Source organism: Aliiglaciecola sp., from assembly GCF_039982535.1.
Lineage (GTDB): Bacteria > Pseudomonadota > Gammaproteobacteria > Enterobacterales > Alteromonadaceae > Aliiglaciecola.
The window spans coordinates 403699-461369 of sequence record NZ_JBDWYG010000038.1 but is presented as its reverse complement, the minus strand read 5'-3'; the positions used below and the strand labels follow the sequence as shown (position 1 = coordinate 461369).

At 42.3% G+C, this 57671-nt stretch carries 42 protein-coding genes and 1 tRNA gene (2 of these 43 only partly in view); 23 read left to right on the top strand and 20 right to left on the bottom strand.

What is annotated here, in order from left to right; translation table 11 throughout:
• Both ABJV04_RS11225 and ABJV04_RS11220 read right to left on the bottom strand, forming a co-directional pair.
• Positions 1-1839, bottom strand: partial view of a two-component regulator propeller domain-containing protein gene (locus tag ABJV04_RS11225; RefSeq protein WP_348491607.1) — the 5' portion only. Its footprint begins 2724 nt before the window's first position; 1839 of the gene's 4563 nt are visible here — the first part of the coding sequence; the start codon lies at positions 1837-1839; its stop codon lies off the left edge, out of view.
• 175 nt (positions 1840-2014) lie between these two features.
• Positions 2015-4153 carry a S8 family peptidase gene (locus ABJV04_RS11220; RefSeq protein ID WP_348491606.1) on the bottom strand — a complete coding sequence of 713 codons (2139 nt, stop codon included), beginning with the start codon at positions 4151-4153 and terminating at the stop codon, positions 2015-2017.
• A 445-nt stretch (positions 4154-4598) separates the two neighbouring features.
• Here ABJV04_RS11220 and ABJV04_RS11215 point away from each other — a divergent pair, with 445 nt between their 5' ends.
• Positions 4599-5153, top strand: coding sequence for a hypothetical protein (locus ABJV04_RS11215; protein ID WP_348491605.1), 555 nt, complete (start codon positions 4599-4601; stop codon positions 5151-5153).
• 204 nt (positions 5154-5357) lie between these two features.
• On the top strand, positions 5358-6809 hold the full coding sequence (locus ABJV04_RS11210; protein ID WP_348491604.1) for an NAD-dependent succinate-semialdehyde dehydrogenase: 1452 nt from the start codon (positions 5358-5360) through the stop codon (positions 6807-6809).
• 165 nt (positions 6810-6974) lie between these two features.
• On the opposite strand, the gene ABJV04_RS11205 is transcribed toward ABJV04_RS11210, so the two are convergent.
• From ABJV04_RS11205 to ABJV04_RS11185, 5 genes are all read right to left on the bottom strand, one after another.
• Positions 6975-7826: a universal stress protein gene (locus tag ABJV04_RS11205; RefSeq protein WP_348491603.1), complete on the bottom strand. Its 852-nt coding sequence runs from the start codon at positions 7824-7826 to the stop codon at positions 6975-6977.
• A 10-nt stretch (positions 7827-7836) separates the two neighbouring features.
• On the bottom strand, positions 7837-9327 hold the full coding sequence (locus ABJV04_RS11200; protein ID WP_348491602.1) for a SulP family inorganic anion transporter: 1491 nt from the start codon (positions 9325-9327) through the stop codon (positions 7837-7839).
• A 219-nt stretch (positions 9328-9546) separates the two neighbouring features.
• Positions 9547-10635 carry a hypothetical protein gene (locus ABJV04_RS11195; protein WP_348491601.1) on the bottom strand — a complete coding sequence of 363 codons (1089 nt, stop codon included), beginning with the start codon at positions 10633-10635 and terminating at the stop codon, positions 9547-9549.
• 65 nt (positions 10636-10700) lie between these two features.
• The gene (locus ABJV04_RS11190; RefSeq protein ID WP_348491600.1) at positions 10701-11579 is read right to left on the bottom strand and encodes an aminotransferase class IV; all 879 of its coding nucleotides are present in this window, start codon (positions 11577-11579) and stop codon (positions 10701-10703) included.
• 290 nt (positions 11580-11869) lie between these two features.
• Positions 11870-12874, bottom strand: a complete 1005-nt coding sequence (locus ABJV04_RS11185; protein WP_348491599.1) for a LacI family DNA-binding transcriptional regulator — start codon at positions 12872-12874, stop codon at positions 11870-11872.
• A gap of 113 nt (positions 12875-12987) precedes the next feature.
• Between ABJV04_RS11185 and manD the strand changes: the two genes are divergently transcribed.
• The 7 genes from manD (at position 12988) to ABJV04_RS11150 (ending at position 24755) form a co-directional block, all read left to right on the top strand.
• Positions 12988-14205 (top strand): D-mannonate dehydratase ManD, encoded by a 1218-nt coding sequence (gene manD, locus ABJV04_RS11180; RefSeq protein WP_348491598.1) that lies wholly within the window; start codon positions 12988-12990, stop codon positions 14203-14205.
• A 49-nt stretch (positions 14206-14254) separates the two neighbouring features.
• The gene (locus ABJV04_RS11175) at positions 14255-15394 is read left to right on the top strand and encodes a Gfo/Idh/MocA family oxidoreductase (RefSeq protein ID WP_348491597.1); all 1140 of its coding nucleotides are present in this window, start codon (positions 14255-14257) and stop codon (positions 15392-15394) included.
• A gap of 11 nt (positions 15395-15405) precedes the next feature.
• Positions 15406-17169, top strand: a complete 1764-nt coding sequence (locus ABJV04_RS11170; RefSeq protein ID WP_348491596.1) for a transporter — start codon at positions 15406-15408, stop codon at positions 17167-17169.
• A 48-nt stretch (positions 17170-17217) separates the two neighbouring features.
• Positions 17218-18063 (top strand): hypothetical protein, encoded by an 846-nt coding sequence (locus tag ABJV04_RS11165; protein ID WP_348491595.1) that lies wholly within the window; start codon positions 17218-17220, stop codon positions 18061-18063.
• A 99-nt stretch (positions 18064-18162) separates the two neighbouring features.
• Positions 18163-19971 carry a DUF885 domain-containing protein gene (locus tag ABJV04_RS11160; protein ID WP_348491594.1) on the top strand — a complete coding sequence of 603 codons (1809 nt, stop codon included), beginning with the start codon at positions 18163-18165 and terminating at the stop codon, positions 19969-19971.
• A 656-nt stretch (positions 19972-20627) separates the two neighbouring features.
• Positions 20628-23600 (top strand): TonB-dependent receptor, encoded by a 2973-nt coding sequence (locus tag ABJV04_RS11155; protein WP_348491593.1) that lies wholly within the window; start codon positions 20628-20630, stop codon positions 23598-23600.
• 177 nt (positions 23601-23777) lie between these two features.
• Positions 23778-24755: a leucine-rich repeat domain-containing protein gene (locus tag ABJV04_RS11150; protein WP_348491592.1), complete on the top strand. Its 978-nt coding sequence runs from the start codon at positions 23778-23780 to the stop codon at positions 24753-24755.
• Positions 24756-25403: 648 nt separating this feature from the next.
• Here the strand turns inward: ABJV04_RS11150 and ABJV04_RS11145 are convergent.
• The gene (locus ABJV04_RS11145) at positions 25404-28406 is read right to left on the bottom strand and encodes a TonB-dependent receptor (protein ID WP_348491591.1); all 3003 of its coding nucleotides are present in this window, start codon (positions 28404-28406) and stop codon (positions 25404-25406) included.
• A 662-nt stretch (positions 28407-29068) separates the two neighbouring features.
• Between ABJV04_RS11145 and uxuA the strand changes: the two genes are divergently transcribed.
• The 3 genes from uxuA to ABJV04_RS11130 all read left to right on the top strand — a co-directional run bounded on the left by uxuA (position 29069) and on the right by ABJV04_RS11130 (position 32695).
• Positions 29069-30283, top strand: coding sequence for a mannonate dehydratase (uxuA, locus tag ABJV04_RS11140; protein ID WP_348491590.1), 1215 nt, complete (start codon positions 29069-29071; stop codon positions 30281-30283).
• Positions 30280-31353, top strand: a complete 1074-nt coding sequence (locus tag ABJV04_RS11135) for a class I mannose-6-phosphate isomerase (protein ID WP_348491589.1) — start codon at positions 30280-30282, stop codon at positions 31351-31353. The genes uxuA and ABJV04_RS11135 overlap by 4 nt, the downstream gene beginning before the upstream one ends.
• A gap of 70 nt (positions 31354-31423) precedes the next feature.
• On the top strand, positions 31424-32695 hold the full coding sequence (locus ABJV04_RS11130; protein WP_348491588.1) for an Nramp family divalent metal transporter: 1272 nt from the start codon (positions 31424-31426) through the stop codon (positions 32693-32695).
• An 82-nt stretch (positions 32696-32777) separates the two neighbouring features.
• On the opposite strand, the gene ABJV04_RS11125 is transcribed toward ABJV04_RS11130, so the two are convergent.
• Positions 32778-34496 (bottom strand): M28 family peptidase, encoded by a 1719-nt coding sequence (locus tag ABJV04_RS11125; protein ID WP_348491587.1) that lies wholly within the window; start codon positions 34494-34496, stop codon positions 32778-32780.
• Between the two features lie 355 nt (positions 34497-34851).
• On the opposite strand from ABJV04_RS11125, the gene ABJV04_RS11120 reads away from it, so the two are divergent.
• Positions 34852-36111 (top strand): beta-propeller fold lactonase family protein, encoded by a 1260-nt coding sequence (locus tag ABJV04_RS11120; RefSeq protein ID WP_348491586.1) that lies wholly within the window; start codon positions 34852-34854, stop codon positions 36109-36111.
• A gap of 92 nt (positions 36112-36203) precedes the next feature.
• Here ABJV04_RS11120 and ABJV04_RS11115 read toward each other — a convergent pair whose 3' ends face one another.
• The 8 genes from ABJV04_RS11115 to ABJV04_RS11080 form a co-directional block, all read right to left on the bottom strand.
• A complete protein-coding gene (locus tag ABJV04_RS11115; RefSeq protein ID WP_348491585.1) occupies positions 36204-39320 on the bottom strand; it encodes a DUF748 domain-containing protein in 3117 nt (1038 codons plus the stop codon).
• 116 nt (positions 39321-39436) lie between these two features.
• Positions 39437-40015, bottom strand: coding sequence for a DUF2780 domain-containing protein (locus ABJV04_RS11110; RefSeq protein ID WP_348491584.1), 579 nt, complete (start codon positions 40013-40015; stop codon positions 39437-39439).
• 297 nt (positions 40016-40312) lie between these two features.
• Positions 40313-41731 (bottom strand): tetratricopeptide repeat protein, encoded by a 1419-nt coding sequence (locus ABJV04_RS11105; RefSeq protein WP_348491583.1) that lies wholly within the window; start codon positions 41729-41731, stop codon positions 40313-40315.
• A 7-nt stretch (positions 41732-41738) separates the two neighbouring features.
• Complete coding sequence (locus tag ABJV04_RS11100) at positions 41739-42383, bottom strand: TonB family protein (RefSeq protein WP_348491582.1); 645 nt, start codon at positions 42381-42383, stop codon at positions 41739-41741.
• Positions 42380-42787, bottom strand: a complete 408-nt coding sequence (locus ABJV04_RS11095; RefSeq protein WP_348491581.1) for a biopolymer transporter ExbD — start codon at positions 42785-42787, stop codon at positions 42380-42382. Before ABJV04_RS11095 ends, ABJV04_RS11100 begins: the two co-directional genes overlap by 4 nt.
• 2 nt (positions 42788-42789) lie before the next feature.
• A complete protein-coding gene (locus ABJV04_RS11090; protein WP_348491580.1) occupies positions 42790-43221 on the bottom strand; it encodes a MotA/TolQ/ExbB proton channel family protein in 432 nt (143 codons plus the stop codon).
• A complete protein-coding gene (locus ABJV04_RS11085; RefSeq protein ID WP_348491579.1) occupies positions 43218-44552 on the bottom strand; it encodes a MotA/TolQ/ExbB proton channel family protein in 1335 nt (444 codons plus the stop codon). The genes ABJV04_RS11090 and ABJV04_RS11085 overlap by 4 nt, the downstream gene beginning before the upstream one ends.
• 2 nt (positions 44553-44554) lie before the next feature.
• Entirely contained in the window at positions 44555-45331 is a 777-nt protein-coding gene (locus ABJV04_RS11080; protein ID WP_348491578.1) for a DUF3450 family protein, read from the bottom strand.
• A 234-nt stretch (positions 45332-45565) separates the two neighbouring features.
• On the opposite strand from ABJV04_RS11080, the gene ABJV04_RS11075 reads away from it, so the two are divergent.
• The 9 genes from ABJV04_RS11075 (at position 45566) to ABJV04_RS11035 (ending at position 55873) form a co-directional block, all read left to right on the top strand.
• The gene (locus ABJV04_RS11075) at positions 45566-47788 is read left to right on the top strand and encodes a TonB-dependent siderophore receptor (protein ID WP_348491577.1); all 2223 of its coding nucleotides are present in this window, start codon (positions 45566-45568) and stop codon (positions 47786-47788) included.
• A gap of 90 nt (positions 47789-47878) precedes the next feature.
• The gene (locus ABJV04_RS11070) at positions 47879-48559 is read left to right on the top strand and encodes a Fe2+-dependent dioxygenase (protein WP_348491576.1); all 681 of its coding nucleotides are present in this window, start codon (positions 47879-47881) and stop codon (positions 48557-48559) included.
• An 896-nt stretch (positions 48560-49455) separates the two neighbouring features.
• Positions 49456-51747, top strand: coding sequence for a TonB-dependent receptor (locus tag ABJV04_RS11065; RefSeq protein WP_348491575.1), 2292 nt, complete (start codon positions 49456-49458; stop codon positions 51745-51747).
• A 129-nt stretch (positions 51748-51876) separates the two neighbouring features.
• Positions 51877-53139 carry an amine dehydrogenase large subunit gene (locus ABJV04_RS11060; protein WP_348491574.1) on the top strand — a complete coding sequence of 421 codons (1263 nt, stop codon included), beginning with the start codon at positions 51877-51879 and terminating at the stop codon, positions 53137-53139.
• Positions 53139-53678, top strand: a complete 540-nt coding sequence (locus tag ABJV04_RS11055) for a MauE/DoxX family redox-associated membrane protein (protein WP_348491573.1) — start codon at positions 53139-53141, stop codon at positions 53676-53678. Before ABJV04_RS11060 ends, ABJV04_RS11055 begins: the two co-directional genes overlap by 1 nt.
• On the top strand, positions 53678-54298 hold the full coding sequence (locus ABJV04_RS11050) for a redoxin family protein (protein WP_348491572.1): 621 nt from the start codon (positions 53678-53680) through the stop codon (positions 54296-54298). The genes ABJV04_RS11055 and ABJV04_RS11050 overlap by 1 nt, the downstream gene beginning before the upstream one ends.
• Before the next feature lies 1 nt (position 54299).
• Positions 54300-54812: a methylamine dehydrogenase light chain gene (locus tag ABJV04_RS11045; protein ID WP_348491571.1), complete on the top strand. Its 513-nt coding sequence runs from the start codon at positions 54300-54302 to the stop codon at positions 54810-54812.
• A gap of 6 nt (positions 54813-54818) precedes the next feature.
• Positions 54819-55268, top strand: a complete 450-nt coding sequence (locus ABJV04_RS11040; protein WP_348491570.1) for a cytochrome c, class I — start codon at positions 54819-54821, stop codon at positions 55266-55268.
• 23 nt (positions 55269-55291) lie between these two features.
• Positions 55292-55873 carry a cytochrome c gene (locus tag ABJV04_RS11035; RefSeq protein WP_348491569.1) on the top strand — a complete coding sequence of 194 codons (582 nt, stop codon included), beginning with the start codon at positions 55292-55294 and terminating at the stop codon, positions 55871-55873.
• A 703-nt stretch (positions 55874-56576) separates the two neighbouring features.
• On the opposite strand, the gene ABJV04_RS11030 is transcribed toward ABJV04_RS11035, so the two are convergent.
• The 3 genes from ABJV04_RS11030 to ABJV04_RS11020 all read right to left on the bottom strand — a co-directional run bounded on the left by ABJV04_RS11030 (position 56577) and on the right by ABJV04_RS11020 (position 57463).
• Positions 56577-56663 (bottom strand) — tRNA-Leu (locus ABJV04_RS11030).
• Positions 56664-56840: 177 nt separating this feature from the next.
• Positions 56841-57185, bottom strand: coding sequence for a hypothetical protein (locus tag ABJV04_RS11025; protein ID WP_348491568.1), 345 nt, complete (start codon positions 57183-57185; stop codon positions 56841-56843).
• Positions 57186-57205: 20 nt separating this feature from the next.
• Positions 57206-57463 (bottom strand): hypothetical protein, encoded by a 258-nt coding sequence (locus ABJV04_RS11020; RefSeq protein ID WP_348491567.1) that lies wholly within the window; start codon positions 57461-57463, stop codon positions 57206-57208.
• 166 nt (positions 57464-57629) lie between these two features.
• On the opposite strand from ABJV04_RS11020, the gene ABJV04_RS11015 reads away from it, so the two are divergent.
• Positions 57630-57671, top strand: the 5' end (the start) of a protein-coding gene (locus ABJV04_RS11015) for an ATP-binding protein (protein ID WP_348491566.1). It continues 1437 nt past the right edge of the window; only the first 42 of its 1479 coding nucleotides appear in the window; the start codon lies at positions 57630-57632; the stop codon falls past the right edge of the window.

Here is a 57671-nt window from a genome sequence, read left to right as displayed (position 1 = left end):
GCTACCAAGCCATAAGTTTCCTGAGTCATCCTCTAAAATGGCGTAAACATGACTACTAGGAAGGCCACTAAAACTGTCATATTGTGTGAACTTATTATTGAATGCCTGCATATCTTCAGGCGACCATTTATTTAATCCACCACCTTGGGTACCAATCCATAGTTGACCTTTGGAGTCTTGATAAAATGCCCAAGCCATAGAAGCTGATAAACTATCAATGACATCGGGGTTTTGTTCAATCCGGCGAAAATGGCCACTAGCTTGGTCCAGTAAATTGAATCCAGACACAGTACCCACCACAATAGTGCCGTCAGCAAGTTGATAAACAGCTAAAACTTTATCGCTATTTAAGCTATTAGGGTCATTTTCGTCATACCGATAATGTATAAATTGGTCGCTTCCTGCGGGTAAATAATTCAAACCGCCACCAAAGGTTGCAACCCATAAATTACCACCATTATCTGAAAAAACGCTAGTGACACCGTTGAAACTCAAGCTGCTAGGGTTTTCTGGATCATGAGAAAAGAATTGAATGTCATTGTTATCTACATTTAAACGGCCAAGTCCGGCACGCCGTGTACCGAACCAAAGTTCATTATCTTTGCCAAGCACAGCGGTAACTCTGGCATCACGCAATGAAGTTTGCGTTTCTTTATTAATAACTTGTAATACATCCCCATTGCTATCCAGTTGAGTTAAACCGGTATAACTGGCTATCCAAATAGATGATTCACCTGCACTTGAATCGGTTTCAGCAAATCCTAACACCGCATTGTTGCTTAACCCTTTATCAATATGCTCAAACGGCACCTCAATACTTTTAGTAATCCCATTTAAGGTACCCAACCAAATTAGACCGGTAGAGTCTTGTTGAATCGATAAGGTGTTATTATCTGTTAATCCGTCTGTAGTGGTGAAACTAGTAAAACTATTTTTACCGTCCCAAACCGCAACGCCCGCATCGGTGCCTATCCAAATGCGTTGTTGACGATCTTGATAAATTGTTTGTGCAAGATTCGATGGCAGACTGTCTGCTTGATTAGCGTCATATTGCCAGTTGCTAAACTGCAGTTTCTGCGGGTCAGTAACACTCACACCTGCATCTGCGCTAGCTACCCATAAGCGCTGTTGTGTATCAACAAACAAATGTTTCAAAGAGTCACTAAAAAATGGTGATTTAGACCCCGAGTAAAGTCGCTCCATAGAATGGCTTTTTTTATCGAATTTAAATAAACCATTTTCACTGGATGCTAGCCAAAGGAAGTTGTCATCTTCGACAATAGATACAATACCCGCATCTTTTTTCAATTCAGGAACCAATTCGCGAATATTAAAGTGCTCGAAGGTTTTGTCATCGGGATTAAATCGACTGAAATTACCGTTACGATAACCAATCCAAATATAGTTTTGAGCGTCTAAGAATAAGCTCAGGATTCTATTCGAGGTAGGTGCAGTGGCTGAGTTATCGGCTTCTTTAAATGCCGTAAACGTTTGCTTGGCAGCGTTAAATAAATTAAGACCGCCTCCATCTGTAGCTATCCATAATCGATGCTGGTGATCTTCAAGTATCGCAAAAACATTGCTATTGCTTAGGGAGTCATCGTTGCGAGGCTCATGCACGAAGTGCAGCATTTGATAACCATCGTATCGATTAATTCCCTCTTGGGTAACAATCCATAAATAACCAGTACTATCATGGTATATCTGACGCACTGTTTTTTGCGTTAACTGGGTTGTTAAGTCTGCAGATGAAAAGTAGAAATTAGGAGAATCGTCAGCATTAGCGGTGCTGCTTATTAGGAGGAAAAATAGAGAATACAATATTCCTTTGCTGAACATACTTCTTCACGGCTCATCGTTTTTAACCTAGATTAACCTAATGAAATAACTATGCCAATAAAATGGTAAAAATAGCTGCTAGAAGTCTCTATTTAGCCCAATTGCGGTGGTTAAAAAACAACTCAGCCCCTGCAAAGTCTCACTTTGAGGGGCTGAATGAATTAACCTGAAAGACTTATTCTTGCATTAAGAAGTTTTCTTGATTTACGTAGGCTTCTTCCCAAATGAAGGCTTCTTCCCAGATAAACGCTTCCTCCCAGATGAAGGCCTCTTCCCAAATGAAGGCTTCTTCCCAGATAAACGCTTCTTCCCAGATGAAGGCCTCTTCCCAGATAAACGCTTCTTCCCAAATGAAGGCCTCTTCCCAAATAAACGCTTCTTCCCAAAGCTCAAACTCAAACCCTTCGATGTAATAGTTGCCGTTATCGTCTTTTCGAGCTGCGCCCATGTAATGTTGCTCACCACTTAAGTCTGCAGCGATATCCATACCATTGTTGGCACAACCTGTAGCGGTTGATTCGACTGCTTTAACGGCATTAACACTACCAGAGCCTTGTTGGAAAGGACTGTAAGCAAGTTTGCCATTTGATAGTTGAGCCATTGTAGTGCTACTCATCAAACGACACTTCACATCGTTAGCGCTCAAGCTGGGATCATTTTGTAACATTAACGCGACAATTCCACTTACCACACCTGACGCTTGCGAAGTACCAGACATGATAAATCGATCATTTCCAACCATATATTGTGGAAACTTGTTAGGCATATACATGTCTTCATTCGCTAAGCTGAATATATGACCGCCAGGAGCAACTAAATCTGGCTTAACAAAAGCTTCATGAGTCGGGCCTTGTGAAGAGAATGAAAGCAACTCATCATCGTTAGGGTTATCTTGAGTGTAATTATCCGTTATCGCACCAACACTAATTACATAAGGAACATTAGCAGGCACACCAATAGTCATCGCCGCAGGTCCAGTATTACCAGCTGAGGTAACAACAACAATGTCTTTTTCCCATAATTTCATGATGGCTTGGTTAATTGGGTCTGCCCAGTAATTCGAGCGAGGTGGCGCACCAAAAGACAAGTTTACAACACGAATATTTAATTCTTCATGGTGGTCGGAAACATATTGAATAGCACGAAGTGCATCCAAATAAGTACTGTGACCATCTTCGTAAAAGGCTTTAATTACCACTAAATTAGCATCAGGAGCTACACCTTGGTAATAGCTGCGCATTTGTCCGTCAACCACTGCACGGTCACTGTTAGCAATAATGCCTGAGATATGAGTACCATGACTATTTTCGTCAGTCATATCTTGTGCTTGTATTTCTTGGTTTTCAATTGCGTCAAATGCAGCTGTAATTCGAGGATTATTGTTAGTGTCATTTTTTAACGCTTTATGACCTGCCCAAGCTCCACTATCAATAACGGCTACCGTGATATCTTTACCGGTAATACCATTATCATGTAGCTCATCCGCACCTATAGTATTGACGTAATAACTATTACTATCCCCTTCATTGGCTTGGGTATCATAACCTTTAACCAACTCTCGACTGCAATTTTGAGTAAAGGAAACATTCATCGAGAAGTCATTTTGCTGATAGTTTTCAGCGCCACTTCGGGAAAAAGTTAATTCAACTTTAGCATCATCATAGGCATTCATTTTTGCATAACGACTCAACCAAGAAGAATCCAGTGTCAATTCACCTCTTTGTGAACCAAACAAACTCCAAAATACAGTGGAACCATTAAATTTAACCGACGTTACATTGCCTAAACTCGACGGCCAGGTAAACTTCATTTCATCTACATTGGTTTTCATGTCACGGGCGTTGTAAAGATTCCAACTAACCTTTCTTCTTTCTAAGTCAACAACATGACTTCCGTAAACCTGACAATTATCAAGAGCACCTGCAGTGAACAGTGGTTGGTTTTCAGTAATCGTTATCAAAGCGGGAAAGCTTTTGAGTAATTCCAATTGCAGATCTGAAACCCGCACGCCGATTCCACCGACTAAAGGCAACTCGTGAGTAACTAACCCACCCACTAAGTTAACTAAGTCGTTAATTACTGCAATATCTCCACCTTGAATTAAAATTTCATTATCCATTGATAAGATACTGTCAACGACAGGTAATTCAGGCAATCCCAAAGATGTTGTCAGATTTGAAACGTTCGTTAAATCAGCCACGCTATTAAGATCTAACCCTAAAAGGCTACTACTAGCCGCACTCGCATTCATTGCTGAGCAGCTTAACAAACCACTGACTAAAACTGCGAAAGTACTTCTTTTGTTTAGTTTCATGTTATTTATCTCTTTTTTATGTCCTTGCATCAAATTTTGTAGAACATCGGATGCAGACTCCCTCATCTAACCCCTTCATAGCAATCCTCATGCCAACACACAAAACACCGAATCCATTAGCCTTTAGTCTAATGTGAAAAAAATGAATGCAATCAAAAGGAAAATAACGAGTGTAAAAAACGAAGTCACAAATCAATATTTTCATTCATATTTTTCAATTTAATTTTATTTGAATTTATCGTTCAGGTTTAACCAACAAAGATGAGTTCCAATATTAGCTAGTTGAGATGGGCCTTGGGCGGCTTGAGGCTAGTGTTAAGTTATTAACTGCTATTCAAAAAGCCTAGATTTGTGTCAGTTACTATTTGTTATCTATTGATTATTATTGGATAAAATCATTTACTTAACTAATCCCATTACATAGAGATTCGGACTAAAGATACCTATGCTAAAACGTTGCTGCTTTTTCATTATCGCCCTGCTTACTTGTAATGATGGGTTCGCAGGCTCTGACCCTTTGACGTTGAAGTGTCAAAACCATCCTCAGAAAAAGACAGAAATTTGTGTAATGTCGACCCATTCTGAACACTTTCCTGTGAATGATCTTGTTTTGTATAAACGCGATAAAGACCGCTTTCCTGTGTTTTTAGAAGTAATAAAAGGAGATGTTGCTGTCAGTTGGTTTTGGGGGTTTTCACAACACGGGAAGTATTCTGTGATGGGTTTTGCAGAAGAAGGACACCCTTATTTTCTGGTTTACGAGACCAGCGCTTTTTTGCAAAGTGAACAACGGCCAAAGGCAATAGCTGTTTTATCCGACTACTATTTAACCGATTTATTAATTTTGGAAGATGACGGTACAGCACATTTTGCAAAAGCGGATGGGGTAAATGATGACGAAGATCTGACTGATTGTTTTGACGCGGATATTGATAGTTACTTACACAACGACAATTGTACTGTGAGGATGAATATCTTCGATAAAAGCCATACGCAGTAAATTAAACAGATATGTAAACATCTATATAGGCAAAAATAGGCTTGTCACTTGATTAACAGTATATGCAATTTAATTAGCGCCAAATAAATTAAATGGTTCTAGCACATAGTATTTTATATGTTTAAACCCAAAGGTTTAACGTTTAATATTTAAAGAATTATTCAATTTCGCTTCAGCAGCGAAAACTACTCCATGGAGTTCATCATGCTAAACTTAAAAGACCCGACCCTACTAAAAACCTCTTCATATGTTAATGGTCGTTGGTTAGCAATCGACAAACAGCTTTCTGTTCTGAACCCGGCCAACGGGCAGGTGTTAGTCTCTATCGGCGATGCGGATGTCGCAGACGCCGAACAAGCCGTTGAAGCGGCACATGCTGCTTTATCACAATGGTCAGCTCAAAGCGCCCAGCAAAGAGCGAATTTATTGCGTAATCTTTTTCAGTTAATGATGCAACACCAAGACGATTTAGCCCAGATTCTAACCTTAGAGCAAGGAAAAAGTTTTGCAGAAGCTAAGGGCGAAATTGCCTATGGAGCATCTTTTATTGAATGGTTTGCAGAAGAAGGCAAACGTATCTACGGTGATGTGATCCCGCCTCCAAGTAACGATAAGCAGATCATTGTACTTAAACAACCCATTGGAGTCGTTAGTGCTATTACCCCATGGAATTTCCCAAATGCGATGATTTCTCGTAAAGCGGCAGCGGCCTTAGCTGCGGGTTGTACTTTTGTAGTTAGACCGGCAACACAAACACCTTTATCAGCACTAGCAATGGCTGAGCTTGCTGAACGAGCAGGTATTCCCGCAGGTGTCTTCAATGTGGTGGTCGGTAAAGACTCGCAAGGTCTTGGTTCGGTTTTAACTCAACACCCTCATATTGCTAAATTTACTTTTACAGGCTCTACCGGCGTAGGTAAAAAGCTTATTGCCCAATGCGCAACTACCGTAAAACGAGTTTCAATGGAATTAGGTGGTAATGCACCTTTTATTGTTTTTGATGACGCTGACATTGATGAAGCAGTACAAGGTGCGCTGGCTTCCAAGTATCGAAATTCAGGCCAAACCTGTGTCTGCACAAATCGTATTTTGGTACAGCAAGGAGTCTATGAACAATTTTGTGAAAAGTTCATAGAAGAAACTGCAAAGTTAAAATTAGGTGCAGGAATGGATGCAGACTCGCAAATTGGTCCAATGATCAATGCTAAAGCCGCCGATGACGTAGATGACTTAGTTCAGCAATCCATTGATCAAGGCGCTGTGCTCAAAATAGGTGGAACTGTCACCTCACAAGGGCCAAATTATTACCTACCAACAGTATTAACCAATGTTAGCAATGATATGCCTATCGCGAGCAATGAAATCTTTGGTCCTGTTTCACCCATCATTCAATTTGAAGATGAGAAGCAAGTAATAGAATTAGCCAATGCCACTGAATACGGCTTAGCGGCCTATTTTTATAGTCGCGATGTAGGTCGTATATTCCGTGTTGCTAGAGCCCTAGAGTTTGGCATGGTCGGTATTAATGAAGGAGCGATATCAAATGCCGCTGCTCCCTTTGGTGGTATGAAACAGTCGGGTAATGGCCGAGAAGGTTCGCGTTACGGATTAGATGACTATTTAGAAATTAAATACCTATGTTTAGGTGGGTTGTAAAACACCTAATCATTAAAGATGAACCTCTTTTTAAACAGCTTGAATAGGTTTAAATAGAAAAGGCTTCATCAACCGACTAAAAAGCCCTGTTTCCACAGGGCTTTTTAATTTTTAGGCTGTCGAGAACCAGTCGCATGCTCGAGGGTGTGAGTCACTCCATTGGCATTAGCGCAACACGATCAAAGGTATATCGCTGCGTTCAAGCATTTTCAAAGTGTTACTGCCCACAAAAAACTGCCTAAGCTTGGAATGAGCAAATGCTCCCATCACAATAAGCTCAATATTGTTAGACTTCTTGTAAGCCATAAGTGATTCAAAAATGTCGCCTTCAATGTAAGAAGCGGTAACTTGAAATCCTTTTTCTTGCAATCTTCGCTGGGCCGACTCGAATTTATCATGTAGGTTTTTTTCGTTATTTTTAACCGACACTAAATGACAATGCAGACCATGCAATAAACCACCATCAATCACTCGCTGCAGTGCTTTGTCGGCAGTTTCTCTGCCATCGTAGGCAATCATAAAGGAAGACGGTTGCTTGAAATTATCGGGAATGAGCAACACGGGATGTGCTGCTTTGCGCAAAAGGGTTTCAATATTAGAGCCCAGAGCGTTAAAACTATTATCATGGCTTTTACCATTTCGACCAATAACAATGAGTCTAGTTTGCTCCTCTAAATCGCCTATTGAATCTACCACCTCACCATGCCTTTGCATCGATTCAATATCAGCCACACCAGAGTCTTGCGCATGTCGTACTACGTCATCAAGTAACTCTCGTCCGAGTTGCAAGGCCACTTTGGCACGTTGTTCATCAAGCTTAGTCATTTCTTCTAGCAAAGCCGAGCGCGCGCCTAAGCCAATAGCGCCGGTATAATCATCGGCGCCGTGCTGCTGCTCTTTTTCTAATGAATGTAAGAAAAGAATAGGTTTGTTAAGTTTTGTTGATGCCCAGACAGCAGCAGCTGTCACGGCTGAGGTGATTGCAGAACCATCTACACAGGTCACAATTTTAGTCATCATTATCTCCTTAGTGTCCGCCAAACAGTTTTTCAACTTCTTTAGGGTCATTGTGTACCCCAAACTTATCGACCACTGTTGCTGTTGCGTCATTCATCCCCACAAGGCTCACTGTTGCGCCTTCTCGACGGAATTTAATCACCACTTTATCCAAAGATGACACCGCGGTAATATCCCAAAAATGTGCATGAGTAAGATCAATCACAACGGTTTCTACCGCTTCTTTGAAGTCGAACTCATTGACAAACTGTTCTGCTGAGGCAAAAAATACCTGACCAACGACTTCATAGGTTCGCACTTTTTCCTGCTCATTGAAATAAGACCTAACCGCCATATAACGTCCAATCTTATTGGAGAAGAACAAGGTTGCTAACAGCACACCTACAAACACCCCTATGGCTAAGTTGTGGGTCGCGACAACCACAATAACCGTGCTTATCATCACAATATTTGACGACTTAGGATGTTTGCCTAGATCGGTAATAGACGACCAAGAAAACGTACCTATGGATACCATAATCATCACCGCCACCAGCGCAGCCATTGGAATTTGCCCCACCCAATCATCAAGAAAAACCACCATAATGATTAAAAACAGACCGGCTATAAAGGTTGATAATCGCCCTCGCCCCCCTGACTTAACATTAATAATAGATTGACCGATCATCGCACAGCCAGCCATTCCACCGAATAAACCTGCACCAATATTTGCCATGCCCTGGCCCTTACATTCTTTATTCTTATCACTGCTGGTATCGGTCAGATCATCGACTATGGTGGCGGTCATCAACGACTCAAGTAAACCGACCACCGCCAATCCCAAAGAATAAGGTAAGATAATTTCAAGGGTAGTTAAGTTAAGCGGCACTTCTGGCCATAAAAATATCGGTAAGGTATCAGGCAACTCTCCCATATCGCCTACGGTTCGAATATCTAAGCCTAAGACAATGGATACTATGGTAAGACTGACAATGCACACCAAAGGTGATGGCACAATTTTCCCAATAGTAGGCACGTAAGGTAACAAATAAATAATCCCCAAGCCGGCAGCCGTCATGGCGTATACATGCCAAGTCACATTGGTTAATTCGGGCAATTGAGCCATAAAAATCAGAATCGCCAAGGCATTCACAAAGCCAGTGACCACAGAGCGGGAAACAAAGCGCATTAAACTGCCGAGCTTAAGGAAGCCGAAGATAATTTGCAGCACCCCAGTCAACAAAGTTGCAGCAAGCAAGTATTCTAAGCCGTGCTCCTTAACTAAGGTTACCATCAGCAATGCCATTGCCCCGGTAGCAGCAGAAATCATTCCTGGTCGACCACCAACAAATGCAATGATAACCGCTATACAAAACGACGCGTAAAGACCCACTTTAGGGTCTACTCCGGCAATAATAGAAAAAGCAATGGCTTCGGGTATCAAGGCTAAAGCCACCACAATACCAGCAAGCACATCACCACGAATATTAGAGAACCATTCTCTTTTCATGTTTTCGAGCATGTAAATAACCTAAATTTGAAGCTTTCCTAAAACCTTAGGAAAGTAAACTTTTTGAATGCAAATAAATCCGCGGATAAGTGGGATATTTGCCCGTTAAGCAGTAACGAAATAATAGAGGAGGGTCACCCTAGGGTGGCGTAAATTTCAAGTTTGAAATCCTTTGAGCACTATTCAACATATAGCAACAATATAACTTTAGAAATATTGATACAAGTATCTTTATTTACCACACAAAAAAATTCGATAACTGCCCACACTGAGTAGAGGAAATACAAAAACCACCACAAAAACCCAAGTTAGGGTGCCGTAGCCACTACCAATTAACCCCACCAGTCCAACGGATGAGGCTAAATAAATTGACAGTATCAGAACAATAGCGGCAATTGTTGGGCGCAAAAATTTAGGCATTATTTGTTGTTTTTCCGTATACACTTCGGCAATTCGTTCATTCATACCATGAATAAAGGCAGTGCCTGTCTCGATAAAAGTTCCAAATAACACCACGTAAAAAATGGCCTGCAACCAAGGCATATTTAATTGCTGCATCATAAAGTCTGAAGGTACTTTCGCCTGTGTAATTTGTGTTGAATTTGCCACCATAGCCACAAAGAAAAACAAAGCCGGTAGCATTGCTAAAGGACCAGCCATGGCCCCAGCTAGAAGTGAATCTTTGCGTCCCCGCATATGACGCACACAAAACAAAATTAGCGGCAAGGCTGCAACATTGTAGCCCACGTACTGAATCGCACTGATAAACCAACTACCCTTAATCTCGCCGTAAAATAGTTGCTCGGTTACATTTTCACCATATTCAGTTAAGTACAAATAAACGAACGCCCCGTACACCAGATATAACAAAAACGACCAACCCGCTAATACTTTCTCAATTAGTTTAGTGCCCCAGGCGACCAATACACAAATACAGACCATTAGCACCACAGTGCCTAAGGTGCTGGAAATATTCAGGTGCTCAGCAACCACTTCACCGGCTGCGGAACCAATCACCGCTAAAACCAAAATACCCAAGGCAAAGTAGGCCAACTCATATACAAACCAACCTTTACCCAACAGCTTTTTAAAAAAGCTTCTGTAGGTATAACTTTGAGTTAATCGGGCAAACTCAAAACTCAGCATGCTGATTAAACTAAAGGCAGCCGTTGCCACTAAAATCCCCAAAAACCCGCCTAACGGACCTGAATTGAGAAAAAACTGCACTAACTCTCGGCCTGTGGCATAACCGCCGCCAATCAACACCGATTGTAGGATAAAGCCTGGCAGTAAAACTCGTTGGAAGAAGCTTGTTTGCATGGTTATCTCGTATTTAGCTATGAGCAATTAATTTGCGGTTTTTAACTCATTCAAACAATAGATATTTAATGTTTGAGCAATTGATAACTGGAAAACAAACGCTGCCAGATGGGGCCAGGTTTTCCGTCTCCAACCTTGTCACCGTCAATACTGATAATCGGCTTTAATTCTTCATAAGAATTACTCACCCAAACCTCATCCGCTTGTTTTACCTCACTGACAGTGGGAAAAACTTGCCGGACTTCTATGCCCTGGTTTTCGGCAATATCGATAATGAGTTGACGGGTGACACCAGCTAAAATGTTATCTACAGGCGGAGTAAAAACAACTCCACCTTTCGCCATAAACAAATTGCTACTAGGGGCTTCTACCACATGCTCGCCTCTAATCAGTAACGCCTCACTATTGGCCACACCATCTTTCGCCAGTTGTAGATAGGACATCACGTTCCCCATCAAGCTAATGGATTTTATGGAGCAGCGCTGCCAGCGTAAGTCTTCTTGGAAGTAGGCATCACAACCTGGATAGGTAATGTCAAAAGGAGAGGTAAATGGCGTACTAAACATCAACACAGTGGGTTTAGCGTCGACCGGAAAGCGGTGTTTGCGCACAGCTTCAACGCCACGGGTTATTTGTACGTAGAGTATTTGTGTGGGTTCACCATCTGACAGCAAAGGTTGGGCAATATCCTTTAAATCTTGCACACTATAAGTAAGTGGAATGTCCACAGACTTTAGCCCTTCAAGCAAACGTTGCCAGTGCTGCTCACCGCCTAAAGCTTTGCCATTAAAAACAGGCACAAACTCATAAATCCCATCGCCGAATAAAAAGCCGCGATCCAAAGGGGAAATGGAAACTTGGCTCAAGGGTAGGTATTGGCCATTAAAATATGCTGCGCTATCGTTGTTATCCATTTTAATATTAGCCGTTTCATTATTAGCCATTTAGGAATCCGTCCACTAAGTTGTTCTTTTGCTTAAAATTTAAAAATATACTCTACTGTAAATTTTCCATATGTGTAGTTTTTTTAATATGACGATTATAAACAAGTAGATAGCACTGATGCTCAAAGCAGGTGTTTGTTGCTAGCAATAAGCAACCAATGGCTAACTGTATTTGCTTAGTTAAGGGATCCCACCTGCTTAGTTCGGGTTTCCCCAAAGATAAAACGGTTTACTTAGTATCCCATTTCGATTTGCACCTGAGTTCAGTAATAGCAAAAGCAATCGGTACGTTAGATTGCTTTGCAGGACTCCCGTATCTCCAACGAACAGGGGATCAAGATTTTGTGAGAAATATTGGTTTCTTTTGCAATATTATTGAGCAACAACTTTGAGGCTTCAACCCCTATGCTATAAGGCTCTTGTTTCACAACAGTAATAGGCACTTTAAAGAACTCAGCCATAGGCACTTCATCAAATCCAAGTAATGAAACATCATCTGGAACAGAAATATTGGCGCGATTTAGCCCTCTTAATAATTCTACAGTGATAGGTAAATGTTGAGTGAAAAATGCCGTGGGCGCGTGAGATTTAATAATGTCCTTTGGTGCTGTCTGAAAACCAGTTTCACGATCCCATCGCTGCACTAAATTATCGTCTAATGGAATATCATGTTTGCTCAGTGCGTCTGCATAACCTTGATATCTTTCTATTCTGGAATTCACATTTTTAAAGTCTTGAGTAACAAAACAAATACGCTTGTGACCTAAGTTAATTAGGTACTCAGTGGCGTCAAATGCAGCCTTTTTATAATCAGATAGAATAATATTTTGTTCACTACCATCATTTTCAATTTGAAAATGAACAATAGGCATACCTTTATTAATGTACTCTGAAATAAGTTGGGTGTTGTTGCCTGAAGAGGCAATAATAATTCCATCAACACGCAATTGATACAGCGCTTCTATTGATTTCGCTTCCGTTTCCGGGTCAAAATCAGTGTTATAAATCAATGCGTTATAAGAATTTGCTTTGCAATAATCATCTACCCCACGAATAACCCGACTGGAATAAAATCCGGTAATATCTCTGACCACGACCCCTATGGTTTTTGTCTTCGTCGCTTTTAGGTTTCTCGCAATGGGATTCGGCACGTAATCCAATTCAGCTACCGCGGCTCGAATTCGTTCTTGCGTTTCTTTTGACATATAGTCGAAGCGGCCATTCAGGAATTGAGAAGCTGTACTTTTTGATACACCAGCAAAACGGGCCACATCAATTAATTTCACTTTTGCCATCTAGGTATCACTGTTGTTTATTTTGTTAATAGAAAGTTGACATACTGCAATACTATGCTAAATTAATCAACTAAACCGGTTTAGTAACTTTATCTGCAAAGAGAGAATATCAGTTGAAAATTAAAGAAATCAAAGTATTTGTTTGTAGCCCCGGCAGAAATTTTGTCACGGTGAAAATCATTACTGATGCAGGCATACATGGCATCGGCGATGCTACCCTCAATGGTCGCGAAATGGCAGTGGTTAGCTATTTAGAAGAGCATGTGGCTCCCTGTTTGATTGGTCGCAACGCCCATGATATCGAAGACATTTGGCAATACCTGTATAAAGGTGTTTATTGGCGTAAAGGGCCAGTGAACATGGCAGCGGTGGCAGCTATAGATATGGCGCTGTGGGATATTAAGGGAAAGGCTGCGGGCTTGCCGGTTTATCAGTTATTAGGTGGCAAGAGCAGACAAGGGGTAACACTTTATGCCCACGCCAGTGGTGAAGACATTAAAGATACCCTAGATAAAACCGAAGAGTTGATTAATCAAGGTTTTAAAGCGGTTCGATTGCAATCTGCAGTGCCTGGCTTGAACGTCACTTACGGCGTATTGGGTGATAAAAAAGATTACTACGAATTACAAGGTAATCGTCCTTTCCCCCCTGAAGAAGCTTGGTCTACGCAAAAATATTTTAATATGATTGTCGACCTTTTTGCCCAAGCCCGAGAACGTTTTGGCAATGATGTTCATCTGCTCCACGATGTTCATAGCCGTTTAACACCAATTGAATCGGCAAGATTGGGTAAGTTACTAGAGCCCTACAATTTAATGTTCTTGGAAGATGCATCCATTGCTGAGAATCAAGACAGTTATAAAGTCATCAGACAGCACACCACTACGCCACTGGCGATTGGTGAAACCTACAATACTATTTGGGATTGTAAGGATTTAATTCAAAACCAGTTAATTGATTACCTTCGAGCTGCGGCTACCCATGCAGGTGGCATCACCGCGTTAAGACGCATGGCAGACTTTGCCAGTATTTATAACGTCAAAACGGCTCCCCATGGTGCCCCAGATTTATCGCCAGTGTGTTTTGCTGCTCATATGCATCTTAATATTTGGGCACCTAACTTTGGAATTCAAGAATTCGTCGGCTTAGGTAACGAGCAATTAAAACAAATTTTTAAACATCAAATTAAAGTAGAACAAGGTATGGCGTACGTTAGTGATGCACCGGGTTTAGGGATTGAGTTTGATGAAGAAGAAGCGAGTAAATATCCCTATAAGCGTTCTTATCTTCCCGTTAGTCGACTAGAAGATGGAACCGTTTGGAACTGGTAATCCAGTTCTACTTTTTTGAATTTAAACTTTGTTAGGTTGGAGAAACAACATGAGCAAAAAGATAAGCGTATTAGTATTCGGCACCGGTTTTGCGGGCCAAGGGCATGCAGAAGCATTTAGAGATATGGGTGCCGAAGTCGTTGGAATTGTTGGTAGAACACAAAGTGTCGTTGAGCAAGTAGCCAAAGACATGAACATTCCTTATGCGGGCACAGATTGGCAAAAAGCCTTACAAGATTGTCAACCCGATGTGGTGTCCATTGCCACCCCAGGAGGCGCGCATGTTGAAGCCATAACCGCTGCTATCGAAAATGGCTGCCACGTATTCTGTGATAAACCGTTAACTGAAAGTGGTGAAACCTCTAAACAACTATACGACTTAGCCGTTGCCAAAAATGTTAAAACTGCCTTTGCGGCAAGCTTTCGCTATATGCCTGATGTGATCCACGCCAAACGTCTAGTTGAAGCTGGCACTATCGGTGAGCCTTTGGAAGTAGAATGTATATCCCACTTCAATTTAGAACGAGATATTCCCTTCGGTTGGTCACACCGCAAAGAACATGGTGGCGGCCGATTAAACAACAACTTCACCCATAAACTTTCTATTGTGACCTCTATCGTCGGTGAAAAAATCCTTTCGATTATGGGCGAAGTCCGGGACGATTTAGGTAAAGCGCCTATCGTTGAAGGTGTACATAACTTCAAAAAACGTCGTGATTTCATCCCCAGCGATTTAAATGACCCAGAGCTCAAGTGGGGCGAATCCAATGTGGAATGGACTTATACCGTGTTGGCGCAAATCGAAAGTGACATGGCTAAAAATCCAGTATCCGTATTATTTAAACATGGTGGATTACACCCACGTTTCAACGAAGATCATGTTGTTATCTATGGCAGTGAAGGGGCTATCTATATTAAAGGTCACTATGCAAGCGGTCCCTTGTACGTCCATGACAAAGCCAATGGGTGGCAAGAGCTTGCGTTACCAGAAGACATTGCTAATAACGTACCTGATGCTGAAGGCGACACTGAGAAAAATTGGCGTTACCTCATCAGAGAATTGTTAAGCGACATTAAAGGTGAAGAGGTTGCCCCTTACCAAACATTCAAAGAAGGCAGCCAATATCAGCAACTAATCGATTTAATCCGTAAAAATGACAATTGGGTTGACGTTAGTCATCTGCAATAAAAGGCTTACTCATGTTATATGAATATATCGTTATTGCCGGATATTTTACCTTAGTCATCGGAATTGGCTTTGCGTTTAAAAAAATGGCGGCCAACTCCACCAGTGATTATTTTCGCGGCGGCGGTCGTATGCTCTGGTGGATGGTAGGTTCAACTGCGTTTATGGCGCAGTTCTCTGCTTGGACATTTACTGGTGGAGCTGGAAAAGCCTTCACTGATGGCTTTTCCATCAGCTTAGTATTTTTTGCTAATACCTTTGCATATTTTTGCGGCTGGGCGTTTTTTGCAGCGCGCTTTCGTCAAATGCGCGTTGACACCCCTACCGAAGGAATTAAGCGACGTTTTGGCCATCAAAACGAACAGTTTTTCTCTTGGGCATTGATTGCTTTTAGCTTTATCAATGCTGGCGTTTGGCTCAATGCGCTAGGCGTGTTCACCAGCGTGGTGTTTGACGCTGATGTGAGCACCACCATTATCGCCACCGGCCTAACGGTATTATTCGTATCGGTATTATCCGGTGCATGGGGAGTCGTTGCCTCTGACTTTGTACAAACCCTAGTGGTCGCCGTTATTTCTGTTGCCTGCGCCATTATTGCCCTAATTAACGTGGGCGGTCCCACAGCGATGATAGAGAACTTCCCGGTAGACTTTGTGATGGGTCCAGATATGAACTACGGCTTAATTTTAGTGGCCACCTTCGTATTTTTCCTCGCCAAACAAATGATCACCATCATGAACATGCATGATTCATTTCGCTTTTTGAATGCGAAAGATTCTGACAATGCCCGTAAAGCGGCACTGCTGGCCATGGTACTGATGGGCGTAGGCAGTATTATTTGGTTTATACCACCTTGGGCGTCTGCCACCTTATACCCAGATGCAGCTGCTGCTTACCCTGAATTAGGTAACAAAGCCGCTGATGCCGTGTATTTAGTGTTTACCCGCAATGCTATGCCGGTGGGTACAGTTGGACTCTTGTTAGCCGGTTTGTTTGCCGCCACTATGTCTTCCATGGACTCTGCCTTGAATAAAAATTCGGGCATATTTGTGCGCAGTATATATCAGCCCTTTTTGACCAAAAGAAACAAAGATGTCAGCGATAAGCACATGCTTACTATCAGTCAAATTGTCAGCTTTATCAGTGGTATTTTGGTAATCGCCGTGGCCTTATTCTTCAAATCCTTAAAAGAGCTTAGCTTGTTTGATTTGATGATGAATGTGTCAACTATGATCCAAGTTCCCTTGCTGATACCACTTATTTTTGGTTTGTTTATCAAAAAGACACCTCAGTGGGCCCCGTGGGCAACAGTAGTAGTGGGTTTGTTCGTGTCATGGTTTGCAGCAAATATCTTCACACCACAAGTGTTGGCTGATTTGATTGGCATGGAACAAGAGTTTACCCGTCGTGAGTCTATCGACATTAATTTGATGATCACTATCGGCGGACATCTACTTATCACTGCTAGCTTCTTCTGTTTATCCAGTCTGTTTTATTCAGAGAAAAAGGATCAACACATCAGTGAAAGAGAATTGTTTTTTGAAGATCTTGAAACGCCCTTTATTGCTGATTTTGAACAAGACGAATTTGACCGTCAACAGCGCAGCAAGCTCGGTTCCATGGTGATGTATATGGGAATTGGGGTCTTTGCAATGATGTTGATTCCGAATCCAATGTGGGGACGTTTGGTGTTTGTCTGTTGTGCACTAACCATTCTTACTGTCGGATTTTTATTGAAAAGAAGCGCTAGTTCTAAAAAAGTAGTAAGCACCGCATAAGCGGTGCTATTGCTTCTATTTTAACGAATTATTACACGAGTAAACCCTATGTTTTCAAAATTAAAATTTGTTTTTATTGCTAGTGGTCTTCTGCTACTCGCCGCTTGCAAACCAGCTATTGAAGAAAAGCATGAAGAAAAATCAGTCACCTTAAGCCATGGTGTGGATGAGTCTGCAGGCGGACTAGAAGCCTATATAGTCAAAATTGAAAACGCTACTTTTTATCTGGAAAAACAAGGTGGTGGCCTATCCAGTATGCTTGATAAAGATGGTGTAGATTGGATTGGCTTCCATGATGAAAAAGGTTCAGGCTGGAAAGGCGAGTATCGTGGTTTTCCAAATGCAATACACAAACAAGACGGAAATTATTTCCATGCGTTAAACGCGGGAACCGAGCTGTCGACTTCAAGCATTGATATTGAATCAAATGAACACGTTAGAATTACCTTTACTTCAGGTAATGGTAAATGGCAGGGACAATGGGACTTCTATCCAGATCGCTGCGATTTCACTATGTCACAAGTCAGTGAAGGCTATAAATATTGGGTGCAATATGAAGGCGTACCCGGTGGAGAGATGGATGAAGCAGATTTCTGGTATGCCTCTGTCGATGATCAACAACATCCCATAAATGAAGCTTTTATTGGTGATCTTCCCGCTCCTGAATGGTTTGCTTTTGGGGATGTAAAAACATCGAGAATGATCTATTTATTACATCACCAAGATGATGCACATCCGGATGATTACGTCAGCCGACCTTATATGACAGTGCTAGGATTTGGTCGACATGAAAAAGATAAATTCCTATCCACACCATCAACATTTTCCATTGGGTTTATCGAGTCATCAACATATGACAAGGTGGAATCCGAAGTTAAAGCCATACTTCAGTAATTTCATAAAAACGCTATCGTATATGACTTATCGAGCAAGTTGATTATCCCCTGTCATTCCTCTAGGATGGTTAAAAAACAACCAAAAAGGAATGCAGGGATGTCGACAAAACAATTTTTAATAATAGGATTACTTGTAATACTAGTGGGTGGTTGCGCCGGCCACACCCAAATCAATGTGCAATCCGTTGCACCAGCACCAGTCTCATCAAATGTTGAACAACAATTTAAACAGCTAATGGAAGATGACTGGCAATACACCATGGAGACGTCCCCAGACTTTGCCAGCTATCTGGGTTTGGGGAATGATGAGCTTAACAGTCGCTGGCGAGATATGAGCCTAGAAGCTCTCCATCAGACTAACCTGCATTACCAAGATACCTTAAAACAAATCAACGCTATTGATCCGAATCAGCTGTCGGCACGGGACAAAACCAATTATCAGCTGTTTAAATGGCAGCTGGAAATGTCCATTGAAGATCACAAATATAAGTCATATCTTATGCCGATAGACCAAAATCAAGGGGTGCAAACCTTGGACGACATGGCCAACTTCGTGTCGCTAAGTTCGGTCAAAGACTATGAAAATTGGCTAACAAGACTGGAAAAAATCCCCAAGCTACTAGAACAAAATCAAACCTTGATGGAAACCGGTATTTCCCAGGGCATAATGCCCTCCCGCGATACTATGCTACGTATCCCTGCGCAAATTCAAAAGCAGCTTGTAGAACAGCCGGAACAGAGTCTTTTTTATAAGCCATTTGCCAATATCAATGACAGCATAGCCGAAAACGAAAAAGCACGACTGCAACAACAAGCCAAGAGCATTATTACTGATCAAATCGTGCCTGCTTATGGGGCATTTTATGAATTTTTTGTTGAACAATATTTACCAGCCACCCGTGCGAGCCACGGCCTATGGGATACCCCCAACGGAAAGGCTTCTTACGAACAAAAAGTACGTTATTTTACCACCACAGAGCTCACCCCAGATGAAATCCATCAGATAGGCTTAGATGAAGTTGCCCGTAACCGTGCTGAGATGGACAAGGTGATGGAAGAAACCGGTTTTGACGGCACTTTTGATGAGTTTGTTAACTTTTTACGTACAGATCCACAATTTTATTATGAAACGCCTGAGGAACTGTTTGAGGCTTACCTTGCAATTAGCAAACGTATAGACCCAGAGATAGTCAAATTATTTGGTAAACTTCCTCGCATGCCCTATGGCTTAAAAGCTATCCCTGATGCGGTTGCCCCTGATTCGACTACTGCATATTACAACCCGCCCGCCGCAGATGGTTCCCGTGCAGGTTATTATTATGTGAACTTATATCAACCAGAAACCCGTCCTAAATATGAAATGGAAGTATTGAGCGTACACGAAGCTGTACCAGGACACCATTTGCAATTGGCGTTACAAATGGAAATGGATGAAATGCCAGCATTCCGCCGCTTTCTAAACTTCACGGTGTTTGTGGAAGGATGGGGCCTTTACAGCGAACGCCTAGGCTATGATTTAGGTTTGTATAAAGACCCCTACTCCCGGTTTGGTCAACTAACCTATGACATGTGGCGCTCCATTCGTTTAGTGGTAGACACTGGGATACATTACAAAGGTTGGACACGACAACAAGCCATCGATTATTTCAAAGCCAATGCCGCTAAAAGTGAAGCAGATATTAACAACGAGATTGACCGCTACATTTCCTGGCCAGGTCAAGCCCTTGCTTATAAAATTGGCCAATTAAAAATGCTTGAATTACGCCAGCGGGCTACAAAAGAATTAGGCGATAAGTTTGATATCAAAGCCTTTCACGATACTTTGTTAGGCAGCGGTTCCATACCTTTATCGGTATTAGAGGCGAATATCGACAATTGGATAGAGTCGGTAAAATCTGCTAAATAGTCTGAAATATTGATTAACTGCTACAAACATCTTGAAAAATGGAAATATCAATAACGATTAAAATCCCGTTGTTGATATTTCTAAAATCACGAATTGCAATTTAAGTCAGTAGACCATCAGCGACTTTAAAATTTATCACTTTGATTGAATTAGCTTCTGAATGCCAAGCAATTTGGCTAAGGATTTTTTAACCTAAAAATTCACTCTCTACGTCCTAATGCCTTAAGAAATCGACAGCGTTTCATCATCTATTTGAATAAACAAATTTTTATATTCCCTGTATACAAGTGCTTCACGCCTGATTTTCAACGCCTTTGTTTACTATCAATTGCCGCTATTTTCACCATCAATTAACTTTTAGAAACTAACTTCTAAGCATTTTACGTCATTGAGACAATCAATAAATGAATATTGACATTTTGTGACCATATGTTAATTTAATTAAATAAACCGGTTTAGTAAACCGGTTTTTCTTTACCTATATACAATCAGATTGATAACCTATTACGAGGCCGAAATGGGTATAACTAACGAATATAAAGTGCTCACTAAGCTTCCAAACAACAAACTGGTTGGCTCCGTCATTGAAACAATTTATTTACAAAATGCTAAGTCATAGACAGTAAATTTGACACTACCAAGTTAATGGAGACCTCATGGAAACTAAGCTTAATAAAATCAGTGCAGCACTTAAGAGTCGTAGAACAAATTCAGTAGTTTACAGCGCAGCCATACTCGCGATGCTATCGGCACCTACAATTAGTGCACAGGAACAGCAAACCGACGACGAACTTGAAGTGATACAAGTTAGTGGAATACGCAGTGCATTAACTAGTGCACTACTGGAGAAGCGTGAATCAAACAACCTAGTTGAAGTTATTGAAGCGGTAGATATTGGTAAATTACCCGATCAAAACCTTGCTGAAGTGCTTGAAAATATTACAGGAATACAAATTACACGCTCTGCAGGTGTGGGTACCGGTGTACAAATCCGAGGAACCAACGCTAATCGCACCGAAATAAATGGTGTCTCTACTGTAGGTTCAGGCGCAGGTCGGACTGGTATTAACTTTGAAGATGTTTCAGCTTCAATAATTGCTGGCGTGGAGGTGACTAAAGCCCCTGATGCTAAAACAATTGAAGGTTCAGTGGGTGGTACTATCAATCTGCGCACCATTCGTCCATTGCAACTCAATGAAACCTTGGCTTCAGTTAGAATTCAAGGTGAATCAAGCAGCCTTTCCACCGATGGTGTCAAACCAAGGGTATCGGGGACTTATGGTGATAATTGGGAAACCGATGCAGGTGAATTCGGTATTGTGATTAGTGGTAGTTATGCGGAACAAGACGTCACCGCTTTTCGTCCTCGTGTTGATCGAGACAACGTGGTGACTTCAGATGGTGGTACCGTCAATGCTCAAGAATTTGATTTTTTAGGAATTCAGTTCCTTAACCAAGATTACGATAACCACGAATATGAAACGGTAAATTTGGCAGGGTCATTTGAATGGGCTCCCAATTCTGACTTGAAGTTTTATTTCGATGCCATTATCAACGACCAGGAGCGTTATTCAGAAAGTGTATCTGTGCAAGCTTCGGGGGTCAGCGATTTAATCGGTATCTCAGTGCCCAGTGAATTTGAAACCGTTAACTTTGGTAGCTTGGACGGCCAAGATCTGGGCAGCATCCAAGCTGCTCTAAAAGGCGTTATTCCCGTTGAAGATGGCGGTGCCGATCCAAACTTACGTTTTGCAGGTGATACCATATCACGGGTAACCAAAAGTGAAATATTTAGACTTGGCGGGGAATGGCAAGGTGAAAACTTAAAAGTCACTTTAGAACTAGCGTCTTCGAATTCTGAAACCACCAACCCAAGAATTAACACCACACTTAACTTCATCAATCCCAACGCGGCAATTAACTCTTCAAATGAGAATGGTACTCCGTTCATTTATGATTTAACGGGTGGCTCTTTAGCCTTTGGCATCGCATTTGACGAAGCAAACGCTCCTAGTGCTGCAGACATGATGAACCCTGCTAACTATATGCTGCGCTCTGTAGACACAGCCCGTGACTTGACTGAAAACACAGAGGATGCGTTTCGTGCTGACTTTGTTTACGACTTAGATTGGTCCATATTAACCACCCTTGATTTTGGCTACCGTCACAGTAAAGCAACGAGTATGACAGACCAAGTTAGAGCCAATGTAAACCTTAGGGATTACGCCGACAGCCCAACTGGCGATCTTTTCGCGGAAATACTCACTCCAGGTCCAGATAACTTTGGTGATGCAGATGGCAGAGAGTTATTCGTAAAAGACTTTCTAATGGTCAATCCAGAAATGATAACCGCTGACCAAGATAACGTCTTGCGGATACTCAACGATGCCGTAACGACCCATGGAGGTTCAATTCCTGTAACAGCGCCAACCTCAGAGGTGAATGCTTTTTTTGATATCGAAGAAACCACTGATGCCCTTTACTTGCAAGCAAACTTTTCGACCGACTATATTCGCGGTAATTTTGGTGTTCGATATTTAGAAACCGAGGTGTCATCTACTGGTAATTCTATTACCACAGATGCCAATGGAGACCCTACAGTTTCACAGGTTACAACAGTGGGCGATTATGACTTCTTACTCCCTAGGGTCAATATAGTTGCTGATGTAACAGACGACCTGGTTTTACGTGCCGGCTGGGGCAAAGATATACGTCGCCCTGACTTTGACGACCTATCTACCTCAGTAACCTATTCAACCAGCCCCAATCCAGCGGTATCAGTAGGTAATCCAGGCTTAGTGCCAGAAGAGGTCACCTCATTTGATATCTCCGCTGAATGGTATTTTACAGAGGCAAGCGTAGTAAGCATAGGCTACTTCCATAAAACACGTAAAGACTTACATGTTAGTCAACAAAACGACCCTTATGAAGATCCAGAGACGGGTTTCCGAGACATCACTGGTCCTGACTGTGAGCAAGGCGGTATTTGGAACCCTATTGCTGACATAAATGTGTTCGGCCCTGTTGGTGTAGGGGTTTGTGTACCTTGGTCAACGACTATTAATGATACTGGTGAAACCACCCAAAAAGGGGTTGAAATGGCAGTTCAATACGATCTATCAAGTTTTGAAGATGAACTAGGTTGGGCATCGGGTTTTGGTGTTCTAGCCAACTATACAATTCAAAAATTTGAAGGTGGTGAAGCTGTTGATAATGCAACTAGCCGGGCTAACGCAATTTTTGCTGCGTCAACGGGAATTGATGATATTGATGTTTCAGCCAAACAATCACTAATTGATTTATCTGAAAATGCTTACAACTTTACTTTGTACTATGAAAAATATGGTCTTTCAGCGCGGATGCGTTATACATGGCGCGAAGCCTACCGTTCTACTGATTTTGGCAGTACTTCGAGTTTTCCATGGGGCTTCCCAGTAGTTCAAGAAGACAGAGGCCAACTTAATGCCAGCGTGAGTTACGACGTAAATGATCAATTAAATATAGGTATTGAAGCCGTAAACTTAACGGAATCAGAAGTTGAACAATCTTGTGTTACTGAAGGTTCCTTATTGTGTTTCCAAGGTTTAACAGACCGTCGTATTACATTTGGAGCGAGTTATCACTGGTAAGCACAGTGCTACTCTCCCCCAATAAAAAGTAGTCATAACATTTAAGTATATTAGCTGAATTACATTGGACACATCGTCGTTTAGAAATACGACAGTGTGTCCTCAATTCTTTGGCAATGTCCTTGACCCCAATAAATTTAAATACTTCGAATACAGCACAGGCGGAGATCATAGAATATGAAAATGAGTCGAATTTTATTAACTACTTTGATGTTGTTAGCAACTTTTGCAGTTAAGTCACAAACAACTTATACCCTCACTGATACAGATGTGATTGTAGTAAATGGAATAATTATTTCCTCTACCCTAACGGACGTAAAAGGAAATAACTATCATGCTAATATTATTATTCCTAGGGAGCTTGATGGGCAAACGATAAAAGGTATTGGTGATAGAGTCTTTCAAGGGAATGGCTTAACCAGTGTAGACTTGCCCCCTGGGCTAAAATCCATTGGCGAATTCGCTTTTCAGAATAATCGCATTAAAAAAATAGACCTACCCACGCAGCTCACATCAATTGGGGAGGCAGCCTTTGAGTTCAACAATATAACTAATGTGGATTTGCCCAAAGGGCTGACGACTATCGAGCAAAGCGTATTCGCCACCAATAGTATACTAAGCGTGACATGGCCTGCTAGCCTCACCGCCATTAAAGGTAGTGCATTTCGAGATAACAGTCTTATTGTTGTCGATTTACCCGAAAGTGTGACTTCCATAGGCGACTTTGCTTTTCAAAACAACCGCATAATTGAGCTAAATTTACCCGCAGGGTTAACCACCATTGAAGAGAGCGCATTTAACGTTAACTTCCTAATCAGTGTAGACCTACCCTCAGGGATTACTTCTATAGAAGATAGTGCGTTTCGAGACAACCGCCTAACCCATGTAGATCTACCTGTAGGTCTAAAAACCATTGGCCACAAAGCTTTTCTGGCTAACCGACTAAGCCATGTGGATTTACCTGATGGACTAACCTTTATTGGCGAAGACGTATTTAAAATTAATAGTGAGTTTACCAGTTTCGTTTTGCCCAAGGGTTCTACAGTAGGTAAATCAGTAAAATGGCAGGCTAGCGATGGCACTATGCTAAAGGCTGGAGATGTTGTTTTACCTGCCAACTTTGCGAAAAGCTATTCTGCGGTTATTCCCTATTAGCCTCTGAAAAAAACAAGGTGGCAGAGCAATTGAAATAAATTCAATGGCTCTGCCCTTAAGTTTTATAACACAACAGATTTACGACCTCTTTGATCTTTATCTCTGACCTTACACCTTCTAAAACAACCACTCGCCAAATAAAAACCATCTAATACCTACCGAAAATGCTCCAAACATTAACCTAAACATCTTCTCAGTTCATAGTAAACACAGCGTCAGATACGTTGGAATCATGGAGAGTCACTGAGTAGCTCAGTTAATAAATTCAAAGCTACTTCCCTGCCCGTTTTATATCCTCGTAGACTTACTGTTCCCTATGATCTGTATCTCTACCTGCAAACCTCATAAATCCAAGGGTTTCTCGAATTTAAATGCCATCTGACGTCTACCAAAAATACTCTAAGGTTTAAGCTCAATAGCTTCTCAACCCAAAGAAACAATAGCCCACCTATTATTAAAACCTTTTAAAATCAGTAGGTAGAGCAATTGGGATTAATGTAATGGCCAGGCACTTGCGGATATAAAACCTAAGCGGGATTGCTAAGGCTAGAAACTAAAAAAGCAAGCCATCTGGCTTGCTTTTATCGTCTTATATTAATCTAACGATTGCCGTTTGTTAACGGCAACCTAAATTAGATTTTACTTACCTTAGAAGCGGTAGCTAGCTCCAAGGGTAATTCTGCGGTCTGTTAAACCTTGGTAACAAAGCAACGCGCCTTCGTTGATACAAGATTGTTCAACTTCTGATTCCGTTAAGTTCACGGCTTCAATACCTACGTTGAATTGCTCAGTAACATCGTAATTTACGCTAGCGTTAAGCTGGCCTCTGTCTTCTTGAACCACTGGGAAGCCCCAAGGCAAGCTAGAGGTACTACCGAAGTCAGTTGAACGGTAGCCTTCACGCCATGTGTAACGCATACGAGCAGACAAACCATACTTTTCATAGTACAAGGTAAAGTTATAAGAGTTTTCAGACAAATCAAGTAGTCCTTGGACTGCTGACACATCAATATCTTCAACACCAGTAGATAGAGCAAACACTGCATTTGCACGACTTGTAGCAGAATCTTCAGCTTCACCGCCTGAGAATTCTTGAATGGTGTAGTTGAAAATCACACCAAAGCCAGAAGCCCAACCTAGGTCGTCTTCAAAGCTCGCTAAATCGTACTGAACAGCAAACTCAATACCTTTCTGAGTCGTTTCACCACTATCATTGATTTTCTGTGACGTAGGTACACAAACACCTGTACCTATTGGACCGAATACGTTGATATCAGCAATAGGGTTGAAGATACCACCTTGTTCACAAGGGTCGGTAATATCACGGAAACCAGTTACTGGATCTTCATACGGGTCTTCTTGTTGAGTTACGTGCAAGTCAGAACGTTTCTTATGGAAAATACCAAGACTAACCATACTTGCTTCAGCAAAATACCATTCTGCAGATAGGTCAAATGAAGTTACTTCTTCTGGAACCAATCCTGGGTTACCTAACTGTACAGCTGGGTTTGGACTGGTAGAGAAAGTGTAAGATGTAGAAAGGTCATCGAAATCAGGACGTCTAATATCCTTACCCCAACCCATACGTACAACAACATCGTCGTGAACATCAGCTACTACGTTAATACGTGGTAACACGAAGTCATAGTCGCTTTCTGTTGTTACAGCAGTAACCACATCGTTAGTTACAGAGTTACCTCTAGAAGTCACATCAGTTTTTAAATAACGTAAACCGAAGTTACCGCGGAACATTTCGTAAGAGAAATTACCCTGAGCATATAAAGCAGTTGTCTTTTCTTCAATATCGAAGTAGGCAGCTGAACTTGAAGTAGGCGAGCTAATTGGGCCACGAGTTGAACCGGTAATAGCATTGTTAGCTAAAATTGCATCATTTAAGATATCCAAAACACCGTCTGGGTCTGAAGCAACTCTTTCTGCATCGATAAGTAAGAAATCACGAACATATAATTCTCTACCATCGGCATCATTGAAGTTAGTTGGTCCTGGTACTAACAACTCTGCGAATAAGTCACCAGTAGGGCTATCAGCAAATTCTCTTAAACCAACACTAGTGGTAATTTCATCACGAAGACTGTTTACTTTACTGTAACGGAAACCAACATCAACTGAAGTCACGACACCGTCTAAGTAGTAAGTGAAATCTGTACGGAATGCATCTTCACTGTTTTCAGCAACATTGTTACCAATAGCCACGTCACGTAAAACAACGTTAGCTGGGTCTAGTAATTGCTCTGAAGTAGGGCCATTTGCTTCACCAGTTGCAACACCAAACGTTAGGGCACCACCGGTTAGATCATAAATAAATGGCGTACCATTTTCGTTCGAATCATATAAATCTTCATTGCCGTTTTCTTCATTAGCAAAGTGGTTTGCTAAAAGCGCTTCCGCATCTAATGGAGAGTTAGGGTTAATGAAGTTCAACGTAGTGTTGAAACTAGGTGTAGTAGTATCTGAACTTGAAGAAGATAGCTCGGCACTTACTTTGAAGTTATCACCGGTCCACTCACCGCCAAGTCTATAGATTTCGCTCTTGGTTAAACGAGAGTTAGTATCACCAGAAAAACGTAGGTTACCGTCAGAACCATCTCCGTCAATTGGAATAACACCTGCAACAGCAGCTTGGATACTACCTAGGTCTTGTCCACCTAATGAACCAAAGTTAACAGTTTCAAATTCACTTGGTGCTGCAATGTCTTTAAGACCACTAATACCTGATGCTTGAATTCTTGAGCTTTCTTGTCTACGTTCTTGATCGTTAACGATCGCATCGAAGAATAATTTTAATTCTTCTCTAGGCGCCCATTCAAAAGAGGCTGCGATGTTAGTCGATTCATATTCATAGTTATCGTAATCTTGTACAAAGAATTGAATTGGTAGGTAGTCAAATTCTTGAGCACTTGCTACACCGCTATCAGCTGCAACAGAGTTATCTCTGTCGGTACGAGGACGGAAAGCTGTAACATCTTGCTCAGCGTAGTTAATACTTATTACCGCACCAAATTCGCCATTATCTGTATCCCAGTTATCACCAAAAGTACCTGATAGACGAGGAGTAAAAGTACTGTCTGTTGATAAGCTACTATTCTCACCTTGAACACGAAGAGAAATTAGTGTGTCATTTAATTGCAGTGGACGTATTGTTTTAAGGTTTACAGTACCACCCACAGATCCTTCGATTGTTTTAGCTTCAGGAGACTTAGTCACCTCGACGCCCGCTATAATTCCAGCTGAGACATCTTCAAAACTAATACCGCTACGGCCAGCACCAGAACCTACAGTTGATACACCGTTGATTTCTGTACGGTTAGAGTTTGTACCACGGATTTGAACACCAGTACCAACACCTGCGGTCCTAGTAATCTGGATTCCGGTAACATTCTCTAAAACTTCCGCTAAGTTTTGGTCGGGTAGTTTACCAATATCTACCGCCTCAATAACTTCAACGAGATTATTTGATTCGCGTTTTTCTGCTAGAGCACTAGTAAGTGAGCTACGGATACCAGTTACTTGAATAACTTCGTAGTCGTCTTCTGCACTTGCTTGAGCTTCTTGTGCAAGAGCAGATGCGGACATATTTAGCGCGGTTGCTGAAAGCATCGCCAAAGTAATTTTCGATAATCTGTGTTGCATATGTTGTTCCTGTGAGTGTTATGTGTGTTTTAAGCTTATTCTTAGAGATTGAGCGCTTTCTAAAGGAATATAGTTTAGATAAAAATATAAACAAATTTATTCTTTACAAGAAACCTGCTCAAACTTACAAATAATTTACGTAATACTTACAAGTAATTCCGTAAAGGTCAACCTTTTGGTAATAAATATTTTAACAATTAATTAATACTTTGGTCTAACCAAAGAGCACAATCTAATAACCAAATTTTAATTAAAACCATAAAAAATTAAAATACTTCATTTATTACAACAAGTTAATGAAACAGAACAAAGAGGCAAAAGGTTAAGATTTTGTATCCATGAATTGCATTGTTTTGTAACGATTTGTGCGAAAAAGAACCGAAATATGAATGTGACGGCATGGAATGAGGAATATATTGGTTGACCAATTTGTGAATATTGGATACTTTGAATTTTCATTTTCACAATCACGCATCTTTCTAAGATGGAAGTTGACACTAATTATAATGTGTATTGCGAGCACAGGAAGGTTAATCTAAGAAGCTATCAAAAGTGGAAACCTTACGTTAGTTGTCCAAGGGAATAGTTAAACATATATATAGCGTTGCTGATGCAGTGAAGGTGAAAAGCTTACTTTTTTATCCTAATTAGAGAAACTTAACATGCGTGAATCTTGGAGATGGTTCGGACCCAATGACCCCGTAACCATAAATGACATAAGACAAACAGGTGCAACTGATGTGGTCAGTGCACTCCACAATATCCCTACCGGTGACGTTTGGACGATTGACGCGATTCGCCAATATCAAGCTCTTATAGAAGACTGTGAAGATGGTCTTACGCCCCTCAAGTGGAGCGTAGTTGAGAGTATTCCTGTGCATGAAGATATAAAACTAAAACGACCTGGCCATCAAAAGTATATCGATAATTGGATTGAGTCCATGGAGAATCTCGCCAAGTGTGGGATAAAGACGATTTGCTACAACTTCATGCCAGTAATCGATTGGACTCGTACAGATCTTAAATACAAACTTCCTAATGGTGCTTATGCCCTGCGCTTTGACCAGAAAAAATTCGCAGCCTTCGACCTATTTATTCTGCAAAGAGAAAATGCCGAGGCAGAATACAGCGAAGCTGAAATAGCAGAAGCGAAAAGCGTCTTTGAAGCCATGTCAGCAGCCGAAAAAGAACAGCTGACCAACAATATTATTGCCGGTCTACCGGGTAAAATGACTGATGCTTATGGTTTGGATGACTTCCGTGCCATGTTAGCCAACTACAAAGATGTCACCAGTGATACCTTACGTGAAAGTCTGTTTGCTTTTCTATCACAAGTGCTTCCTCGAGCCGAAGCCTTAGGCGTAAAACTCGCTATACATCCGGACGATCCACCCCGTGATATGTTAGGGCTGCCACGTATTATATGTACCGCAGACGATCTCGACATTCTGTTCAATGCGCTACCTAGTCCATCCAATGGTATTACCCTATGTGTTGGTACCTACAGTAGTCGTCCAGACAACAACCTACCAGCTATGGCAAAGCAATTCGGACCTCGTATTCACTTTTCACACCTTCGCGGTGTCAGCCGTGACCCAGAAGAGCAACGAACTTTTTACGAAGCCAGCCACCTCGATAGTGATATCGATATGATTCATGTGGTTAAAGAATTGTTACTCGAAGAAAGTCGACGTCGACAAGCTGAAGTTAAGGATCAAGATATTTTCATCCGTCCCGACCATGGTCATCAAATGATGGATGACATCGATAAAACCGTCAATCCAGGTTATTCCGGCATTGGTCGTTTAAAAGGACTGGCTGAAGTCAGAGGTGTTATTAGAGCCCTTTCTGCACAATTGGAAGAGCCTTCATCATGAAAGATATAATCAAGTTCTCAGCCAACCGTGTATGGCGCACCTATCAAGGCGGAAAATTACTCGACTTAATCGAAGGTAAAGAAAATCCGCAAGACTCAAGCTTCCCAGAAGATTGGATTGGTTCAACGGTAGAAGCACGCAATATCGGCCGCGAAGACATATCTGAAGGGTTGGCAACCGTCCAGCTTGAAGATGGCTCTTCAGTGCCATTTCGTGACCTACTCAACCAAGATCAACAACAGTTTTTGGGTTCGGTGGACGATGCTCCTCGCTCATTGGATGATATTCCTCTCGTTAAGTACTTGGACAGTGCAACTCGATTACATTTCCAAGCGCACCCTACCCGTGAATTTGCCCAACAAAGGTTGGGTTATCCCCGAGGGAAAACTGAAGCTTATGTGATTCTTGAGATCCGCGAAGATGTAACCGATCCCTATATTTACGCAGGTTTTCAACGCTCCCCGAGTCGTGAGCAATTAAAAAAATGGATAGAAGAACAAGATATTGCTTCCATAGAAAAGTGCTTCGACCGCATTCCAGTAAAACCAGGTGACGTATTCTTACTACCTGGCGGCCGTCCTCACGCGTTGGGTGAAGGCATATTGATGCTAGAAATTATGGAGCCTTCTGATTTAGCGGTAAGATTTGAGTTTGAAAGATGTGGATATGTAATTCCCGAAAAGGCGCGATTCATGGATCGTGGCATCGAAACCGCATTAGATGCATTTAACTTCTCACCTGTACCACCAGAAAAAATTGACGACGAGTTCCGTTGCATTCCAGACGTGCTTATTGACGATAACTCAGGAAATAGCCTTGAACAGCTAATTGGACCGGATAAAACCCCTTGTTTTACCGTCAGACGAGCTACAGTTAAAGGCAACTTCCCACGCAAGCAAGATGCGTTTTTCATCGGTGTTGTCACCCAAGGAAGTGGTGTTTTGCGGGTTGGAGATGACGTTACCCAGTTAAATCAGTGGGACCGCTTCTTTTGCCCTGCAAAAGTGGATGATTTCGAATATGAATCAGAATCGGGAATGACGGTTTTGGAATGTTATCCGGGCGGATAGCACCACTAAAAACGGCTTCATCTTTTGCTTGGCAATTGATGAAGTCGTAACGATAACTTAGGTAGTTAAAATGCAAAATTCCTCGCAAAAATCGCTGAAACAAAAGTTCGCCCAAGGCTTAGCTCTGTTTCTACCAGGTATTTTCCTGCTCGGTTTCAATATTGGTACAGGCAGTGTTACCGCCATGGCTAAGGCTGGGGCAGATTATGGCATGTCGTTATTATGGACAATCATTGCTTCATGTTTATGTACTTTTTTCATGATCAACTTGTATGGCCGGTATACGTTGATCACCGGAGAAACCGCACTTCAAGCCTTTAGAAAACACATTCACCCAGGGGTTGGCATATTCTTCTTAGTGGCGCTCACTTTTGGAGTATGCGGAAGTGTCATGGGTGTTATGGGAATAGTGGCGGATATCTGTTACGAATGGTCAAAGTCGGCAGTCGATGGCGGTATCTCCCCCATTTACTTTGCTGGATTTTTTCTCTGCTTGGTGTACTTCATTTTTTGGAATGGTAAAACCCAGTTTTTCGAGCGCAGCCTAGCGGTGGTGGTTGCCATTATGTCGGCCTGCTTTTTGATTAACTTTTTTATCATGATGCCGCCTCCCATGGAGATTTTAAAAGGCTTAGTCCCCAGTATCCCAGAGGTAACATCGAGCTCTGACAAGGGGCCATTTTTAGTTATCGCATCAATGATTGGCACCACGGTATTTTCCGGCCTGTTTATCATCCGTACAACCTTAGTGAAAGAAGCTGGCTGGACCTTGGCTGACTACAGTAAACAACGAAATGACGCCATTTTTTCGGTATTTCTAATGTTTATTATTAGTGCTTCCATTATGGCCGCAGCAGCTGGAACTTTGTTTGTGGAAGGTATTGGTTTATCAAAAGCCTCACAAATGATCAGCATTTTAGAACCGCTAGCAGGTTCGTTGGCTACCTCAATATTTGCATTTGGTTTGATTGCCGCAGGTGTGTCTTCGCAGTTTCCAAACATCCTTATGCTGCCATGGCTATTGTGTGATTATACTGGTGCTAAACGGGACATGACCCTACCTAAGTTCCGTATTATGGTATTTGCGATTTCATTGTTAGGTTTGGTAGTACCGATTTTTGAAGCCCGCCCAGTATTTGTGATGATCATCTCACAAGCATTTAATGCGGTTATCCTGCCAGTGACCGTTGCCTGTATTTTCTATTTAGGCAATCGCAAAGATTTAATGAAAGAACATACAAACACAGCGTTCGCCAATGTTGTTCTTGGCGCAATATTGTTGTTCTCTATCTTCACATCAGCAGTGGGGATTAAAGGTGTTTGGCAATTAGTGTTCGCCTAAACGGTAAACATTCACCAGCAGATCATTGCATAACCTATGTTACTCGATGATCTGCTGGATAATTGTTTATTTAAGTTAACGTCTATTTAGCTCGTAAATCCTCTGTTTCCATGCGAATGGAACGAAATTCAGAATTTTCCTTCCATTGTGGCCAGCGGCTCGAATTGCCCAGATCACGTAGTATTGTGTGGAATAACTCGATGTCTTCTACCGCTCCCCGTAAATCCCAATCAGCACTCCAAGCATCACAGGTTTGGTGGTAACAGTTACCGGTATAATCGGCAATCCATTGATCACCAGCGGCCCGTCCACCATCAATTAAATCAGCACCACCGGCTATCCCCATAATCAACAACACAGGCACACCTTGACGGGCCATGGAGAAGTGATCGGCACGGAAAAATAAACCATTTTCTGGGAGGTTTTCTGGCGTTACAACTCGAGATTGCAATGCAGCAGCCCGGCTTAAATCATCTTCTAAATCACTTTGCCCTTCGCCGACTAAGATAACATCTCTCGCGGGACCGGCGGTTTGCAGAATGTCTAGGGTAAAATTAGCAACGGTAGAGTACAGCGGATAAATAGGCTTAGAGGCATATGCAGCTGAACCTAATAAACCACTCTCTTCAGCTGTCCAAACCGCAAATACAACACTTCTTGCCATCGGCGGCTGCGCCTTGAGCACGCGCGCCAGCTCAATAACGCCCGCAGTACCAAGTGCATCATCATTAGCGCCAGGACGGACAGTGCGACCCAACTCATCGGACTCTCCTTGTCCATAAGCATCCCAATGGGAGGAAACCATCAGGGTTTCATCAGAGTGTGTGGTACCCGGCAATCGAGCCAACACATTTTTAGAATCGATGGTTTCAAGTGAAACCCTAAAGTCCGCCGTTAACGACGTCTGAGGAAGTTCAAAAGCGGTAAAGTCATCTGCGCGAGCGAGTTGACGCTGCTCGTCTAAATCTAATCCTGCGGCATTAAATAACGCCCTTGCAGCATCGTAATGTAACCAGCCTTGCAACAATGGAGGCAATGGGCCAGAGGTTTCAGCCAAAGTGAATTGCTCACCAGGAGAAGATGATGCCACATTCCAACCATAACCTGCAGCCTTGTCTTCATGGATAACTAAGGCAGCCAATGCACCGCGCCGGGCCGCTTCTTCATATTTATATGCCCAACGGCCATAGTAGGTCATGCGCTTGTTACCAAATCGCCCTGCTACAGCTTCATTAGGCGCGGCGGAAAAGTCGGGATCATTCACCAAAAATACCGCGACCTTACCTGTTAGATCGATATCACCAAAATCATCCCAGTCACGTTCAGGAGCATTAACTCCAAACCCTACAAAGACTAAAGGTGCATCTTTAATTTCGACCAAATCCACTGCTCTAGCGGTGCTAACAGCAACGTCACTACCCTGTTGCCAAGTTTGACTGCCATCAGCCACTGTTACGCGCAAAGCACTGTCTTGCTCCAATTGGGTATGCACTAAAGATACTGATTGCGTCCAACCACCATCAGTACCACCAGGCTCTAACCCCAAGGATTCAAATTGTTCGATGAGAAAAGCAATGGTTTTAGCTTCACCGACACCACCCGGTGCTCGGCCTTCAAATTCATCTGAAGCAAGTACTTTAACAATGTCTGAAAGGCGCTGACTGTCGATGGACGCTTTAGTGCTGTGTGAGGCAGCTGGAGTAGCGGTGTCTTTAACGGCATTAGCGTCAGGCGGATTCGAACATGCGCCAACACCAGCCATCAAAGTTAAGCTGAAAAGAAATTGGATAACGGGTTTCATAAGTTGTATTCCGACAAAGTTGAAAATTAAGAGTAAGCCGATTTGGCATAGTTGTGCTAATGAGATTGGAGCTCCATAGCAATGCTAACAGCAAAACAATGAAGGCTCTAAGGGTCACTATGGTCAGCAAGTATATCAGTAATCCCGCGCGTAATTTAGTCTGCTAGGGATGCAACTCAGCCCTTTTCCATTTAAGTCTCCTATTATCTGCATTTCAACGTAAACTAATTTTAACCTGATGCGTATTTATCTAGGATAAAGTATATAGCTTGTTGACCAGCTTCACTTATGTCTCTAAGCACGGTGCTGTAGTTAAGCGTCACTCAAACTAACCTTTAATTTATAGGCAGCTAAGATGATTCAATCATATTTACCAACTACTAATCTGGGATTAAAAAAACTTGGATTTAAAACACTGGGATTAAGTCTGTTTTCACTTTTTTGTGGTGTCTGTGAGGCGTTACCAACAAAAGATCAGAAAATCTCTCACAGCAGCTTGGTGTCGGTTGAACGTTACCCTGCAACTAAGCCAAATCACAAAGTTCCACAGTTCAGTGTCGATGCAAGTTGGCCTACAATGCCTGCTACCTGGATCATGGGACAAGTACCAGGTCTAGCCGTGGATAAACAAAATAATGTGTGGGTGTTACACCGACCTAACTCCCTTGGCAGATTAGATCTTGGGTTGAGCAACAACACTGGCTTATGCTGTGAAGCTGCCCCCCATGTGTTGCAGTTTTCCCCAAACGGCGAACTGCTGGAAGCGTGGGGCGGTCCAGAATTAGCGCCAAGTATTGATGGAACCAATCAATGGCCCGCTACAGTGCACGGCCTTTATGTTGACGACAATAACACTGTTTGGCTTGGAGGGAATGGTAAGGGTGACCATGTTGTGTTGAACTTTACCATTAAAGGGGAATTCATTCGTCAGTATGGCCAGCGGGATAAAACCGATGGCAATTTAAGCCAGGATGCCTTAGGAAACCCAGCGGATATTTTCCATAACCATGCAAACAATCAGGTATTTATCGCCGACGGATATATCAACAAGCGTATTACCTCTTTTACGACTGACGACAACAGTTTTGACCAATTATGGGGCGCATATGGTGGTGAACCCGGCGGTGGTACAAGACAAGGTGCTTTTGACGTGTCTCAAGCCACTAGCAACAGTGAAAATACCAGTACAGAAGCACAGAGTTTTGGCGATATAGTGCATTGTGTAACACAATCAAAAGACGGTCGTATATATGTCTGCGACCGACGCAATAACCGTATCCAAGTGTTTAAAGCCAATGCCGACGGCAAGGTAGAATTCGTCCAAGATGTAATTATTGCTGGCGATACTGGCGGTTTAGGAACGGCATCAGATATCGATTTTTCCCCTGACAATAAATATATGTACGTGGCAGATATGATGAACGGGCGTATCTGGATCCTATGGCACGATACCTATGAAGTACTCGGCAGTTTTGGTCGTCCAGGGCGCTACCCAGGACAATTTACTTGGCTTCACAGCGTCGTAGTTGACGGCGACGGTAATCTATATACCTCAGAAGTCAGCTCTGGCAGACGGGTTCAGAAGTTTGTGCTTACGGGGTTCGATGCTAAGTAGGTTAGTTCGACGAGTTAGGTTTAATCAATTCAAGCTTGCTCACTCAGGTGAGTAGCAAGCTTGATTCACTGCTAGGGTGTAAACTGATTTCCTTAATTCGCTTCCAGCGTCAGAGTTACGCCACTCTCATCACTGGCTAAGTGTTGACGACTATTGAGTAAAAACAATCTGTTGGGGTCAACCATTGCATTGCTAGTTAAAAAGAGTTTAACTGATTTGGCTCTTTCTTCGGCAAGCTTAGCTAATTCATGGCGAGGAATTTCGATTGTACTTCGAACTTGATTGTACATTGCAATCATCAACCCTTGTTCTAATTCCTCCGCTGGAATGACTTTTTCACTATCCTGAGTTTGCAGCTTAGCTTTTACTAGCTGTCTTTGTTCTTCAACATCTTGTTTTGTGCTTGCAGTAAACAACGTTTTTAAAGCCTCAGCAATTGGACCTGAAATTGGCACAGTGGAGGGGCCAAAATTCTCAGGCAAGGCTGTTTGATTGGAAAGCTCCAATAATTGTTTTTGTAACTTTTGCTCCGCCAGTTCATAGGCATCGCTCACTTCGTTTACGGTACCTTCAATATCAACACTTAGACCTGGACGTTTTGCCAAGGCTTCAGCCAAAGTAGTCAATGTTTTGGTAGCGCTTTCGTCTAGCTCGGCTGAACCGTCAGCAAAGAGAACTTTATTGAGTTCATCCTCACTGCCTACTAAATTGGCCAATAAAGAAAAAGGTGCGGTTACCGCTTTGGTGATAATGTTGCCTAGGGCTTTGAATATAATTGAACCGAAACCAAAACTCGGGTTATTTAAGTCTCCGGAGACTTCCATTCCCAGATCAATTACGCCGTTGGAGTCTTGTAACAAGGCAATTGCCAGTGATAAGGGTAAACTAACCGCCTGATCCGAATTGGTTTTACGACCCAAGGTAAGTTGGTCGATAACAAGCTGATTGTCCCCCACTAGCTGGTTATTTTCGAGCTTATAGTTCACATTTAATGACAATAAACCTTTGTCGATAAAATGCCCCATATAGGTACCTGAATAGGGGTTAACTGAAGTCAGTTCAGCGCCATCAACGGAGAAATTCAAATCCAGATACATCTGCTCAATCAGCGGGTTAACTTCACCTTTAAGTAATACTGGAGCATAACCATCAATTTTCCCCATTAAATCAACATTTGCTGCGGTACCTGGTGTAGAAGAAAGTGAGGTTATGTTGCCATTTAAGGTTTCAATACCGGCGGCAAAAGGCGCTTTTAATGAGTTATCTTCGAAATAAGCACTGCCATCATTTACTCTAATATCGCCAATTTTAATGGCCATAAGATTAGACTGAACATTTTCAGCATTTTGCTGCTCATCAGCTTCTATTTGCGAAGCTGAAAGGGAAGACGGGCTATTGTCTGTCTCTGCTGTTGAATCAGCATCGTTTGAAGCACTTTGAACCAAAATGTCGCCGATATTGGTTTGTTTATCTTGGTAAATAATGAACTTGCTAAAGGGTTGATCAAACACTACAGTTTGTACGGAAAGTTGATTTTCCATTGACTGATATTGAATACCTTGAATATTCAGATCCTGCCATTTAAGTAAGGGCTGTTGTTGTAATCCATCAATTACCGTTAAATTAGCAATATTGGCGTCGCCGCTAAAGGTAATTGGACTACTGCTACCGGCTTCAAATGTCCCTGAAAGCCCAGCGACGCCATCTTGCAAGGTCGCATTTGCATATGGAAGCAAATAGGATTGAAGTTGGTTTAAAGCAAATTGTTTCATTTCAAACCCAGCAGAGACCTGCTCGGTGGAGACATTGACCTCCCCTTCACTTTTAAAATAACCAGACGCCATTTCCGGGTAAGATGTAACGTCTCCCCCTACAGCTAACCCTAGATTAAATTCGATGGGTACTTCAAACTTAGTATCAACCTTACCGGTAGCGATATTGAAATCAAATACTCGCCAAAACATCCCTTCGGACACAAGCGTTTCCTTAACTTGAATATCTCCACCGTTTAGGGCGAAAGACTGCAAGATCACCCGCCAGTTGGACTCATCGCCTTGATTTTGTGAAGACCCTTTTTCCTGTGGTGGTAAAGCACTGGTTTGCGTTGATGTAGCAGAGTTAGACGGCATAAACATAGCTTGTAGATCTAAACCTTGCTTATCAAAGTTAGCGTCAATCCAAGGCTGATTAATAATAATTTCAGCCACATCAATTTGTTCAGAGTCGGTGTCCAAGTTAAGATTGTTTATGCTTACTTGTGCCACTGTAATTCGCGGCTTTGTGCTATCAGATATTGCCAAATTAGATAATGATAATTGAGTATCATTGGCGCGAAAGCGAATTCCCTCACTTCCTTCCGACAGATGATAATTGGCATAAAACGCCAATAAACCATCGGTTAATTGGGCTTCAATTAGATCATTCGATAAGGGCCATAATGGGGCTAGGGCGATCCCCGAAAGCGCTATATTCCCCTTGACTTCAAACGGTGCTAATTGGACTTGACCAGCAAAACCAATAGTTCCACCCTCAGCAGTTTCGATCTGCACGTCATAATGATTATCAGCAGTCACTTTATCTTGTTGTTGAGTTACTGTAGATAATGCCGCAAGGGTATCAAAATCGGTAACGTCAAAAGCTAGGTTAGGAAATGCAATGTTAGTTGCGGACACATCATCAGAGAGTAATATTTGTCCCCCTGCCAGCACCATGTTATTTACTCTTAAGTGAGGAATTTCAGAGTCTTTTTCGGTAGTTTTATCCTGGCTATTATCGCTACTTAAATTCTCAAGGATGTCAGAAAAGTTAAACTGGGTTTGTTCACCACCAGTCAATCTTGCTAAATGTACATACGGCTCTTTTATAGACAGGCTTTCTAAAGTTGGTGTGAGGTGTATCAGGGTCTGCCAAAAACCTGCGTCAACTTCCAATAGTGAAACTTTAACAAAAAGTTCGTCACTTTTATCCTCTTCAATCACGAAGTTCGAGACACGAGCCCGCAGTAAAAATGGATTTATTCTTACTTTTTCAATACTGACAACTCGTTGAAATTTATCACTCAATATTTGCGGTAATAGAGATTGCAAAATCAGAGGAGTTAATAAGCCTAAAATTAATGCATAAATGAAATATGCGCTTAATAGATAAGTGCTTATTCGCAACCATTTAGGCTGTTTACGAAATGCTGAAAATAAATTTCTAAGGGACATAATATTGGTTTTATAAAGTTGTCAGAACGGAATAAACGCCCTGTATGCAATGAGCAAACAAGGCGTAAAGTATACTGAGTAACACCTTTGGAAATAGTGTTACTTGTATTAATGAATTAAAGGGCTGTAACTAAGTTACCTAAGCCAGATTGCAACAAAGAAAGCGTATCTTCATCATCACTAAAGTAGCTATTAATTTGAGTTATGAAACTGGTGATCATATCCGTATCCAAGCCAAGGGCTTCGAACTGCTGTTTTAATTCATTAATTGCACTTAAAGATGAACTGTATTCAGACGCTTTGCTAAGTAAACCTGACATAGACGAACTGTCTGAAGATGAATCTGAACTGATTGCAGGTACGTTTTCTAATAAAGAGTCTAAACCTGGAACACTTTGCGCAAGTTCAGAGTAGTTTGTATCTGAAAGGTTGTCTTTAGCATAATCAAAAATGGACGCCAATCCACCTTCGGATTGCGCTTCTGAGACACCTAGATTATCTGAAACCATACTCACTAAACTTGTAACGTCAAAAGATTGCGCAGCTTCATTTGTGTCTGAACCTTCCGCTTCGCTTACTTGTGATGTCGAAGAGCTTCCAAGTAATCCTTGTAGCTTATTAAGTGTATCGTCGGCTGCAAGTGCATTACCAGACAAAGCAAGTGTAGAGATAAGTAGAACTGATAATATTTTCATTTAGTATTCCTTTAAATAAGACTCACGCTTTAAGTGCTATGTATTAGCAAAATTTCAGCTTTAGACGAGATTTACGTACTGTGAGTTCGAATTTACGTTTTTGATTGGGCGATTTTTCGCGCAGAATTTTACCAGTTATAATTGGAAATTACTTGATTTGAAGTGTAAAGATTGTCTTTACAAAACTAGCCTTATTTAGGTTACTTAAAACAACCAACACGCACAAACATCTAAATACTTAGTTAAGTTTAATTAGAAACCGTTGCGATCAAGGTACCTTTATTTGCCGTTACGTACTTAAGCTCCATATTGTTCCTGGCGAATTATCTTCTGTAACTCACTGATATTATGTTTAATATCTCTTCGGTTTGGATCCAGTTTCACGACCTGTTGAAGTAAGTTTACCGCTTGTTGAAATTGGCGCTGTTCAATTTGCATTTGCGCGTGGGCCACTAAAGCTTGTTGTTGAACTTGAGGTAAGGTACTGGCACGGACAAAATAATTTTCTGCCTGTTGATACTGATTTTGGCTTTGATAGAGCTTTGCAATAGCTAACAAGGCTTCAGGTAACAAGGGATCTTGTTTAATCGCCCGAGAAAAATACTTAAGAGCGCGGTCATTTGCATTACGAGCAACCGCAATTTGTCCTCGATATAAGTTAAGCTCTGCTTGAAAGTCTGTTGGAACCTTAACACCAGTTGCAGCGGCGAGTAATGAATCAACAGATTTATAACGTTGTTGGTTCAACAGCCATGGTAAAACTTGTTTTAGTGTAGCCCAATATTCTGTGGACTCGACCACATCATCGTTCCCTAAGCTAAGCTTCAATAACTCGATAGCACGGGGAATACTGCCATGCTGAACGTGTAACTTGGCAGCCAACAAACTATTGCTCAAGTCTTTAGGGGTTAACTGCAAAGCAACCTCTAAGCTACTCAATGCTTGTTCAGGGTGATTTCGCTGCAAAGCAATTTGGCTGCGCAGCAACCAGAGTTCGTGGGGGTTCTGATGTTGGCCTTGTTCAATCATATCTTCAACTAGCCGTTGTGCGGCATTAAAGTTGTGACTGTTAAGCCAAGCGTAAAGCAAACCTTGTTGCCATTGTAAATTATCAGGCTGCAAATAAAGAGCTTGTTGATAACCAGCAATAGCAGCCGCTGGCTGTTGGCTGTTTAGGTTAATAAAGGCAAGTTGACCATATAGTTGCGCATCAGCTACCCCTAACTCAATACTGCGGCTTAAGTGTTTTCTAGCCTCTGAGTAATTTTTATTTAGCATATACAACATACTTAGGCTGCGATGAGCTAGGGCCAAGTTCGGCATCTGTTGTAAGGCGGCTTTCAAGGCCTTTTCAGCTTCATCATAACGTTTTAAGCTTAACATCACTTGACCGCGCAACTGCTGCAAAGCGGCGCTGTCGTTTTCTAACGAGCGCTGTTCAAACGCTTTAGCAACAGCATTAAAGTCTTGTTGAGTTAATAAAGGTTGAATATCTCGGGCAAACCCTTTTTCCGCTGGAGGCAATTGGGCACTAACTGGGCTCACCGGGGCACTTTCTAATAAAAACTGCCAGTTTGGTTCGGCTAACTCGACCTGCACTTCCGCAGATACCTGTGTACTTGAGAGCAACAATAATAGGCAGGCCAACACAGAATTTAGTCTGGTTTTGCTCATGCCAAATTGAATCTGTTTGCAGGGGAGTAATTTTATTTTCATATGATTTTTAAACACTTATTTCTATCGGCCAAATAAATCTAGCCCGAGCAGGTTCATTGTCTTTTTGCGGCGGACTAAATCGGCTTTTTCTAACTAACTTACGTATTTCAGGATTGAGCTCAGGATACGAATTACTCGCCACATTAATTAAGGTGACCTGTCCTTCTTCGTCAATCATGACATCGAGTTTTACCAAGGTTTTAGTGATCCCTCGACGTTGTAGGCTTTTCGGAAAATCAATAACTAATGGGGTCAACAAAGTAGGTACAGAGTCCAATGACTCTATTCCCACAGCATTCCAATCCACTTCTAATGACTGCCATTGAGTGTCGAGGGGATCAATATGTACTTCTTGGGGTTTTAATAAGTCGATAGACGTTACGTCAAACTCAATCACTGGCATAGAAGCACCCTCGCCCTGAACTTGCAATTCGACATTGGCTTGGCTGACCTCTTGAGTTTGCTGGGGAGGTGGCGGCGGAGGTGGTGGCGGTAAGTTAACCGTTGAGACGGTTCTAACAACTAAGGTTTCGTCGGTTTGAGCTTTTAACCAGTCACTCATCCACATGATCAACAAAGCAATGCTGAGCATAACAATACTAATGAGTAACGATAAACCGCGACCACGGAGGTAGTTATGTATCATTTTCATGATTTCAACGCCGCGATATTTACAGTTGTTGAGCCTGCCAACTTAGCCTCATCAATCACTTCGAGCAATAATTGGGTGGGTACATTTTTATCTGCTTGGATCACCACAGGTTTAGGATCAAATTGCTGCAATTGCTCTAATGTACTGCGCACACCTACAACACCAATTTGACTGCCATCATAGAACACCTCACCGGCATCCGTAATCGCTAATAGAATCACAGTTTTATCTAATTGTGAGGCAGAAATAGCCTGAGGTTTATCCACCTCAACCCCTGTTTCTCGCACAAAAACCGTGGTGACAATAAAGAATATGAGCAAAATAAAAACCACATCCAACAAAGGCGACATATCAATGCTGTGGTCATTTTGTTGTTCTATCCGTTGTTGTAAACGAGAAGCCATTGTTATTCGCTCCCAACTGCAACATAAGCTTGTTGTCTAGATAATCGATTACGAATATTACCTTGTAATATCCACGCTGGAATGGCGCAAACTAGGCCTAACTGAGTTGTTAATAACGCATCGCCTATGCCATCACTTAACAGCGCGTTGCTTGCCCCTTGCTGCGCTATTCCAGCAAAACACTCCAGTAAACCGATAATAGTGCCCAACAACCCCATCAAAGGTAACGCGCCAATCAAAACCGCAGTAAATTCGCTATTCACATGATTTCGCTTAGTTGTATTGTCGTTATTTTCAGTGTGATTATTTGAACTAGATGATAATAATCTAGGGTTTCTGCTTAACAAATATTGTTGCCACAATTCTTGATAACAATATATGGCCAGCATAAGTATCGCCCAACACACCCAACTGTGGCTTATTTGCGAGATCATGCGGCCTCCTGCTTCACTTCATTTGGCTGCTCTTCTATTGGTTGACTAAGCAATATCGCAAAATTTTCAAGTTCATGATAATAAGATTTAGCTCGCTTCGATAAAATCGCATTTAGAATTAAAGCTGGAATAGCCACGACCAAACCAAGTTCGGTAGTAATCAGAGCTTGAGCAATGCCGCCAGAAACCACTTCAGGGTCGCCGCTACCAAATAATGTCATCATTTTAAAGGTTTCTATCATGCCACTCACCGTACCTAACAGCCCCAACAAAGGTGCAACTGATGCGGTAATACCAATCACCAATAACCAACGCTCTAACCAATATTTATCTTGCTGCAATTGCACAAATAACTGGTCATCTCGCGCTCTGTCATTATTAGCTTGCAGCGCAATATCAAAGAGTTCTTTTTGCTGCCCCTTTATACTGGCAAGTACTTTTTCACTCGGCTCTGCTAACTGGCTGTGTAAATAAGTTGGGGTAAATCGCTGTAATTTAGGCAAACGGGCCAATTGCACGGATTTGTATATGGCAATCACCAACGCCAAAACCGCAAAGGTTAAAATAGGGATCACCCAAACACCGCCTTTAACCACATGTTGCCAAGCCGTTTGTTGGTGCTGTTGACGGGCAACGGCACGATTCATGGTTGGATCAAAAAACAGCTCGCCGCGACCTTCACTTTGAATTGCCTTTAGCCCCGCACTAGCACTACCATCGAGTAACAAGGCTGAGTGTAACTGTCCATCTTCACGAGTTGCTAAGCCTGCTTGCTGCAAATCCTCGTGCCAAAACCAGTTAATCGGGCCTAATGATAAAGTAGGCAACTGTTCCAGCTTTCCGTTACCCATTACTATAGATTGGGGTTGCCATATGGGTGACAGTTTACCTTGTAACTCTTGACTAAAGCCCTGTATCAGCTGCATTTTTTCAGCAGTTGTCAATCCTGCCGGCTGGCTATTCAATTGCTGCTGATGTAGAAAACGGTTTATCAGGTTTTGCTGATAATTTTGTTGTTCACGCCAATCTTTAATGCGAGTTTCAAGCTGGCTTAGGCTTAAGGTTTTTTCGTCGCTAAGTCGGCGAGCAGCAGCCGTTTTCTGTTGTAGAGCTTGAACTTCTCTTTCGAGTTTATTTAACTTCTCGAGTAAGTTACGTTTCTGAGAAGCAATATTTTTTTGACTGGAGCTTAAGCGTTTTTGTGCATCATTAAGCTTAGTTAATAATCCCTTATCAACTGTTTCATTTGCATGGGCATTTGGGTGCTGTCCTAACCAGAAAAATACAGTAAGGGTGACAATTAATGGTCGAAGATAGTGAAAGAATGACATCGCTATTGCTCTTTTAAACTGGAAATAGAAAAGGGTAAGCTGACAAAATCAGCCTCACTCTGTTTCTCGAATATGGCGATTGCCTTGCTGATAGCACTACTATCCGAGTTATCATCGAACTGCCACTGCCAACCGTTATCTGTAACCTGACCTGTTCCGCTATAACTGCCATCTAAACTGACAAACCAAGCACTAGAAGCCCCGAGATAGAGTTGCTTCACGAGTATTTGCTCGTTTTGCTTGTTGTTAATGGGCATCTGCACAACCGCAATTCGCTGATCAAATTCAGCTAGTTTAGACAGTCTTGCTAGGTTCGCTTGTAACGGAATGGATGACTCTGATGAACTATCGGTATCACCAATATCTTGTTGCCAAGCTTGCTTAACGGGTGGCGGTAACCTTTGCTCTAACGCGTTTAATTGGTTCGACAACAGGCTAATTTGTTGTTCTAACACCCCTTGCTCTTGTTCTAATGTGGTCTGCTCTTCAGCTAAGGCCAACCTTTGTTTTTCAACTTGAGAAGAGTCACCTTTTTTTTCCGATAACATCGTCAACAGTTGCTCTTTCTCTAACTCAAGTAAACGCATTCTCTGGGTTAACAAAGGTTGCTGTTGTTGCCACTCAGATTCCAAAGCGTTAATTTGGCGTTCAAGACCCAACCATTGATTCACCATAGTTTCGACTTTACTTATTTCTTGCCCATAAAGATTACTAGACAATAAACAGCCGACTACCAGCAGCACCTTCCGGCCTACCAGTTTATTTAATTTATCTTTCATTATTACTGTCGCTCTTCACTTTTATTTTTCACCGAAGCCTATGCACCATCGAACTGACATCAAAATAAAAGATTGATTTATCACCGATAATTCTATTCTGCCAGAAACAAAGACGAGTGTAAATAACCATGCGAATGATAATTACTTGCATTTAGATTAATGATAAAATATGCTTCACCACCTAGCGTTAATTAACCCACGAAAATCAAAACACACACACTACGGAGAATAGAAATGACTGCAGTACAACACGCAGCGGTAAGAGAAAAGTTTACCCGCAATGCGATTACTTTGGCTTTGAGCGCTTTGTTACCAATGGGAGCTGCCCATGCTCAAGATGTGCAGGAGCTTGCAGTTTCACAGGCAACATCACAGACTGAAGAAGACTATAAAGTAGAGAACTCTACTTCCGTAAAATATACTCAACCGCTGTTGAACACGGCAAAGTCGATCACTGTCATTCCCCAGTCTGTAATGAAAGATCGTAACGTTGATAGTTTGCGCTCAGCTTTGCGAAACGTACCTGGAATTTCCATGGCTGCCGGCGAAGGTGGCACACCAACCGGTGATAGCATGTCAATTCGCGGATTCAGTGCGGCAAACAATATATTAATCGATGGCGTTCGTGACATAGCTGGCTATTCTCGTGACATTTATAATGTTGAAGCAGTAGAAGTTGCAAAAGGTCCTGGCGCTGCCATATACGGTCGTGGCGCGGCAGGTGGTGCAGTAAACTTACAAATAAAAACGGCAACCCTAGATGAATTTACTGACGTTAGTCTCAGACTAGGTACTGAAAATGATTATCGTGCACAAGTTGACTCCAACTTAACAATAGGTGAAACCTCAGCGTTGCGTATTAATGCCTTGTTAGACGATGGCGATGTTGCTGGACGTAATTATGTTAACAACAGCAACAATGCAGTGGCACTTTCTTTTGCAACTGGGCTAGGTACGGAATCTAGACTCAGCGTTAATGCAGATTATCAAAAGCAAGACAACCTACCTGACTACGGCATGCCGTGGGTGTCTAATAGCAGTTCCTCAGATCCCGTTGCTGAGTTAGCGGCATACGAAGGCGGCCCTTCAAATGCTGATTTCGATAATTTTTACGGTAACATTTATCGTGACTTTGAAGATATCAAAGGCCAATCACTAACCGCAAAATATGAGTACGACCTTAATAATTCGACCATGCTGCGAGCGTTAGTTAGAACAGGCTCTATTGAACGTCAATCTGTAGTAACAGCACCGCGTTTTATAAGCGTAACCACCAGTACAGATGTTCGTTTGAGCGATGAAAAAACTCGTGACACCAAAGATTCAATGACCGTCTTTCAAGGGGACTTAATCGGCAGTTATCAACAGGGCAATATTAAACATGACATTGCCGCTGGAGTAGAGTTAAGTCGCGAAAAATTTGAGCGCTGGAATTTCGAAGCCATAGTGCCAGATAACCTAAATGATACTCCTGAGTTAGTCGATTTATACAATCCGGATGCAGAAGTCGCATTCACAGGACAATATGCTCGCACTGATAAAAGTAACGAGGCCACTGGTGACACGAAAGCAATTTATGTTTTTGATACCATCACTTTAGATCCTCAGTGGCAATTATCCCTCGGTTTACGTTGGGATAGCTTTGAAACAGAGTACTTTTATGACTTAGATGGCGATGATCCAAGCGTAAAATTGAATGCTAAAAATGACGAGTTGAGTTGGAATGCCGGCATTGTGTATAAACCCAATGCAAGCAGCAGCATATATTTTGGTGCGGGTAACTCATTTAGCCCAACAGCGGAAGATTTAACAGCCTCGTCGAACAGTAACAGTAACCAAAATAACCTAGATCCAGAAGAAACTCTTAGTTATGAATTAGGTTATAAATGGGAAATGTACGACGGTAAATTATTTGCTAACGCAGCTATTTTCCGTAGCGAAAAAACCAATGCATTAACGGATGACCCATTCTTTGACGACGAACAAAGTAGCTACGATACATTGAACGGTAAACAACGAGTTGATGGTATTGAACTTGGATTGGCCGGTAATCTTACCGACAAATTATCCATCATCGCAGCTTATACCTTCCAAGATAGTGAAGTTGTTAATGCTGAAGGCGCTGATGCATCTCAAATTGGGGCTGAATTGCCACGCACACCAGAACACTCTTACAGCGTTTGGGGTCGTTATGATTATTCAGATGCTCTCGCTTTTGGCCTTGGTGCTCAATATATGGGTAAACGTTACAACAGCAGCACACCTGCAAGTCGCGAAGTTGCAGACAGTTACATGATTTGGGATATGATGATATCGTATCAGGCTACTGAGCAGCTAAGCCTTCAGGTTAATGGCAGCAACCTTACTGATGAAGATTACGTTGATCAAATAGGTGGTGGTCACTACATTCCTGGCGAAGGTCGATATTTAAGTGTGACGGCAAACTACCAATTTTAAACGGCTAATTTAGTTCGTTTTAAAATAACCCAATGTTTAAAACTGAAACCGACTCTTACGAGTCGGTTTTGCAATGTTAGGAAAGCCTAGATGTTATTAAAAATACCCGCAGTACTAAGCAAACAACAGGTTGCAGATGCTAAAAATGCACTCTTAGGTGCTCAGTGGTCTGACGGTAATATTACCGCTGGCTATCAAAGTGCTAAAACCAAAAACAATCTGCAATTACCAAGTGATTCACAGGTAGCTCACGAATTGGGTGAAGTAATTTTAACGGCACTATCACAAAATAACCTATTTATGTCGGCGGCCTTACCCAGCAAAATATTTCCCCCTTTATTTAATTGTTATCAAGGCGGACAATCCTTTGGCACCCACGTCGATAATGCTATCCGCCAGGTTCCAGGAACGCCGGTTAAAGTTAGAACAGATTTATCCATGACCTTATTCTTCTCTGAACCAGACGAATACGAAGGTGGCGAGCTGGTAATGGAAGATACTTTTGGTTCACAACGAATAAAGCTCGCAGCTGGCGACATGGTGTTATACCCGTCCACCAGCTTACATCGTGTCACTCCAGTCACCAAAGGACGGCGCTTAGCGTCATTTTTCTGGTTACAAAGCATGGTATCCAGCGATGAAAAACGCAGTATTTTGTTTGATATGGATATGGCAATCCAAGCCCTACGCAGCAAACTTGATGACAGCCCTGAAATAGTCCAACTCACAGGCGTTTATCACAACCTGTTACGACAGTGGGCACAAACCTAAAAAGGTCATGACCGCCAATAAAGAGCTCACCCCGTAGCATGGCCTTTAGGCCATGGGCACCAACATACAACAGCGCGGCTAAAGCACCCGCCTACAACACCCCTGTAGCATGGCCTTTAGGCCATGCTACCAACAAACAATCGCGGGGCTAAAGCACCCGCCTACAAAAAATCCTCCCCATAGCATGGCCTTTAGGCCATGACCAACAACAAAAAACCGCGGGGCTAAAGCACCCGCCTACACCCCCCCGTAGCATGGCCTTTAGGCCATGACCACCACCAAACAACCACGGAGCTAAAGCACCCGCCTACAACACCCCCGTAGCATGGCCTTTAGGCCATGGCCAACAACAAACAATCGCGGGGCTAAAGCACTCGCCTACAAAACACACCTCGTAGCATGGCCTTTAGGCTATGGCACCAACAAACAACCACGGGGCTAAAGCACCTGCCTACAAAAAACACCCGTAGCATGGCCTTTAGGCCATGGGCACCAACAAACAACCGCGGGGCTAAAGCCCCCGCCCACAAAAAACACCTGTAGCATGGCCTTTAGGCCATGACCAACAACAAAAAACTGCGGGGCTAAAGCACCCGCCTACAACACCTCTGTAGCATGGCCTTTAGGCCATGGCCAACAACAAACAACCGCGGGGCTAAAGCACCCGCCCAGGGAAATATCTGCGCCTGAAATTATGGATTTTATAGGTCCTTCCAGTTTGTATAACTTTTGACAAGGGCTTATTGATGTGTATATATTAACCACATAGTTGATTAATCAAGTAATAAATAACGATAATAATTTACTGAAAATACACATAAAATTCACAACATATAACTCGATGACGTTTTACCGTTCGCATATAAGAACTCTAATAATAAAGAAGGTATTAAAACATGAGACATCACAAAATAGCCCTCGCTGTAGCCACAACTTTAAGCCTAGGAATGACATCCACGTTACATGCTCAAGAAAATAGTGTGTTTGAAACCATTCAAGTGACGGCTAAGAAGAAATCGCAAGATTTACAGGATGTTAGTGTCTCTGTTACGGCCTTTTCCGGTGATGCTTTGCGAGAGTTGAATATGACCGACAGTGTCGATATTTCTGCTCAAACACCTGGGCTGAATATTGGTACACCTGTTGGAGAAGGCAACAACCCTTCAATTTCGTTGCGTGGCGTAGGTCTCAATGATTTTAATGATAATAACGAAGGACCCATTGCAGTATATCGTGATGATGTATACCAATCTGCTATGCCTGGCCTAACCTTTCAGTTGTTTGACCTAGAACGAGTTGAAGTATTACGAGGTCCACAAGGCACCTTATACGGGAGAAATGCCACCGGTGGTTTGGTACATTTTATTTCCAATGGGCCCACTGAAGATACTGAAGTGTTGTTCGATTTAACCCTTGCTGAATACAACCAAATTAAAACCGAAACGGCCGTAGGTGGCAGTTTAACAGACTCCATTCAAGCCCGACTTGCCGTTGCCACTAACAACCACGATGGTTATGTTGAAAATAGAATTGGTAAGGATGCTAATGAAGCGGATAGCCGAGCCTACCGCTTACAGGTCAATTTCGACATTAGCGAAGACTTTACCGCCCTACTCAATGTTCACGGTGGCAAATCTAGCACTAACGCTCCCCAATACCAGCATTTAGCATCTGATGACGGTGCAGGAAATTCCACCTCAGATTTTTACGGTTATGCCGACACTGACGGTGATAACTTTGCTGGCGAATATAACCGACAAGGTATTTTAGATATAGACTCAGATGGTCTTTCATTAAAATTAAACTGGGAAAATTCGGATTATACTTTTACCTCAATTACTGCCATTGAGAATGTAGAAAAGCTTCACCAAGAAGATACGGATGTAGGTCCTTACAGCGGTTTGATCCCTCAATTTGCCTCTAAAAACGAACAGTTCAGCCAAGAGTTTAGATTAAGCGGTTCAGCAGAGTCATTTGATTGGATAGTCGGAGCTTACTATTTTGAAAATGAAGTTAATGGTGCTCTTGATTTAGATATTAACTACCCCGGCCCCCTAATTGATGCCATAACTGGTGCTCCTGAGGGTACCTTTGGTTCTGAATTAGTACCTTTTGTAAGTTACGATATCGACTATGATCAAGATACCGAATCCTATGGTTTGTTCGGTCAAGTGGAAAAGTCCCTCACCGATAAGTTAACCCTAACCCTTGGCTTGCGTTACACCTCTGAAGAACGCAGCATGGATTATCAAAACCTAGCGACTACAAACGCTGACGCTGTAGTGAATTCTTGTCTTATCCCCGCTGGTGATGTGTGCGGATTAGTCGGAGATGCTAGTTATCCTGGTACCGATTACTATTTTGACTTTACTGAACAAAACCCTGCAGCGGCAGGTTTAACCACCATTGATGATGACAATATTTCAGGTCAAATTGGACTTGATTACAAGGTAAGCAAAGATACTCTAGTCTTTTTCAATATTGCCAATGGCTTTAAAAGTGGCGGCTTTAATGGTGGGTTCCTCGACTTCACCGACGGGGTAACAGAAGAAGATGTGGCGTTTGATTCTGAAGAACTGACCAGTTATGAAGCAGGTATAAAAACCACCTTGGCCAGTGGTGATGTAAGAGTTAACAGTAGTGTTTTCTATTACGATTACAAAAACTATCAAGCTTTGACATTCGCAGGATTAAGCCAGTTTATCAATAACTCTGATGCAACCTTACAAGGTTTAGATGCGGAGGTGACTTGGGTCCCAGGTGACGATTGGGATATTAAACTTGGCGCCAGCCTGTTAGATACCGAAATTGACAGTGTGGTTGTTCGCGGCGTAGGCACAGTTGAAGATAGAGAAATGGTTCTAGCACCTAAATATACCGTTAACGGTATCGTTCGCTATCAAGCCACCGATGCCATTTCTGCACAAATAGATTTTAATCATCAAGGTGAGCAATACTTTGATATCACCAACAGCGAAATATCCAAAGAGAAATCATATACGGTTTTTAATGCTCGCCTCGGTTATCAGATAAATGACTATTGGAAAGTCTCTGCTTTTGTGAAAAACATCACAGACGAAGAATATCGAGTTTATACCTTTGACTTCACTCAAAGCGCCGGTTTTATCCAAGAGTTTTACGCCAGACCAAGATGGATTGGCGTTAACGTTCAATACAATTACTACTAGAACGGACACCAAAAGTAGATTTTAACAACCCTAGATTAACGGCTGTTCCTTAAAAGCGTAAATGCACGGTTGGCGCATCCGTTAACTTTTTAAATAAACAAACTTAGCTGCGGTTAGGATTAAAACACTATGTTTATGAAAATCAAGCTCCCTCAAACACTACTCAGTAGTCTCATTGTTTCTGTATTCATGACTGGCTGCACAACTCACTCAGAAGTCCCCAAAGAGGCAGACGCTGCGCTCTCAAGTGCCACCCCAGAAAATGCCACTGTTACTACACAGGTAGATCCCACTTTACCGCCCTTACCTATTGAAAAAACCGGAAATGTGGACGTTTTGCCGGCTAAATATCCTGAAAGCTGGATGTTTGTCGACGAATCAAGCTTTACCAGCATGTTTGGTGGCAAAGTAATCATTTTAGATATCAACGAGCCGAAACAATCTAAGCGCATCAAAGGTACGGCAGATAAGAACTTATTGGGTAATTTTGCCGCGGCAAAAACACGTCCTGAATTCTACATCGTCGAATCTTTCCACAGTCGCGGTAGCCGTGGCCCTAAAATTGATGTTCTGGCCATCTACGACAAAGTTACTCTGACACCGATTAAAGAAATCACCCTAGAACATACCCGCCTACAGTCGTTGCCAAGACGGGACGCAATAACCTTCTCAGCTGATGAAAAGTTTCTTTATATCGCCAACTTTAGTCCTGCCGCTTCGTTCACTGTAGTTAACCTAGACACCCATGAAGTGGCAGGTACCGTAGGCACACCTGGTTGCGTATTGCCCTTTCCCACTGGCAAACGCAGTGTTACCTCACTGTGTAGTAACGGCAGTTTATTAACAACAATCCTAGATGAAAATGGTGTCAAAGCATCGCAACAGCGGGTCGCGCCGTTTTTTGATACCGATAAAACACCCATATTTGAACGCCCTGCATACATCGATAATATCGCCTACTTCCCCAGCTTCGAAGGCGAAATACATGCAATCGATTTATCTGGTGAAGTTGCCGAATACAAAGGAAAGTGGAGTTTACTTAGCGAAGAACAAAAAGCGGCAGAGTGGCGACCTGGCGGCCTCGCCCTTGCCGATACAGATGAACATGGCCTAATGTATTTAATAATGAATGCAAACGGCTTTGATGGTTCGCAAACCCATGGCGGTGAGCAAGTTTGGGTATTTGACGTGAAAACGCAAACTCGAATAGCCACAATCGATGCGCCAAATTGGGCCGTGTCGGTAGCAGTAACCCGAGGTAAAGAACCAAAATTAGTTGTCACAAATGGGGAAATGAACCTAGATATCATCAACCCAAAAACAGGTGAGCTGGAAAAAACCATAAGTGATTTTGGAAACATTACCCCTATCGTTATTCATAAGGCTTATTAATGAATGTATTTAACTTTTTATCCGACGCGATTGCCTTATTCTTTTTATGGTTATTTATGCGCGCTGCCTTGCATAAATTGCATACAAGCAACGCAGAGTATTACAAACAACTTTTTTCTGAGTATGGAATTTCCCATGGGCAATTGGCATTAGCACTAAATTATATTTTGGGTGCATTTGAACTGGTTATTGCAGTTGCCCTTATTTTTGAAGCAACTCGAACACCGGCGGCAATGGCTGCGGCACTGCTTCTAAGTATGTATTTAATTGCCATGGCCATTCAATTAATGAAAGGCAAACGGGATATCAGCTGTGGTTGCAGCGGTCCAAACGCTCACATCAAAGTAAGCTGGCCGTTAATTATCAGAAATGGGCTGTTAGTGCCTTTGGTATTAACCTGCACCCTACAAACGGCGGGGTTTGCATCTTCTTTATGGTTCGCCGTGCTCATGACAGGTGCTTTTTTAATTTTAACTTATTCTTGCGTTGAGAACTTAATCGCTAACGCACAAAAGATTTCTATTTTGAGGACCCACTAATGGATTTTATTACCGTATCGAATAGTGTTTTGTGGATAGTTGTTATCTTACAATCCATCGTTATATTTGCTTTAACCCGACAAGTGGGTGTGCTGTTTGAACGCGTCGCCCCTGCTGGTGCCCTAGCCATGAATCAGACTTTGGAAGTTGGAGCGCCAGCGCCTAATTTAAGCCTGCAAACTTTGTCTTCAACACTAGTTGATGTAGGCGGCAAATCAAAGAACAACAAGTCACAATTAGTGTTTTTTGTCTCCCCCGACTGCCCAGTGTGTAAAAGCTTATTACCAGCACTAAAATCCGCGGCAAAATCAGAAAGTTCATGGATAGATCTTATTTTAGCCAGTGACGGCAAAACCCAAGATCACGCAGGTTTTGTGAAGCAATACGGTTTATCTGATTACCCTTATATAGTTTCAGAAGTGTTAGGAAAATCCTATGGGGTGGCAAAACTACCTTATGGTGTCGTCATTGATGAGCAGGGCAATGTTGCATCTATGGGTATCATTAACTCACGAGAGCACTTAGATAGCTTATTTGAAGCCAAAGAACGCAAAACCGCTTCGATCCAAGAGTTCATGCAAGGCCAACAAAGTAATGAACAGTTCGTGGAGGTTAAATAATATGAAGTTTTTAGACAGAATATTTGAAAAAAAGGCCCGTGAACTTGCACAAACTAACGGCAGACGAGGCTTACTCAAAAAGCTGGGGGCTAGCTTAGTTGGAGCTAGCGCAATCCCACTACTTCCTGTAGCTCGCGCAGCCGAACCGCAAAAACTCCCCCAAGAAGTTGGCGACCCAGGTAGCTGTGATTATTGGCGTTATTGCGCGGTAGATGGTTTTTTATGTGAATGTTGTGGTGGCTCAACTAATTCATGTCCTCCCGGGACCGAGATGTCACCTATTACTTGGATTGGTACCTGCACCAATCCCGTAGATGGACGCAATTATGTGATCTCATACAACGACTGCTGTGGCAAAACCCAATGCAACACTTGTCTATGTCAAAGGGATGAGGGCGATCGTCCATTATATCGGTCAGACAAATCTAACGATGTGAACTGGTGTCTAGGTGCAAGCAGTTCGGTGTATCACTGTTCAACCGCCATAGTGGTTGGCATTGCCTTTGATAAGTAATTACTTATGAAAAAGCGCCTTATCAACCTGCTCTTGTCATGCTGTGTCATTGCTGCAAATGCGAGTGCGGCTGAAACCATCAATGAAGCAAGAGCCCTATTTAACTATCAAATGTTATGTCAGGGTTGTCATGTGGGTGACGGCAGTGGAGGAAAAGATGTTCCCAACTTAAATGGTGCGGTTGGAATATTCTTAAATAGCGTCGCAGGACGAGAGTACCTAATCAAAGTCCCAGGTGCGGCTAACAGTGCGTTAGACAGTAAAGAACTCGCTGAATTGATGAACTGGATGATCCCGGTTATGGGAAAAGACAGTGTTCCAGATAACTTTGTCCCCTATACCGAACAAGAAGTCGCAAGGTTACGACAAGAGCCATTGATGGAAGTGGTTGAACATAGAGCTAATTTGTTAAAGCAAATTTTAGCTCACGACACTACAGACAACACTACAAATTAAACACCTTTTGAGAATTAATAATTATGAAAACTCCGTTAAAAAATGTGTGTATAAATATTTTGCTGTTAACCAGTTTCAGTTTGCTGACGGCGCAAACCTTTGCAGCCGATGATATCGAACGTCTAACCTCGAGTTGCACTGCTTGTCATGGTGATAACGGCGTAGCGGTCGCCAAAGAGTGGCCAAGTTTAGCGGGACAAAAACCAGGTTATTTACTCGCTCAATTAAAAGCCTTTAAAGATGGCAGTCGAGAAAATGTGTTGATGAGCGGCTTACTTACCAATTTCAGCGAACAAGAGTTACTCAAAATTGCCGATTATTATGCGAGTTTACCTTTCGACAAACCCCGTTCTGCATCTATCAATAAAGCTGGCGAAAATGTACGAGCAAATTGTATTTCATGCCACGGTATGACAGGCCAAACAATTAATGACACTTGGCCAAACTTAGCGGGCCAAAACAAAGAATACCTGCTTCAACAGTTAAAAGATTTTAGTAGCAACAAAAGACATTCAATTATAATGAATGTGATTGCCAGTGAATTAGACGAGCAGCAAATGCAAGACGTGGCCGAGTATTATGAGCAAATAGGCACAGTACAGTAAAATATCCCCGTGCCTCAATACGTAAACGCGGGACGAAAGCACCCGCCTACAAAAACAATCCCCCTGTAGCATGGTCTTTAGGCCATGACCAACAACAAACAAGCACGGGGCTAAAGCCACCACCTACAACACCCCCGTAGCATGGCCTTTAGGCCATGGACACCAACAAGCATCCACGGGGCTAAAACACCCACCTACAAAAGTAGGCTCTTCATTACCGAGACAACATCAAATTTCAGGCACAAAAAAACCAACTAAAAAGTTGGTTTAATGTTTGGTACCAGAGGGTAAGGCTGGTTTCTTTAGCAACGCAGTTGCGTCCAGCCGCACGACACGCCATGGATGGCGTGGCTGGGTGCGTCACCATGGACGGGTTCAACCTAGGTTTTGTATTATCCAACCTCGAAGAAACAAAACCACCCGTAGTCCGGCGAGCTAAATTTACTATGGTCCAGATACGACAAAACCTGCTAATAAGCAGGTTAAGTTTGGTACCAGAGGGTGAAACTGGGGCTCTCTGGAGCTCGGCTCCAGCCAGTTGAACGGCCGGACACGGACGTTCGGACTGGGTGCGCCACCAGGGACGGGTTCAACCTAGGTTTTGTGCTATCCAACCTCGGAGAAACAAAACCACCCGTAGTCCGGCGAGCTAAATTTACTATGGTCCAGATACGACAAAACCTGCTAATAAGCAGGTTAAGTTTGGTACCAGAGGCCGGACTTGAACCGGCACACCATTACTGGCGGCGGATTTTGAATCCGCTGCGTCTACCAATTCCGCCACTCTGGCAACGTACGTTTAATCAATTTGACTAAGCGTTTGGTATACTCGCTGTGCTAACGAGTGGCACGCATTATATCTTCGCATTTTCTGCTTGCAAGTATTTTATGCAATGAACCTCATCAAATGTCGATAAAATAAGCATTATCGACCATTTGGTGTGTTCATGGTGCCAACTTTTAATCATTAAGCGTAGGTATCTACCGTTTGCAAACTATCCGTAGTGGACTTTTGTCCACTAATTTCAGACAAAGCGTTCAGAAACTGGCTTCCTTTTTCTTCATCACTTAGTGTGCTGGCTTGAGACTTATTGCTATCCATAAATGCTTTTAGTTCATCATGCTGATCTTTCGTTAACGAACTTAGCATGGAACTAACTTGCTCTTGCTGATCTGATGACAAAGACGCAACCGATGACTCAAGACCCGGAGGCACTGCCCCTTGCGGCGGCGGTGGTGGACGTCTTTGTTGTGTACTGTCGGTATTAAGATCCGCCATATTAAATGAACTGCTTTGACCATTAATTTCCATAGTTTGCTCCTAAGTTAGGTTTAATTTCCTGATTGACGCTGTTCATGGCCTTCTGGCACAGCTACAAGCTCATCTTCCATGGTTTTACAGGTAGCGGTTAGAGTATCGCCGCGAGGCGTGCTAAAACTTACTTCATCGCCTTCACTTTTCCCAGAGCAAGCATCAATTGCTTCTTGTGGCGGCTTGCCACCTGGTCCACCACGTTCTGGTTTTGCAAGTGTTAAAGGGCTAGCTAGTACGGAACTCAAAATTAATAATGACATCAATGTTTTTTGCATTTGGTTGTTCTCCAAAGATAAACAAAATCTAAAAGGTTAAATTGACTATTTCTACGGCTTAAATGCTAACAAAGAAATGTGCAGAAAATGTGCACTAACCGTGGAATAAAGGGCTACTTCTGTTTTGTTACTAGTGCCAGTCCAATTCGCTCGATATACTTGCCCCATGAAAATGACACCTAAACTATTTTTAATTTTGTTGAGCCTT

What these genes read in the sequence shown, in the direction of transcription:
- ABJV04_RS11170 (WP_348491596.1), top strand. Translation starts at nt 15,406, where the DNA reads ATGTTATATGAATATATCGTTATTGCCGGATATTTTACCTTAGTCATC.
- ABJV04_RS11155 (WP_348491593.1), top strand. Translation starts at nt 20,628, where the DNA reads ATGGAAACTAAGCTTAATAAAATCAGTGCAGCACTTAAGAGTCGTAGA.
- ABJV04_RS11115 (WP_348491585.1), bottom strand. Translation starts at nt 39,320, where the DNA reads ATGTCCCTTAGAAATTTATTTTCAGCATTTCGTAAACAGCCTAAATGG.
- ABJV04_RS11080 (WP_348491578.1), bottom strand. Translation starts at nt 45,331, where the DNA reads ATGAAAGATAAATTAAATAAACTGGTAGGCCGGAAGGTGCTGCTGGTA.
- ABJV04_RS11060 (WP_348491574.1), top strand. Translation starts at nt 51,877, where the DNA reads ATGTTTATGAAAATCAAGCTCCCTCAAACACTACTCAGTAGTCTCATT.
- ABJV04_RS11100 (WP_348491582.1), bottom strand. Translation starts at nt 42,383, where the DNA reads ATGAAAATGATACATAACTACCTCCGTGGTCGCGGTTTATCGTTACTC.
- ABJV04_RS11190 (WP_348491600.1), bottom strand. Translation starts at nt 11,579, where the DNA reads ATGGCTAATAATGAAACGGCTAATATTAAAATGGATAACAACGATAGC.
- ABJV04_RS11215 (WP_348491605.1), top strand. Translation starts at nt 4,599, where the DNA reads ATGCTAAAACGTTGCTGCTTTTTCATTATCGCCCTGCTTACTTGTAAT.
- ABJV04_RS11070 (WP_348491576.1), top strand. Translation starts at nt 47,879, where the DNA reads ATGTTATTAAAAATACCCGCAGTACTAAGCAAACAACAGGTTGCAGAT.
- ABJV04_RS11195 (WP_348491601.1), bottom strand. Translation starts at nt 10,635, where the DNA reads ATGCAAACAAGCTTCTTCCAACGAGTTTTACTGCCAGGCTTTATCCTA.
- ABJV04_RS11160 (WP_348491594.1), top strand. Translation starts at nt 18,163, where the DNA reads ATGTCGACAAAACAATTTTTAATAATAGGATTACTTGTAATACTAGTG.
- ABJV04_RS11145 (WP_348491591.1), bottom strand. Translation starts at nt 28,406, where the DNA reads ATGCAACACAGATTATCGAAAATTACTTTGGCGATGCTTTCAGCAACC.
- ABJV04_RS11135 (WP_348491589.1), top strand. Translation starts at nt 30,280, where the DNA reads ATGAAAGATATAATCAAGTTCTCAGCCAACCGTGTATGGCGCACCTAT.
- ABJV04_RS11065 (WP_348491575.1), top strand. Translation starts at nt 49,456, where the DNA reads ATGAGACATCACAAAATAGCCCTCGCTGTAGCCACAACTTTAAGCCTA.
- ABJV04_RS11025 (WP_348491568.1), bottom strand. Translation starts at nt 57,185, where the DNA reads ATGGAAATTAATGGTCAAAGCAGTTCATTTAATATGGCGGATCTTAAT.
- ABJV04_RS11165 (WP_348491595.1), top strand. Translation starts at nt 17,218, where the DNA reads ATGTTTTCAAAATTAAAATTTGTTTTTATTGCTAGTGGTCTTCTGCTA.
- ABJV04_RS11125 (WP_348491587.1), bottom strand. Translation starts at nt 34,496, where the DNA reads ATGAAACCCGTTATCCAATTTCTTTTCAGCTTAACTTTGATGGCTGGT.
- ABJV04_RS11175 (WP_348491597.1), top strand. Translation starts at nt 14,255, where the DNA reads ATGAGCAAAAAGATAAGCGTATTAGTATTCGGCACCGGTTTTGCGGGC.
- ABJV04_RS11110 (WP_348491584.1), bottom strand. Translation starts at nt 40,015, where the DNA reads ATGAAAATATTATCAGTTCTACTTATCTCTACACTTGCTTTGTCTGGT.
- ABJV04_RS11020 (WP_348491567.1), bottom strand. Translation starts at nt 57,463, where the DNA reads ATGCAAAAAACATTGATGTCATTATTAATTTTGAGTTCCGTACTAGCT.
- ABJV04_RS11130 (WP_348491588.1), top strand. Translation starts at nt 31,424, where the DNA reads ATGCAAAATTCCTCGCAAAAATCGCTGAAACAAAAGTTCGCCCAAGGC.
- ABJV04_RS11105 (WP_348491583.1), bottom strand. Translation starts at nt 41,731, where the DNA reads ATGAAAATAAAATTACTCCCCTGCAAACAGATTCAATTTGGCATGAGC.
- ABJV04_RS11050 (WP_348491572.1), top strand. Translation starts at nt 53,678, where the DNA reads ATGGATTTTATTACCGTATCGAATAGTGTTTTGTGGATAGTTGTTATC.
- ABJV04_RS11200 (WP_348491602.1), bottom strand. Translation starts at nt 9,327, where the DNA reads ATGCTCGAAAACATGAAAAGAGAATGGTTCTCTAATATTCGTGGTGAT.
- ABJV04_RS11040 (WP_348491570.1), top strand. Translation starts at nt 54,819, where the DNA reads ATGAAAAAGCGCCTTATCAACCTGCTCTTGTCATGCTGTGTCATTGCT.
- ABJV04_RS11085 (WP_348491579.1), bottom strand. Translation starts at nt 44,552, where the DNA reads ATGTCATTCTTTCACTATCTTCGACCATTAATTGTCACCCTTACTGTA.
- ABJV04_RS11205 (WP_348491603.1), bottom strand. Translation starts at nt 7,826, where the DNA reads ATGACTAAAATTGTGACCTGTGTAGATGGTTCTGCAATCACCTCAGCC.
- ABJV04_RS11185 (WP_348491599.1), bottom strand. Translation starts at nt 12,874, where the DNA reads ATGGCAAAAGTGAAATTAATTGATGTGGCCCGTTTTGCTGGTGTATCA.
- ABJV04_RS11045 (WP_348491571.1), top strand. Translation starts at nt 54,300, where the DNA reads ATGAAGTTTTTAGACAGAATATTTGAAAAAAAGGCCCGTGAACTTGCA.
- ABJV04_RS11075 (WP_348491577.1), top strand. Translation starts at nt 45,566, where the DNA reads ATGACTGCAGTACAACACGCAGCGGTAAGAGAAAAGTTTACCCGCAAT.
- ABJV04_RS11210 (WP_348491604.1), top strand. Translation starts at nt 5,358, where the DNA reads ATGCTAAACTTAAAAGACCCGACCCTACTAAAAACCTCTTCATATGTT.
- ABJV04_RS11035 (WP_348491569.1), top strand. Translation starts at nt 55,292, where the DNA reads ATGAAAACTCCGTTAAAAAATGTGTGTATAAATATTTTGCTGTTAACC.
- ABJV04_RS11095 (WP_348491581.1), bottom strand. Translation starts at nt 42,787, where the DNA reads ATGGCTTCTCGTTTACAACAACGGATAGAACAACAAAATGACCACAGC.
- ABJV04_RS11150 (WP_348491592.1), top strand. Translation starts at nt 23,778, where the DNA reads ATGAAAATGAGTCGAATTTTATTAACTACTTTGATGTTGTTAGCAACT.
- uxuA (WP_348491590.1), top strand. Translation starts at nt 29,069, where the DNA reads ATGCGTGAATCTTGGAGATGGTTCGGACCCAATGACCCCGTAACCATA.
- ABJV04_RS11220 (WP_348491606.1), bottom strand. Translation starts at nt 4,153, where the DNA reads ATGAAACTAAACAAAAGAAGTACTTTCGCAGTTTTAGTCAGTGGTTTG.
- ABJV04_RS11055 (WP_348491573.1), top strand. Translation starts at nt 53,139, where the DNA reads ATGAATGTATTTAACTTTTTATCCGACGCGATTGCCTTATTCTTTTTA.
- ABJV04_RS11090 (WP_348491580.1), bottom strand. Translation starts at nt 43,221, where the DNA reads ATGATCTCGCAAATAAGCCACAGTTGGGTGTGTTGGGCGATACTTATG.
- ABJV04_RS11120 (WP_348491586.1), top strand. Translation starts at nt 34,852, where the DNA reads ATGATTCAATCATATTTACCAACTACTAATCTGGGATTAAAAAAACTT.